This window comes from Lacticaseibacillus kribbianus, from assembly GCF_020180945.1.
GTDB classification, from domain to species: Bacteria; Bacillota; Bacilli; order Lactobacillales; family Lactobacillaceae; genus Lacticaseibacillus; species Lacticaseibacillus kribbianus.
The window spans coordinates 1-57,671 of the sequence record NZ_JAIPUL010000004.1; the positions used below are offsets into that span (position 1 = coordinate 1).

Genomic DNA, 57,671 nt, shown 5'->3' on the forward strand with positions numbered 1-57,671 from the left:
CAGGGTAATCATGTTCAAGCAATGGGAGAAGTCTTCATGTTAAGATCCTGTTACAGTTCAACTTTCAGTTTCAAAATACGTCCTACAAACAGTCTGTATATGTTGAGAGCGAAAGTTCTCACATACCTTCCGGAGGGGTCTTGCAACGCATCGCCGCCGTGCGCGGCGTGCAGCGCGAAAGCCGCTAGCGCGAGCGGCGGCGGTCGGCGTTAGCCGGCCGCCTCAAGCCCCCAGTATCTAATAGGGGGGCAGAGATAGGAACGTATTAACAAAACACAGGGTAGAAATGCCGAAGGCAAGGCATTCCCCGTAGAGACAGAGTGTCAACAGGCTAAAAAAGCTGTAAACACCAGAAAACAAAGGAGAGACGCTAATGCAAAATGATTTGACTGCGGGAATCGTGGTCACTGATTGGCTAGGTAAGTTCTGGGACTTGATGACCGAGCAGAAGTTGACGCAACAACAAGTGGCCGATAAGGTCGGGATCACCCGTGGTTACCTGAATCAGCTACTCGGCGGCAAAAAACCGCTAAACGACAATATGCGACGCCAGCTGATGTGTGCTTATCGTGAGCTATCCGGTGACGAAGCACTGACCATGTGGATCGACTATGTCCGCATTCGCTTCCCCACCCACGATGCTATCCCCATCATGACCGAGTTGTTGCAGATTAAGCCAATATTCTTCGCGCCGGACAACTGGGGCTTCTACGGCTATACCGGTAAGTTTGAACACGGCGCGATGCAAATCTTCACTTCACCAGAAGATGACGATCGCGGGACGCTACTGGAACTGAAAGGTGAAGGCTGTCGCGAATTTGAGTGTCTGCTACTTTCTCAACATCGAAGCTGGTATGACTTCTTTGAAAAGGCCAATGAACTCGGTGGTCATTACAACCGGATTGATCTTGCTATCAATGATTATGTGGACATGCTACCGGTGCAATACTTCATTGATAAGTGTGATCGCGACGAATTCACCTCAATTTTCCGGCGTATTCATAAAGACGCTAATAAAGAACACGGTGTTATTGGCCGCACGCTGTATATTGGTTCGAGAAAAAGCCAATTCTACATGTGCCTATACCAGAAAGACGCCGAACAGTTTTTCAAATATGGCACGCCGCTAGATCAGACACCAATCAAAAACCGCTTTGAGCTACGCTTAGCTGATGAACGGGCAACAAAAGCGATTGAGGCGTTGTTAAACGAGCGTAAGCCTGCCAAGGTGATATTTGGTATCATCAATCGCTATATACGTTTTTTAAAGCCCAACGGCAAGGCTAGAGCAAGTTGGCCGCTGGACGACCTCTGGGCGAATTTTATCGGCAAATACGGTGAGAAGCTTCGGCTAACAACCCAACCAGAGCCATTCTCTATCAAACGCACCTACAAGTGGATTGAGAAGCAAGTTGCGCCGACCTTGAAGATGTTACTCGCCTACGATTCAGCTACCGCCCAAGACATTTTGATGACGATGATTGCCAACGCTACTATCACGCAAAAGGAGATGAGTGTTCTACAAGCAATGCTCGCATCAACCGAAGAAATGATTATCCCAAGTGAGGAATCAAAAAAGAGCGACTACGCCGACCAAAGCAAGTAGTCACCCTTCACAGATAAAATATGGGTTCTATCTGGTTTGATTATCTCACTCCCGCTAAACTTTAGGAAGTGATTTGATTGAATATTAACGTACCAGCACAGCCAGTCTTCCTGACGATGACTAGAGCTGATCTTATTAACCTAGGATACAGTCAATCGCAAGCAAGCCGCATCATCAAAATGGCAAAAGAGTTGTTGCTCAAACGTGGCCTTGGATGGTACGGTAAGAAAGGCGTAGACCGTGTTCCAGTGGAAGCAGTAGACGCAGTATTAGGCTTGAAACTAAGCCAACTTGAGGGTGCACCAAGTGGCCTTTCCGCAGTTAAGGAGGAACTATCTTGACTACGAAAGACCCAATTACAAAACAAGCGGACGGCACTTTTAGCTTCCGCGTGAGCTTAGGAACTGACAAACGGACTGGCAAGCGAATTCAAAAACGCGCCAGCGGCTTCAAAACGAAAACGGAGGCGAAAAAAGCAAGAGTTGCAATGTTGGCAGCTGGGGTCGCCGATGATGAGGACATCAAGAAGACGAAGTTTGGCGAGTTTATGGAGGATGTGTTCAAGCCTTGGTACAAAACCCAAGTGAAGCCACGCACCTACCGCCAACGACTGGTTTTGATGAACACCGATTATCTGACTAGGTTCAACGACATCATCATTGACCAAATTCGGCCGATTGATGTGCAACATTGGCAAGTCAGCCTGCTCAAGGACTGTAAGCAATCCTATGCGCGTACCATCAACATTATGTTAGGCCAAGTGCTTGAACGTGCTAAGGCACTGGGTATCATCACTGAAAATCCTGTGCGGATCGTTGGCCTCATCAAGAAGAAGAAAGCAAAAATTCAGTTCTGGACGCAAGCCGACTTTCAAAAGGTGCTTACTAAGACAAATACCGACACGTACACGGGCCGATTTGATTACACGATGTTGTGGTTCATGTTCATGTCAGGCTTGCGTAGCGGTGAAGCACGGGCGTTAAAGTGGACAGACGTTGATCTCGAAGCTAAAACCGTGAGTGTCAATAAGACGATGGACTATCACAACCGCAACTGGTTTGAAACGCCTGCGCCAAAGACTGCCGCTAGCCGTCGTACCGTGGCGCTTGATGATGATACCGTAGCGTGTTTAGGCGCGTGGCAGGTCGCACAAGCGGCGATGGTGAATTCCGAGTGGGTATTCTCACGCGATGGGATTCCGTGCTCTGACGGACAATTTTTAGACATTGTGGACGCGTACAGTACACTCGCCAAAGTTCAGCGAATTACCGTGCACGGCCTCCGCCACTCGCATGTGTCGCTGTTGATCAGCCTTGGTGAAAATCCACTCCAGATTAAAGAACGTCTGGGGCATGAGGATATCGAAACGACACTCGGCACTTACGGTCATCTCTACCCAAACAGTAACTTTGAAGTCGCAAAAAAGCTCAACGGGATATTCTCCAAAGAGGTGCCCGATGAGCCAAAATAATTTGGAAAGGGTCAAAACTGTGCCACCGTAAAATCGGTGGTGCTAGAAACGGTGATACCACGGGACGGGCGCGAAATGCGCGATTGTTCCCGGGAAATACCGGGCGGCCGGCCGAAAAATCCCATAAGTTTTTGCCAAAAGCGCGCGCGGGCGCCGGTCCAGCCTGTATACTGGACACATTGGAGATTAGAGGAGGACGCAATGCTAGACATTCTGAAGGCCATCGTCATCGGCATCGTGGAGGGGCTCACCGAGTTCCTGCCGATCAGCTCGACGGGCCACATCGACCTGGTCAGCCAGGTGGTGACGATCAACCAGAGCAAGGACTTCATGGCGATGTTCGAGTACGTGATTCAGTTCGGCGCGATTCTCGCGGTGATTCTGCTGTACTTCAACAAGCTCAACCCGCTGGACTGGCGCAAGCCCAAGCCCGAGCGCAACAGCATCTGGCTTTTGTGGGCCAAGGTCGTGGTGGCGGTGCTCCCGTCCGTCGCCATCGGGCTGCCGCTCAACGACTGGATGGACGAGCACCTGCACACGCCGGCGGTGGTCGCGACCACGCTGATCGTCTACGGGGTGTTGTTCATCATCATCGAAAACGCGTTCAGGGACCGCGCGCCGCGCATCGCGACGGTGGCCGACATCAGCTTCCAGACGGCGCTTTTCATCGGGCTGTTCCAGGCGCTGTCGATTGTGCCCGGCACCAGTCGCTCCGGCGCCACGATTCTCGGGGCCATCATCCTCGGCGCCAGCCGCGTTGCCGCCACGGAGTTCTCCTTTTACCTGGCGATTCCGACCATGGTCGGCGTGTCGATCCTCAAGATCGGCAAGTTCCTGATGAACGGCAACAGCTTCACCGGCGACCAGTGGGCGATTCTTTTGACCGGGATGGTCGTGTCGTTCCTGGTGGCGGTGGTCTCAATCAAGTGGCTGCTGCGCTTCGTCAAGACCCACGACTTCAAGCCGTTCGGGTGGTACCGCATCGCGCTGGGCGTGGTGGTGTTCGCGCTGCTGCTTTTCTAATTGGAGGAAATCATGATTAAAGAAGTCTGTGTTGAAAACTTCACCAACGTGCCCAAGGCCATCGCGGCCGGGGCGCGGCGCATCGAGCTCAACGACAACCTGCCGGCCGGTGGCACCACGGTGTCGCGCGGCGTGATGGCGGCGACCACGCAGTACGCCCACGACCACGACGTCTCGGTGGTGGCGATGATCCGCCCGCGCGGCGGCAACTTCGTCTACTCGGACACCGAGCTCAAAATCATGGAGACCGACCTGTTCGTCGCCCAGGAGCTGGGGGTCGACGCGGTGACCTTCGGCGCGCTGACGCCGGCCGGCTGGCTGGACGAGGAGGCGATGACCAACCTGATCGCCGCGGCCGGTGGCGCCACCGTGGTGATGCACATGGCGTTCGACGCCATTCCTGAAGACCAGCAGCCGGCGGCCATTGACTGGCTGGTGGAACACGGCGTCGAGCGCATCCTGACGCACGGCGGCCCGCTGGACCAGCCGATCGAGTCAACGCTGCCGCACCTGGCCGAGCTGGTGCGCCTGGCGGCCGGGCGCATCGCCATCCTGCCGGGCGGCGGCGTCACCGCCGAGAACGTTGCGCAGGTGACCGCGGCCGCCGGGGTCCAGGAGGCCCACGGCACCAAGATCATCGCGTACTAGACCGCAAGCAAAACTGCGCCTCCCGTGAGAAACGGAAGGCGCAGTTTTTTGGTTCGGGTGGCCGAAGGTGCCGGGGCGTCGGGCAACGCAGCGCCGCCCGTGCCACCCGAGGGGTGCAGACCGCGCCGAAGCCACCGCGCGTGTGCTTCGCGGTGGCCTTGGCCCTTTGCTGCTGTGATGGTGAATCCGATCTGGCCATCGCGGTGGCGCCTGCGATGGCACGGTGGAACAAGCCCACGGTCTCCGGCTCGTCGCGGCTGCCCCGCGGTGCGGGTTGGCGAGTCGGTGGCACGGCCATGGGGTGGCAGTCTTTGTCCCTGGTTTCTTCCCCGATAGTAGCGGAAGTTACACGAAAGCGATTTCACTTGAAAGCCGGGTGGCGATACACGTCCGGCTTGGTATGGGTGGGGTACTAACGGGGCGACCCGTCAAACATTAAGCCTCGCGACACGGAAAAAGTTTTCCAATCGCCGGCTCGACGCGTTTTAGCAGAGAATAAAAAAACACGGCACCGAGAAGTTCGGTGCCGTGACGTGGTCAGGCGCGGGCGCGGCGGCTCAGGTCGCGCAGGCCCGGCAGGCTCAGCATGGTGATCAGCGAGATCACGTACAGGGCGGAGAGGAAGCCCATGGTGATGGTCAGCGTGTAGTGGTCCATCAAAAGGCCGATGACCACGGAGGAGAAGCCGCCGATCGCGCGGCCGACGTTCATGATCACGTTGTTGGCCGTCGAGCGGATGCGGGCCGGGTACAGCTGGCTGATCACCGCGCCGTAGCCGCCGAACATCCCGTTGCTGCAGAAGCCGACGACGGCGCCGATGATGACCAAAACGACGCTCGAGTGCGCCAGCGTGATGGCAAAGACGATCAGGGCGCTGGCGGTCAGGAACAGGCCGAACGCCCAGCGCGGGCCGAGGTGGTCGAGGATGTTGCCGAACACCGCCATGCCGATGCACATCCCGCAGATGGTCGCGACCATCCACAGCGCGGAGCCGGAGACGGAGAGGCCCTGCTGCTTCTGGACGATCACCGGCAGCCAGTTCATCAGGCCGAAGTAGCCGGCAATTTGCACGATGGTCATCACCATCAGCCCCAGCGTCTGCGCGGCCAGGTGGCGGGTCTTGAACAGCTCGGAGAAGGCGACGCGCTGGTGCTTCGCTTTCGCTTCGGCCCGGGCCTCAAGGAAGGTCTCGGACTCGTGCAGGTGCGCCCGCACGAAGAAGGTCAAGGCGACGGGCAGGACGCCGAGCAAAAACAGCGCGTGCCAGCCCCACAGCGGCAGGATGACCGACGCCGCCAGCGCCGCGATGATGGCGCCGATCTGGCCGCCGATTGCGGCGACGGAGGTCATGCGGCCGATGCGGTCGTGCTGGAAGCTCTCGGCGATCAGCGCGATACCGACGCCGTACTCACCGCCGGCGCCGATGCCGGCCAGGAAGCGCAGGCCGTAGATCAGCCAGATGTTGTTGGCGAAGGCCATCAGCGCCGTGGCGATGGCGAAGATCAGGATGGTGTGCGAGAACGTTTTGACCCGGCCGATGCGGTCGCCGAGCAGACCAAAAAGCGCGCCACCGACCAACATGCCGACATTGGTGATTGAGCCGATCAGGCCGGCGGCTCCGCTTGAGATGTGGAGTTCGGCGATGATCGGCGTCAAGGCGAACGAGAGGAACATGATGTCCATGTTCTCTAACGAAAAGCCGGATGCCGTGGATGCCATCACGAGTTTCTGCTCGTGCGATAGGTGGTCAGTGGTGCGCGCTGCTGAAGTTTGCATATTCAATTTTCCTCCAAAAAGAACGCTCTCTGTCGTTCCTTATTTTGGCGAACATTAGCGGCCGCGCCGCAATGTTTGTCTGGAGGTAGCCTACCATGCCGCGGCGGGCATTGCAAGCACATTCGCGGCGAGCGGTCCGATCGCGGCCGCCGCACAGCCCCGTTCTCACCCGTGTGAAGTGCTTGCAACCCGGACTCGCGCGGCGCATAATGGCGGGGCAATGGCAAAGAAGGAATGGGGATGAAGGTGCTGTACAAGGGGCGCCCGGCCGCGGTATGGACGATCGCCCAAGAAGGCGAGCAGCCGGCGTGGGTGCGCCGGGCGTTCGCCGAGAACTACCTGGTGTGGCTGGACGGACACGTGCGGATCCTGATGGCCGGGCTGAACCCGGATGCCGCGACGAACCTGAGAGTCGGCGCGGTGGGCACGCTCGGCGGCGGCTTTGCGGGCTACGGCATGTACGTGCTGGGGTACCCGGGTGATGTGCTGGACGCGACCAACCACCGCGTGGTGTCGCCGCGCCAGTTTGCGCGGCAGTACCGGGTGGTGGATCCGGTGGCGTGAGGCGACAAGGCGGCGACCCGGGTGAAGTGCAATAGAAAAGTTAGACAAGTTCAATTTTGAATCAAGCAATCATGGCCTGTTCCCGGTACGCGACTGGGGTCAGGCCATTTTTGGTTCTCGAGATTCTGGCATTGTTGAACCAATCAACGTAGCCGTTCACCAGCTGGCGCAGGCTGGCAAGGTCATCAATCCGATAACGATTCAGGCACTCGCGCTTCATCAGGTTGAAGAAGCTTTCAATTGGCGCATTATCATGGCAGTTGCCCTTGCGTGACATGCTCTGAACAATGTTCATGTCCTTCAGGCGCTGCTGATAGTCTGGCATCTGATACTGCCAGCCTTGATCAGAGTGAAGAATCGGTCGTACTCCTGCTTTGAGATGATGTTTGAGTTCGTCAAGCGTCGCTTGGATAAGCGCCTTATTTGGTGAGGCACTGACAATGGTGGCGAGGACTTCGCGACTAGCCTCATCGGTAATCGACGAGATGTAACCCCATTCGCCGTTATAGAGCCGAACCTGGGTGACATCGGTGTGAAGGACGGTGAGCGGCTGTTTCGCGCCAAAATGTTGCTTCAAGATATTGGGGACGATATTACCAACCGTGCCTTTGTATGAGTGGTACTTGGCCGTGTGTTTGGAGTAAATCGTCACTTTCAAGCCCATGTCGCTCATCAGACGTCGAATCGTCTCCTCGGCATAATGAAACCCGTGCTTCAACGCTTCATCATGAATCCGCCGGTAACCGTACGTCTCCCTAGAATCGTAGTAGACCCGCTTGATGAACTTCTTAATCTCAGCGTACTTGTCGGCCTTCTTATCCCGCTTAAGGCGATCATAGTACGTTGCTCGAGGCAACTTGAGTTGCCTAAGCAGCTCTTGAAAACCATAGCGCGACCTCAACGAGGTAACGATGCCCGCCTTCACTTTTGCTGAGAGTGCTTCGGTGAGTTCTTCGTCAGGGTCGCGAGTGCTTTTAAAATATCACGATCCAGCTCTGCCTCGTGAAGCTTGCTTTTGAGTTCCAGAATCTCCTGTTGGTACTTCTCTTCCTGCGTCGGCTCAAGTTTCTTGATTGGTTTGATTTTCTTGTGCTTACCCATGGCTGGTCTCCCTTTTTGAGTAGTGCGCAATCCAGCCACCCCTTGATCTCTCACGATGCGATACCAAGAATTGACCTGGCTGGGTGAGATGCCGAAATGAGCCGCAGTTTGCGCACGACTTATTTGATGTGTATGCACATACTCTACCACTGCAATCTTGAATGTTTGGGAGTATTCAACGTTTGTATGCTTAACTTTTAGAGAATCGAGGCCATGAGCCTTAGCCTGATTAACCCAAGTTTGGACGATTCTGGCATGGGGTATTCCAAACTCTGTGCACAGATTTTTATAGCTTATGCCACCCTTAAGATACCTGGAGACAACCCTGATTTTAAATTCACTACTGTATTTAGTCATAAGAAAAGCCCCACAATCGTTAGACTTCTTGTCTAACAATTGTAGGGCACTTCAGGGCGGGCCGCCGCCTTTTTGCGTGGCCGGGCCTTGACTCAGGCGCGTGGCGTCTCGGTTAGGCCGAACACCGCGAGGCACCCGTAGCCGGTGTGACAGGCGATGGTCAGGCTGACCGGGCGCACCAGCAGCTGAATGGCCGGGCGGGCGTCGCGAATCGCTAGGGCGACGGTCTCAGCCGCCGCCCAGTCGCCGGCGGTCGCTAGCATCAGCGTCTGCGAAGGCTGGGCATCGTAGGCGGCGACGGCTGCGGCCGCCAGCTTGGCCAGCGCCGTTTTGCGCGAGCGGGCCTTGCCGGCGACCTTGACGCGGCCCGTGGCATCGACGGTCAAAAGCGGCTTGATGCCGAGTGCCCCGCCGATCACCGCGGCGGCCTTGGGCAGGCGGCCGCCGCGCACGAGGTGGTCGAGGTCGTCCACGGTGACCCAGTGGTGCATGAACCGGCGGTGCTCGGTCACCCAGGCGGCGACGGCCTCGATTGGCTCGCCCGCGGCCTGCATCGCCGCGGCCCGCAGCACCAGCAGACCCTCACCGCCGCTGGCGCCCAGGGTGTCGACAATCGTGATGGTCGCGCCCGGATGCTCCTCCAACAGCAGCGCGCGGGCCTGCCGGGCGCTGTCGAGCGACCCGGACAGGCCGCCGGAGAAACCGAGGTACAGCACCGGCACGCCGGCCGCCACGAACGGGGCGAAAAAGGCGTGGTACTCGCCGACGTTGATCTGGGTGGTCGCGACCTGCGCGGCTTCGTGGAGCTGGGCGTAGACGCCGTCGTTGGCGTGGGTCTCATCGAGTCGGTCGGTGAACAGCTCGCCGTTCACGCTGTAGTGGAAAGGGATGGTCGCGATGTGCTGGTCGTCAAGCATTGACTGCGGCAGGTCGCAGCCCGAATCTGTGCATAGCTGGTACATGAGTCACTTCCGTTCCGCACGCGAGGTGCTGAGGTATGGGGCATGTTCTCAAGGATACCAGAAAATATTGTATATGGCATTACTATTTTACACCATGTTGTATTTAACTTAAAAAAGCGTCCCTCGTGAGAGGGACGCTCGGGTTGATTAGATTTCAGAAGTGCGCCTTAGTCGTCGGGCTCCGCAAGGCAACGCGGGCGCATATAACTAGGGCCAGCTCTCGAAGCAAAGAACGCTTCAAGCGCCGACCCTACGTTATGTGCCCCGCTAAGTGCGCCATGCTGCGCCCTGGTTAGTCTTTCAAAAATACCACGTTCACGGCCTCCGGGGTCACGATGTCCTTGGCCACCTCGGTCAACAGGCCGGTGGCCGGGTCGCGGCGGTACAGGGTGCCGTTGTCGGACTTCTGGTTGACCGCCAGCAGGTAGGACTCGGTCAGATCCAGCGCGAAGTCGCGCGGGAAGTCGCCCTCGGTGCTGAGCTGCTGCAGCAGGGTCAGGGTCAGCCCGTCTTCGGAGATGGCGTAGACGTTCAGGCTGTTGTGGCCGCGGTTGGTCACGTACAGGAACTTGTTGTCGGCGCTGATGCGGATCGCGGCGGCGCCGTTGAACTCGTGCCAGTCGGCCGGGATGGTCGATTGGGTCTGGCCCAGCGTGTAGGCGCCGGTGGTCCGGTCGTAGGCGAGGACGCTGACCTGGCTGGACAGCTCGCCGAGCAGGTAAGCGACGTCGTGCGCGCTGTTGAACGCGAGGTGGCGCGGCCCGTAGCCCGGCGCCAGTTTAAGGATGGCCGGCGTGCCGAGCTTGCCGTCAGCGGAGACGGGGTAGGTGCTGACCTCATCGATGCCGAGGTCGACCACGGCCAGGCGCCCGTCTTGGGTCAGGTCGGCGAAGTGGACGTGCGCGCCGTCCGCCTGCTCGGGCTTGGGGCCGTGCAGGGCGTTGTCGTGCTGCGCCACGTCGGTTTCAACCAGCGTGTGGTCGGGCTGAATCTTGTAGACGTTGACGCGGCCCTCGTGGTAGTTGCTGGCAAAAACCAGCTGGCGTTTTTCATCAATCGAGATGTGGGCGGGGCTTGAGCCAGGCACCAGCACTTCGTCAATCACCTTGGCCGGCGTCTGGTTCAGGTCGATGGTGGCCACACCGCCGACGCCCTTGCCCGCGTCCACGGCGTAGGCGAAGTTGGCGGCGGAGACGGCCAGGTAGGTCGGGGAGCCGATGCTCGAGACCAGCGGGGTCGGGGTGTCCAAGGTGCCGGTGGCGCTGTCGAAGGCGGCGCGGTAGATGCCGGCGCCGCCGCGCTTCGTGTAGCCGCCGAGAATCACAGTTTGTTTCATAAGTTGATAGCCTCCTACTGGAATATACCCGTCCAGTATACCATGCAGGGAAAGCGGATACCCGTCGTGTTACAATTAAGTCAAAACCAGAAAGCAGGCGATTCCATGAGCATTCACGCAACCATCACGGCGGTCGGCGCACTCGCCCTGAGCGCCACCGATCCGATGGTGATCCTGTTCGACGCCAGCGCCACCCCGGCCCTGCGCCAGGTCGCGGTAATCCAGCAGTTCGAAAATCCGGCCGAGCAGCGCGGCCTGCACCTTCAAAAGGGCGACCGGCTGCGGGTCGGCTCCGCCACCTTCACGATCGACGCGGTCGGCCAGCTGGCCAACGCCAACCTGCAAAGCATCGGCCACGTCACGCTGTTCTTCGGCCCGGTGCCGGCCGGCGGCGGCTTGGCCAACGCGCTGTACCTGAGCCCGAAAACCCGCCCGGCCCTCGCTGTGGGCACCGAGCTGACCTACCAGGCGGACGTGGAGTAGGGCGCCGCGGCGCGGGCCCGCCTTGCTGCGGTGATGACATGCCGCGGGGGGACATGCCGCGGGGGTGACACGCAGCGCGGCGGCGGCCGTGGCCAGCACCGCACAGATGCCGCACCCGCACCCCGCACCCACGGCCCGCGCCGCTGTCACGACTCATGCCGCGTCCGCGGGCCGCAACGCAAAGGCGGCGCAACTTTCACTTGGGGGTTGCGCCGCCTGTTTTTGGTCTGAAATTGGGGTTAGTACTGATCGCCGTTGAAGATTGAGTTCTTGACGATGACGTAATCGACCTTGGTCAAGGCGGCGAGGTCGCGGCCGCCGGCGTAGGAGACGGCGGACTGCAGGTCCTGCTGCATCTCGGTCAGGGTGTCTTGGATGTGGCCCTTGACCGGCAGCAGCATCTTTTTGCCCTCGACGTTCTTGTGCTCGCCCTTTTGGTACTCGGAGGCGGAGCCGTAGTACTCGGCGTAGAGCTTGCCGTCCTTTTCGACCTTCTTGCCCGGGGTCTCGATGTGGCCGGCGAACAGCGAGCCAATCATGCACAGGGTGGCGCCGAAGCGCAGGGACTTGGCGATGTCGCCGTTGTTGCGGATGCCGCCGTCGGTGATGATCGGCTTGCGCGCGGCCTTGGCGCACCAGCGCAGCGCGGCGAGCTGCCAGCCGCCGGTACCAAAACCGGTCTTGAGCTTCGTGATGCAGACCTTGCCGGGGCCGATGCCGACCTTGGTCGCGTCCGCGCCGGCGTTTTCAAGCTCGCGCACGCCCTCGGGGGTGCCGACGTTGCCGGCGATGACGAAGCTGTCCGGCAGCAGGCGCTTGATGTGCTGGATCATGTCGATCACGATCTGCGCGTGGCCGTGGGCGATGTCGATGGTGATGTACTCCGGGGTCAGGCCGGCGTCGGCCAGTTCCTGGATGAACGCGAACTCGCTGTCCTTGACGCCCACGGAGATTGAGGCGAACAGGCCCTTGGCGTGCATGTCCTGGATGAAGGCGGTGCGGGTCTCGGGGTTGAAGCGGTGCATCACGTAGAAGTAGCCGTTGGCCGCCAGCCACTGGGCCAGCGGTTCGTCGATGATGGTCTGCATGTTGGCCGGCACCACCGGCAGCTTGAATTGACGGCCGCCGAATGTGACCGTGGTGTCCACCTCGCTGCGGGAGCGGACCACGCACTTGTTGGGGATCAGCTGGATGTCCTCGTAGTCAAAAATTTCCATGAAAATCGTCCTTTCGCTAAAAACCGAACATTGGGTCGGATTCGGTCGGCGTTTTTCACACCACCCCGAAATATACGGTGAAATTCGGGAAAAGTCAATTATTTTTCGCCGGTCGTCGCCTAAGGTTCGGGAACTGGCGTGATTCCGGCGGCCGGCGGCGCAAAAAGCCGCCAAGTCCGAATCGACTAGGCGGCCATGGGCGGGGATTGACGACCGAGCGGCGGCAGGGCGCACTGGGTCGTTCGGCTTAGAAGTACTTGCGGTGCCAGAACTGAAAGCCCAGCAGGATGGCGATCACCAGCGAGATGACGATGGTGATGATCCACGAGACGTGCATGTTGGCCAAAGGCAGCTCGACGTTCATGCCGTAGAAGGAGAAGACCAGGGTGGGGATGGTCAGGATGATCGAGTAGGCGGTCAAAAACTTCATCACGCCGTTCATGTTGTTGGAGATGATCGACGAGTAGGTGTCGGCGGTTTCGTTGATGATCGAGTTGGAGATCTGCGCCATCTCGGTGCCCTGCTGGTTTTCAATCAGGATGTCGTCGAGTAGGTCGAGGTCCTCCTCGTTGAGGCGCAGCGGGTTGGTGCGCTGCAGCTGAAGCAGCACGTTGCGGTCTGTCTTGAGGCTCATCATGAAGTAGACCAAGCCGCGCTGGATGCCCATCAACGCGTACAGCTCCTCGTTCTTCAGGTTGGTCTGCAGCTTGTTTTCAAGCGCCTCGCGCGCCTTGTTGATGTCTCTCAGGTAGGCCAGGTAGGCGACGGTGGCCTTGTACAGCATCATCAAGGCGGCCTTGTTGCGCAGCTTCGGGTTGAAGTTGGCGACCTTGCCCTCGGCGAACAGCGCCAAAAGCGTCTGCGGCTTGGCGTCGATGGTGATCAGGGCGGTGCTGGTGAGGATGATGGCCAGCGGCACGGTCTGGTAGGTCGCGCGGCCCTTGGGGTCCAGCGCGGCGACAGGCATGTCGTAGATGATCAGGTGGGCGTCGGAGTCCTCGTCGTACTCGTAGCGCGCGCCTTCGTCTGGATCCATGCCGTACAGCAGGAAGTCCTCCGAGACGCGGGCCTTTTTCTGCAGCTTGGCGAGCTCCTCCGGGGTCGGGTCGACCACGTTGATCCAGACATTGGCCTCGATTTTGTCTTGAGACTTCATTGTTCCCACGGTATCATCGAATTTATAGATAGAAAGCATGAGACCCTCCTGCGGGCTTTTTCTTTAGTCTACTGTAAAAACGCGGGAAGTGACAGAGAGGAGCGCAATCTGTGCGTAAAATCAGTGAAAAGGCGGCGGCGATGGCGGCGATGGGGCCGCTGTTCGCCTGCCCGGTGTGCCAGGCCGCGCTCGCGGTCGACGGCCTGGGGCTGACCTGCGAGAACGGTCACCGCTACGACCTGGCCAAGAAGGGCACCGTGAACTTCCTGAACAAGCCGGTTGCCACGGAGTACCTGGCGCCGATGCTGGCGGCGCGGCGGCGGCTGCTGGATGCCGGCCTGTTCGAGCCGTTCCTGGCGCCGATCCGCGCGCAGCTGTCGGCGGCCGACCGCTTCCTAGACATCGGCTGCGGCGAGGGGACCCCGACCGCAGCGCTTGCGACCTCGGGTGCGACCGGCGTGGGCTTTGACATCTCCGCGCCGGCGATTCAGCTCGCCGGCGGGCTGAGCACCTCCGCGGTGTTTTGCGTCGCCGACCTGGCGCGGCTGCCGTTTCTGCCCGGCAGCTTCTCCGCAATCGTCGACCTGTTCTCGCCGGGCGCCTACGCGGAGTTCGACCGGGTGCTGCAGCAGGGCGGCCGCCTGTTCAAGGTGATTCCGGACAGCGACTACCTCCGCGAGCTGCGCCAGGGCCTCTACCACGACACCGACAAGGCGACGTACTCCAACGCGGAGGTGAAGGCACGGTTTTCTGTTCATTATCCGCAAACAACTGTAACGAAAATTGCGTATGACTTCCCGCTGACCAAGTCACAGTTCGCGGACCTGATGGCGATGACCCCGCTGACGTGGCAGGCCCCGGCGGACCGGCGCGCGGCGATGCTCGAGCACCCGCCCGTCAGCATCCACGTGGCGGTCGAATTGTTACAGGTCAACAATTCTGCGAAAGAGGGTTGAATTATTTGACCCCGGGTGTTAAATTACTCTTAAGCATTTTTATTTCTGGCTTTTATCAGGGCTTGCTTTTGGGAAATTGATAAAAGTTAGCGATGGAAAGCTTCACTAACGTATTGCCTCGCCGTGCATGTCACCGAGGCGATACGTTTTTTTGTGCCCAGGGCTTTGCAAGGCGTACTTAGCCGGTCGGCTAGCGTAAGGCTGGCGCTTGGGCCGCACTTTGGCCCGAGTGCTGGCCTTAGCTAGACGCACCGGCGTTGCCTTGCAAAGCCCGACGACGCCCGGACTCCGCCGTCGGACCGCGCGCCAATCGCTTGCGTTTCTGTGCTACACTAGACCTCAGAATGGCGCCGGAACGCTTCGGCGCAGCGGAGGAAACTATGGCGAACCACATTGTACTGTTTGAACCCCTGATCCCGGCCAACACCGGCAACATCGCGCGCACGGCCGCGGCCACCGGGAGCTTTTTGCACCTCATCCGGCCGCTGGGCTTTGAGACCGACGACAAGCACCTGCGCCGGGCCGGGCTGGACTACTGGAGCGCGGTCAAGATCCAGTACCACGACTCACTCGACGACTTCATGGCGACCGTGCCGGACCTGACCCACCTGTACCTGGTCTCGAAGTTCGCGTCGCGCACTTACTCGGACGCCGACCTGGCAGACACGACCGTGGATCACTACTTCATGTTCGGCAAGGAGACCACCGGCCTGCCCGAGCCGTTCATGCGCGCACACGAGGACCTTGCCGTGCGCATCCCGATGACCGAGGATGTGCGGGCCCTGAACCTGTCCAACTGCGCGGCGCTGGTGATCTACGAGGCCCTGCGCCAGCAGGACTTCGCCGGCCTGCAGCGCGTGCACACGTACCCCCACGACAAGCTCAAGTAGTTAATAGGAGATGCCATGAAACTCGTTTTAGCGGAAAAGCCCAGCGTGGGCAAGGAGCTCGCCCGGGTCCTGAAGGCCACCCAGAAGCGGGAGGGCTACTTCGAGGGCAACGGCTATTTGGTGACCTGGTCGTTGGGCCACCTGCTGACGCTCAAAATGCCGGAGCAGTACCACCCGGAGTGGGCGCAGTGGACGGCAGACACCCTGCCGATGCTGCCCAAGCACCTCGGCATCACGCCGCTGCCGGAAACCCGCCGCCAGCTCGGCGTGGTGTCGCGGCTGGCCAAGCGCGCCGACGTCGAAAGCGCCGTGATCGCCACGGACGCCGGGCGCGAGGGGGAGCTGGTCGCCCGCTACATTTTTGACTACCTGCAGTTCAACAAGCCGCTGCAGCGCCTGTGGATCTCGTCTCAGACCGACGCGGCGATTCTGGACGGCTTTGCGCACCTGCGGCCGGCCACAGACTACGACAACCTCTACCAGGCGGCCCTGGCGCGCGCCGAGGCCGACTGGCTGATCGGGCTCAACGTCACGCGCGCGCTGACGGTCAAGTACCAGGATTCGCTTTCCGCCGGGCGCGTGCAGACGCCGACCTTGGCCTTCGTCGCCAAGCAGGAGCGCGCAATCGCGGCCTTCGTGCCCGAGCACTTCTACAAGCTCAGCGTCACCACGCCGCTGGGGACGGCGACGCTCGACCGCCGGCTGAGTTCGGCCGCCGCCCGGGGGCTGGCCGAAAAGCTTGCCGCGACCAAGCTGACGGTGACGGCCAAAACCGCGCGCCAGGTGGTGGAGACGCCGCCCTTGCCGTACGACCTAAACGCCCTGCAGCAGGCGGCCAACGACCTGTACGACCTGTCGCCCAAGCAGACGCTCAACGCGCTGCAGCAGCTGTACGAGCGGGAGAAGCTGGTGACGTACCCGCGCACCGACTCGCGCTACCTGACGACCGACCTGGCGCCGACGATGCGCCGGCGGCTGCAGGCCATCGGCGGCTACAGTAAGGCGGCCGCGGCGCTTGCGGCCAAGGCGACGGCGACGCCTGGCGTCTACAACGACGCCAAGGTGCGCGACCACTACGGCCTGATTCCGACCGACGAGCCGCTGAACCTGACCCGCCTGAGCGCCACGGAGCTCAAGCTTTACCGCCTGATCGCCGACCGCTTCATCGCATTGTTCAAGCCCAACTACGAGGCAACGGTGACCACCTACACGCTGGCCGGGGCCGGCGTAGAGTTCACGCTGACGACCACCGCGGTGACTGCGCCCGGCTTCAAGGACGTCGCCGCCACCACCGGCAAGCCGCTGGCCGTCGGGGACGTCATCACCGGTGAGCCTAAGGTCAAACAGGCGAGCACCACGGCGCCTGGGCGGCTGACCGAGGCCGCGCTGCTGGGCAAAATGGACGCGCACGGCCTGGGCACCCCGGCGACGCGCGCGGACATCCTCGAGAAGCTCCAATCCGGCCAGCTGATGGCCAAGGCCGGCCGCGGGCTGACCGTGACGCCCAAGGGCCAGCAGCTGCTGCGGCTGGTCAACCCCGCGCTGGTGACGCCGGACCTGACCGCCAAGTGGGAGGCCGAGCTCACCGCCATCGAGCGGGGGGAAGGCACCCGCTCGGCGTTCATCGCAGGCATCGAGGACGCGACGGGCCGCCTGGTGCGCGAGGTTTTGACCAGCACCACGGCGTACCAGAACCCGAACCTGACGCAGAAGCGCTGTCCCGAGTGCGGCGCGCGGCTGGCGGAAAAGGCGACGAAAAACGGCGTGCGCCTGGTCTGCAGCAGCCCGACGTGTTCGTACAGCCGCGCCCGCGACGCGCGCGTGTCCAACCACCGCTGCGCCCAGTGCCACAACAAGATGGTGGTGCTGCAGGGCGCGCGCGGCGAGTACTTCAAGTGCCAGCACTGCGGCAACACGGAGCAGCTGGTGCGAGGCAAAAAGCGCACCAGCAAGCGCGAGGACGCCAAGCTTTTGAAGCAGTACAGCCAGCCGGATGAGGCGGCGGAAAGCCCGCTGGCCCTGGCGCTTAAGGCGGCAATGAAGAACAAGCAGTAACCGGAGGAGACAGCATGGCAACTCGCAAAACCCAGGGAACCCGCAAGCGGCGCCCGGCCGCCCGCAGCAAGGCAACCGGCCGCACCAAGGCGACCCCGCGCGGCAAAAAACAGGACCACACGCTCAACTGGATCGGCGTCGGGTTCTCACTGATCGCCCTTTTGGCCGGGTTCCACCTCGGCCTGATCGGCACGGCGCTGGCCAACTGCCTGCGCCTGGTGGCCGGCGACGCCTACCAGCTGCTCGCCCTGGCGCTGCTCGGCCTGGGCGTGTTCATGGCCTTTGCGGCGCGGCTGCCCAAGGTTGCGCCGCGCTACTGGGGCGGGACGCTCCTGGTGGCGGTGCCGGCGCTTGGCCTGCTGACCGCGCGCACGATGGCGACGCTTGCCGTGCACAACCACTACCTGATGGTGACCTGGCGGCTGCTCAAAAGCGACTTTGCGCGGGGCACGGCCGCAACCCAGATCGGCGGCGGGCTGGTCGGCGGGGCCGTGTTTAACCTAATTGCGCCCCTGATCAGCGCTATCGGGGCCGTCGTGCTGTTCTGGCTGGTCGCCCTGGTCGGGGCGGCGGTGCTGCTGGGCATCACGCCGGCGCAGTTCTTTGCGGCGTGCGGCTGGATTGGGGCGCGCGTGGGCGCGGCCTGGGCCCGGCTTGACGCCAAAGTGTCGGCGCCGCGGCCGCCGCGCGAGAAGAAGCAGCCCAAGGCCAAGCCGGCCGCGCCGACGCCGGATGCGGACACGGGTGAGACGCCGAGCGTTGCCGCCGCGCACGCGGATCCGGACGACAAGGACCTGCCGGAGCCTTTGGCCGCGGACGATTTTCAGATCAACGTGGCGGAGAAGGCGCCCGCGCCGACCCCGCAGCCGGCCCCGGCGCCCGAACCGGCACCCGCGCCGGAGCCTGCCGACGACGACTTCGCGCAGGACTCGGCCAACGACTACCAGCTGCCGGGCATCGACCTGCTGTCGGCGATTCCGCCGGCGGACCAAAGCGGCGAGCTGGCCAAGATCAAGGAGAACCGCGTCAAGCTCAAGCAGACGCTTGAGAGCTTCGGCGTGCAGGTGACCGTCAAGGCGGCGACGCTCGGCCCGAGCATCACCCAGTACGAGATTCAGCCGGCCGTCGGGGTCAAGGTGTCCAAAATCGTGAACCTGGCCGATGACCTGGCGCTCGCGCTGGCGGCCAAGGACATCCGCATCGAGGCGCCGATTCCCGGCAAGCCGTTGATCGGCCTGGAGGTGCCCAACTCGAGCATCGCCACCGTCGGCTACCGCGAGGTGCTGGAGAAAACGCCGGCGCACCCGGGCAAGCCGCTAGTGATCCCGCTGGGCAAGGACGTCGCCGGCCAGGTCGTGACCTTCGATCTGACCAAGATGCCGCACCTTTTGATCGCCGGGGCCACCGGGTCCGGGAAGTCGGTGATGATCAACGTGATCATCACCAGCATCCTGATGACCACCAAGCCCGCCGACGTGCGGCTGATGCTGATCGACCCCAAGCGCGTCGAGCTGTCCGTGTACAACGGCGTGCCGCACCTTTTGACCCCGGTGGTGACCGAGGCCAAAAAGGCCCCGTCCGCCCTGAACAAGGTGCTCGCCGAGATGGACAAGCGCTACCAGGCGTTCAGCGACGCCGGGGTCCGCAACATGACCGAGTTCAACCAGAAGGCGCAGGCCCAGCCCGACGCCGGCCTGACCAAGATGCCGTACATCGTCGTGATCGTCGACGAGCTGTCCGACCTGATGATGGTCGCCGGCGCCGAGGTCGAAACGGCGATTGTGCGCCTGGCCCAGATGGCGCGCGCGGCCGGGATTCACATCATCATCGCCACCCAGCGCCCGTCCGTCGACGTCATCACCGGCCTGATCAAGGCCAACGTGCCGTCGCGCATCGCCTTTGCGGTGTCCAGCGGCGTGGACTCGCGCACCATCCTCGATGCCAACGGCGCCGAGACGCTTTTGGGCCGCGGCGACATGCTTTACGACCCAATCGACGCGGCCAAGCCGGTCCGCATCCAGGGCGCGTTCATTCCGTCCGAGGACGTCGAGGCCGTGGTCGCGGCGATCACGGACCAGGTCGCGCCGGCCTACGAGGCGGACATGCAGCCCGAGGCGGTGGCCGCGGGCGGCTCCGCGGAGTCGGACGACGAGCTGTACCCGGAGGCCAAGGCCTTCGTCATCGCGCAGCAGACCGCCTCGACCTCGCTTTTGCAGCGGCGCTTCCGCATCGGCTACAACCGCGCCGCGCGCCTGATCGACGACCTGGCCCAAAACCAGGTGGTCGGCCCGGCCGACGGCGCCAAGCCGCGCAAGGTCTTCGCGCAGCCGGAGAGCACGGATCAGACCAACAGCTGAGGTGCCGGACGGGCGTACCCCGGCACCCGCAGCCGCGGCTCGTTCGTGCCGGTGCCCGGCCACGCGGCGAAACAACTTAGGGTAATCAATGGCGCCGGCTTTGCGGCGCACAAGGAGTAGTGCTTTTGAGAATCGAACTGACTGCCGGCGTTCACCTGAACGTCATTCCCACGACCAAATTCAAGACCACCCGCATCGCGGTGCACTTTTTGGCCCCGGCCGACGCCGACCAGTACGCGGCGCGGACGCTTTTGACCAGCGTGCTGGAGACGGCCAGCGCCGCCTACCCGACGCAGGCGGCGCTTTCCGCCGAGCTGGAGACGCTGTTCGGCGCCAACTTCGGCATCGGCGTCGGCAAGGAGGGGGGGATGCACCGCGTCTCCGCCACCCTGGACCTCGTCGCCGACGGTTTGGCGCAGGCGCCGCTTCTGGCGGCCGGCTTTGACTTCCTGCGCGAGGTGCTGACGCGGCCGCTGACCGTGGCCGGGCGCTTTGACGCCGCGGTGTTCACGCGCGAGCGGGCCAACCTGATCGACTACCTCAACTCCCTGGACGAGGACCGGCAGACCCAGGCCAGCCTGGCCCTGCAGGCGCTGTACTTCGACGCGCCAAGCCAAAAGGCGCCGAGCTTCGGCACCGTGGCCGGGCTTGAGGCCGTGACCGAAGCCGGGCTGTGGGCGACCTACCAGGCGATGCTTTCGCAGGACCAAGTTGAGATCGTGGTTCTGGGTGACGTCAACCCGGCGGCCGTCACCGCGCTGGCGAGCGGCCTCGGGCTCGCCCCGCGCAACCCGGCCGAGGCCCCGTACGCGATTGACCAGACGCCTTCCGCGCTGCGGCGCGGAACCGACGCGGTCAGCGTCAACCAGGCCAAGCTTGACCTGGGCTACCACACGCCGGTCGCGCTGTACGGCGCCGACTACTACGCAACCGTAGTGGCCGTCGAGCTGTTCGGCGGCTCGCCTTTGTCTTTGCTGTTCACCAACGTGCGGGAAAAGGCCAGCAAGGCCTACTACGCCAGCGCCGTGCTCGACCCGTTCCGCCACTTCGTTCAGGTGCAAACCGGCATCGACCCGGCCGACGCGACCGAGGTGGAGGGGCTGATCGCCGCCCAGCTGGCGCGGGTGGTGGCCGGCGAGTTTTCGGATGACCTGCTGCAGCGCATCAAGGACGGGCTGACCAACGGCCGGCTGATCGCCTACGACGCGCCGCGCTTTTTGGCGCGCCAGGCGCTCTTGCACGCGCTGATCCCGACCCACCAGGAAGGCTACGACGCCTTCGCCTCGGGCGTGGCGGCGGTGACCCGCGAAGACGTGCAGCGGGTGGCCGCGGGCCTTGACCTGCATGCCGTGTACCTGCTGACAAGCAAGGAGGGGAACTGATGGCGACGACATACCCGGAAGTGGGCGAGGTGCTCCACGACGTCACGCTGGCCAACGGCCTGCGCGTCTTGATCGTGCCCAAGCCCGATTACCACGAGACCTACGCGCTGTTTGCCGTCAACTACGGCGGCATCGACGTGCGCTACGTGCCGCTCGGCGAGTCCGAGATGGTCGAAGACCCCGCCGGCATCGCGCATTTTTTGGAGCACAAGCTGTTTGAAAAGGCCGACCACGACGCCTTTGACCTGTTCGGGGCGACCGGCGCGTCCAGCAACGCCTTCACCGGCGCGACCAGCACGGCCTACCTGTTCTCGACCAGCCAGCAGGTGGCCACCAACCTGACCACGCTGCTGGATTTTGTCCAGGATCCTTACTTCACCGAACAGACGGTGGCCAAGGAGAAGGGCATCATCGGCCAGGAGATCCAGATGTACCAGGACACCCCGGGCTGGCGCCTGTACTACGGGCTGCTCGGCAACCTGTACCCGACGCACCCGGTGGCCCAGGACGTGACGGGCTCTCTGAGCTCGATTGCCCAGATTACGCCAACGGCGCTGCACCGCGCCTACCGCACCTTCTACCAGCCGAGCAACATGACGCTGACCGTGGTCGGCAACGTGGACCCGCAGGCGACGCTGGACCTGATTACGGCCAACCAGGCGGCCAAAACGTTCGCGCCGGCGACCCCAATTCAGCGCGGCGTGGCCGAGGACTGCGGCGTGGCGGACATCCTGCCGTACCGCGCCTTGAGCCTGCCGGTGGCCCGGCCCAAGGCGGCCGTCGCCATCAAGGGGCAGCGCCCCGTCGGCGACGATCTGGCCGGCACGCGCTTTCAGGTCGCCGTGCGGCTGTTGCTCGAGATGCTGTTCGGCGACTCCAGCCCGCTGTACCAGGACTGGTACGACCGCGGCCTGATTGACGACTCGTTCGACTGCGACTACCAGGCGGCGCGGACCTTCAACTTCGTGACCTTCGCCTGCGACACCGCCGATCCCCAGGCGCTGTCCGACGCCCTGGTCGCGGTGATCGCCAAGGGGGCCGACCAGGAGCTTGACCCCGCGCGCTTCGCCCGGCTGAAGCAGGCGGGGCTTGGCAAGTACTACCAGGGCATGAACGCCCTGGACAGCATGGCCAACCAGCTGAGCGCGCAGAGCTTCGCTTCGGTCAACGCCTTTGAGATGGCCCAGGTGATGCGCGACGTCACCCTGGACGACCTGTACCAGGCGGCCGGTGCGCTCTTTGACCTGGCCGCGGTGACGGTGTGCCACGTGCACCCGGAGGCCCAGGCGTGAGGCGCTGGGCGCTGGTCGTCGGCGCAAGCGGCGACATCGGCGCGGCACTGGCCAACCAGCTGGCGGCGGACGGCTGGTCGCTGTACCTGCACTACCACCAAAACGCCGCGCGGGTTGAGGCGGCGTGCGCCGCGCTGAGCGCGGCCTACCCCAAGCAGGACTTCCTCGCGGTGCCCTACGACCTGACCGATGTGGCGCACCTCGATGATTTTATCGGCCAGCTGTTCGCCGTGGACGCCGTGATCTTCGCGGCGGGGCAGACCTACTACCACCTGTTCAAGGACACCACGGCGACGGAGCTGTCCGCGCTGTTTCGGGTGCACCTGCTGACGCCGATGGCGATGCTCGCCGGGCTGCAGGACAAGCTCGCCCGCAGCGGCCAGGGCCGCGTCGTGTTCATCGGCTCGGTGTACGGCGCCGCGGGCAGCGCGATGGAGGTCGCGTACAGCGCGGTCAAGGGCGGCCAGTCCGCCTTCGTGCACGCCTACGCCAAGGAGGTTGCAAGCCTTGGCATCACCGCCAACGTGGTGGCGCCGGGCGCCGTGGCGACCAAGATGAACCGCCAGTTCGACGCCGCGACGCTGGCCGCGGTGCAGGCCGACATTCCCGCCGGGCGCTTCGCGCAACCGGGGGATGTGTGCTACTTCGTCCGCACCCTGCTGGATCCGGCGGCGGCCTACCTGACCGGCCAGACCCTGTACGTCACCGGCGGCTGGTTGCAGTAGCGGCCTTCTCAACAATTTCTTAATTCATCGGCATGGGGATTCATGTTATACTGAAAATAGACATTCTAAGACTAGCGGGTGAAGAAAACACATGGATGAGATTGGGCAAAAACTGCGGACGGCCCGGATTGAAAAGGGGTACACCCTTGATGATCTGCAACAGATCACCAAGATCCAGAAGCGTTATTTGATTGCAATCGAGGAGGGCCGCTTCGACGCCCTTCCCGGCGACTTTTACGTGCGCGCCTTCATCAAGCAGTACGCCGAAACCGTGGGACTGGACGCCGACGCCTTGCTGACGCAGTTCCAGCAGGACATTCCGGACACCCAGCCGCAGGAGTACGCGGAGCAGTCCGTCGAAAACACCACCAGAAAGACGCGCGCCGTGGTCAACAACCCGGCCAAGAAGCTGCGCCGCCACGGCTTCGCTATCGGCATCCTGGTGCTGGCCGTCGCCCTGATCGGCGTGGTCTACTACGTGGCGTGGCGCGCCCAGGCCGGCGACCGGCAGGTGATTCCGACCGACTCGTCCTCCGTGGCGATTTCCAGCAGCAAGAAGACCGACACGGCATCCAGCAAGAAGGCCGCCAGCGCCTCGAAGAAGGCGGCTTCCGCCTCCAAGAAGAAGGCCGCCGAGTCCTCGAGCAAAAAGGAAGCGACGAAGCTGACCATCGACGTGGCCGCCTCTGACACCGCGCAGCAGACCGCCGCAATCAAGAACCTGCCGGCCAGCGGCAACAAGCTGACCATCGGCGCCGGCACCGCTGCCGCCTGGGTGGCGCTGACCGTCAACAACGCGGTCACCTGGCAGGCGACGCTTCCCGCCGGCACCAGCCAGGAGGTCGACCTGCCGGACGGCGCGACGACCTTCAGCATTCGCTCCGGTAACATGCCGCAGACGACCATCAAGCTCAACGGCACCGACGTCGACACAACCACCGGCACCCGCATCGTCCGCACGATCACCTTCACGGCGGACCCGAGCACTTCCGAAAGCACAGGTGAGTAACGTGAACCTTCCCAACAAGTTGACCGCGATTCGGATGTTTCTGATTCCGGTGTTCACGCTGATTCTGGTGTTCGACTGGCCGAGCGGCGCGCTCAGTCTGGGCGGCACCAAAATCGGCTGGAGCTTGGTGGTCGCCACGGTGATTTTCATCGGCGCGTCGTTGACCGACTTCGCCGACGGGCAGATCGCCCGGCGCAACCACCTGGTGACCAACTTCGGCAAGTTCGCCGATCCGCTGGCCGACAAGCTGCTGGTGATGACCGCGTTCATTTTCCTCACCGCCAACGGCACGATTCCGGCCTGGGGCACCGCCATCATCCTGTGGCGGGAGCTGGCCGTCACCGGCCTGCGCCTGCTGCTCTCCAAGGAGGGCGAGGTGCTGGCCGCGGCCTGGCCAGGCAAGATCAAGACGGCCACGCAGATGTTCGCCATCATCTTCCTCTTGATGAAGGACTTCGGCGCGGGCTTCCCGATCGGCCTGGTGCTATTCTACGCCGCCGTGTTCTTCACCCTGTACTCGGGCATCGACTACTTCTACAAGAACCGCGGCGTGTTCGCGGATTCGTTCTAGACGAACTAACCAAACGGCCACCGCGTACCTCCCAGATTTGGGAAGTGCGCGGTGGCCGTTTCGTTGCGCGGGGACGACGCTTGGGCCGGGCACGGGACTCGCAAACGGGCCGGCTGGTGTTTCGCCCGGGCGGCTACAGCGCCTTGGTGAAGCAGATGATGCGGTTGGCCTCCGTGAAGTGCAGCGCCTGGTGAAACCGCAGGCTGGATCGGTTGTCGAGCGAACAGTCGCTGGCCAACTCGGTGCACCCCTGGGCCTTGGCCCAGGCCTCGCAGCCGGCGACCAGCGCCCTGGCGCAGCCGCGACGGCGGGCGGCCGGCGTGACGAAGATTCCCTCCAGGTAGCCGACCGGACTGGAGCTGGTGCCCTCCACGTAATCGTGGCGCAGCTGGCACTGCGCGAAGCCGACCGGCGCACCCGAATCGCCAATCAAGAAGAACTGCGACTCGCCCTGCGCGATGATATCGGCGAGCTCCGCTTTAAGGGCGCCGACGTCGTGATCTGGCCACAGCTGTGCGGCCAGTGTGACGAGTTGGTCTAGGTCTTGAATTCCTGCGGGTTTTAGCATCGGGATCCCTCCTGTGTTGCGCGGCCGTCGCGCAGGCGGCTTTGGTTGTCTTTCAGGGTACGCTGCTCGGCCGCTGTACGCCAAGGTAGGGCGGCAGACCCCAATCTTTTTGCCGGCCGGCGTGGTAAACTGGGGCGGAACGCATAATCTATTAGAGGTGGCATAATGCAAGCAGAAATCATTGCAGTGGGAACCGAGATCTTGCTCGGCCAGATCGTCAACAGCAACGCGTCCGTGCTGGCCCGACAACTCGCGGACCTGGGCATCGACAGCCTGAACCAGCAGGTGGTCGGCGATAACGGCCCGCGGTTGGACGCCGCCATCACGCTGGCCGAAAGCCGCGCGGACCTGATCATCCTGATCGGCGGCCTTGGCCCGACCAAAGACGATCTGTCTAAGCAGACGCTGGCGGCCCACTTGGGCGTTGAGCTCGCGGTGGACGCGCCGAGCCTGGCGACGCTTGATGCCTACGCCAAGCAGTGGCACAAGGTGATGACGCCCAACAACCGGGTGCAGGCGATGCTGCCGGCGGGGGCGCTGCCGTTGCCCAACACCGTCGGCCTGGCCGTCGGCGCCGTCAGTGTCAAGGACAACCGGCGCTACGTGCTGTTGCCCGGCCCGCCCAAGGAGTTCACGCCGATGGTCGCAACCCAGCTGGTGCCGTACCTGGCCCGGCTGGTGCACGGGGATGCGGTGCTTGAAAGCCGGGTGCTGCGCTTCTTTGGCATCGGCGAGTCGCTTCTGGCCACCGAGCTCGCCGACCTGATCGACGCGCAGACCAATCCGACGCTGGCCACCTACATCAAGGACGCCGAGGTCACGCTGCGCATCACCGCCAAGGCCGAGACGCCGGCGGCCGCGCAGGCGCTGATCGACCCGATGGAACAGACCGTGCTGAACCGCGTCGGCCAGTACTTCTACGGCTACGGTGACGACAACAGCCTGGAGGGCGAGCTGGTCAAGGCGCTGGCCGAGGCGCGCTGCACCATCACCGCCGCGGAGTCGCTGACCGCCGGCGCCTTTCAGGCGACGCTGGCCGGCGTGCCCGGCGTCTCCGAGTGGTTCAAGGGCGGCTTTGTCACCTACTCGAACCACACCAAGGCGACGCTGCTCGGGCTGAACGAGGCGACGGTCGATGCGGACGGCGCGGTCAGCGAGCAGACGGCCAAGGCGATGGCCCAGGCGGCCCGCGAGAAGGTGGGCGCCGACCTCGGCGTCAGCTTCACCGGCGTGGCCGGGCCGGGGCCCAACGAGGGGGTCGAGGCCGGCACCGTGTGGATCGGGCTGGCGACGGCCGACAGCGTGACGGCGACGATTTACCACTTTCCGGGCAGCCGGCAGGCGGTGCGGGCGCGGGCGGTCAAGACCGGGCTTTTCACCGCGCTGCAGGCGCTTCGGCAGGCGGCAAAATAATCAGAACACCCGTTCGATTTTTCCTTGCACTTCCCCGAACGCTCTTGTAGAATAGGGGAAGACACAACCTGATTGGAGGGTTCTCTTTTGGCTAAAGATGAACGACAGGCAGCGCTTGACGCTGCGTTGAAGAAGATCGAAAAGAACTTCGGTAAGGGCTCCATCATGCGGATGGGCGATAAGGTCGACACCCGCATCTCCACCATCTCAAGTGGCTCGTTGGCGCTCGACAACGCGCTGGGCGTCGGCGGCTTCCCGCGCGGGCGCATCGTCGAGATATACGGGCCTGAAAGCTCGGGTAAGACCACGATTGCGCTGCACGCCGTCGCCGAGGTCCAAAAGGCCGGCGGCACCGCGGCTTACATCGACGCGGAAAACGCGATGGATCCCAAGTACGCCTCGGCCCTTGGTGTCAACATCGACGAGCTGCTGCTGTCCCAGCCGGACACCGGCGAGCAGGGGCTTGAGATCGCCGATGCCCTGGTGACCTCCGGCGCCGTCGACATCGTCGTCGTCGACTCCGTGGCGGCCCTGGTGCCGCGCGCCGAAATCGAGGGCGAGATGGGCGATGCCCACGTCGGCCTGCAGGCGCGCCTGATGAGCCAGGCCCTGCGCAAGCTGTCCGGCTCGATCAACAAGACCAAGACCATCGCCCTGTTCATCAACCAGATTCGCGAGAAGGTCGGCATCATGTTCGGCAACCCCGAGACCACGCCGGGCGGCCGCGCCCTGAAGTTCTACGCGACGGTGCGCCTTGAGGTGCGCCGCGCCGAGCAGATCAAGGACGGCACCAACGTGATCGGGAACCGCACCAAGATCAAGGTCGTCAAGAACAAGGTCGCCCCGCCGTTCAAGGTGGCCGAAGTCGACATCATGTACGGCCACGGGATTTCCCAGACCGGTGAGATCATCGACATGGCGGTGGAAAAAGACATCGTCGACAAGTCCGGCTCCTGGTACAGCTACGGCGACGAGCGCATCGGCCAGGGCCGCGAGAACGCTAAGACCTACCTGGACGAGCACGCGGACATGAAGGCGGAGATTCGCCAGAAGGTGCGCCTGGCCTACGACATGGACGAGGCCAACGAAGAGGCCGAGGAGGGCATCGAGGAAGTCGCCAAGAAGTCCGGCAAGAAGCCGGCTGAACCCGACATCTTCCAGGCCACGGACACGGCGGCCAAGCCTGAAGACACCAAGCCCGCAGATGCCAAGACCAACAAGGGCATCAAGTAACGCACCGAGACGCGACAAAGGCCGCTGCAGCACTGCTGCAGCGGCCTTTGCTGTGCGCTCACGCCCGTACCGGCACCTCTGTGGGCACCAGCGCGCCCGGCACCGGGGTCGCCTGGCCCTGGGTCTGGTCGGTCAAGGCGGCGGTGGTGGCGGCGACGGCGGTGTCCTCAACCAAAAGCGTCAGGGTGACCTGCGCCTGGTAGTCGGTGGCGGTGATGGTCACACCGTTCACCTCCGCCCAGTGCTGGATGGGGCCCAGCAGGTGGTACGGCAGCGGCAGGATCAGCTCCCGCATCATCACGCGCCGGACGACGCCGACCGCCTGCACCGCGTCCTGCACGCTGTTGGCGTAGGCGCGGATCAGGCCGCCGGCGCCGAGCTTGATGCCGCCGAAGTACCGGGTGGTCACGGCGACCACGTCGTGCAGGCCCATCTGCTTGAGCACCTCAAGCCCCGGCACCCCGGCGGTTCCGGAGGGCTCGCCGTCGTCCGACGCGCGCTGGACCTCGTCGTGGTCGCCGAGCAGGTACACAGGCACGTTGTGGGTCGCCTTGTACTCGGCCTTTTTGACCGCGGCGATGAAGGCCTGGGCCTCCGCCTCGGTGGTGGCGCGGCCGAGGTGGGTGATGAAGCGCGACTTTTTGATCTCGAGGACGTTGGATCCGGGGCGGGCGATGGTGCGATATTCGGTCGACATGCGTAATCTCCTTGTGAGGTGAGGCCAATGTTGCAAGTGCTTGAATCCGAGCTGGCGCGGGTGGCTGCTCTCAGTGTAGCACAGCCGACGCCGGTACCCGCGGTGAAAAACGCGCGGGGCAGGCTGTCGTGCGTGCGCTGCGGGCAGACGGCGTTCGCCACGCTGCCAAGCGGTGCGCGCTACTGCCTGTCCTGCGTGGGGATGGGCCGGGTGACAACCGGCGCCAGGCTGTGGCGGGTGCCGCTGGCCGGGGTGCCCCAGGCCGGTCCGCTGACGTGGGCCGGAACGCTGACCCCGGCGCAGGCGCAGGCCGCCGCGGCCGTGCAAACATCGGTGGCCGCCGGGCGCGACCACCTGCTGTGGGCCGTGACCGGCGCGGGCAAGACGGAGATGCTGTTTCCCGTAATCGCCGATGCGCTGGCCGCCGGCCAACGGGTGGCGGTGGTGTCGCCGCGCATCGACGTGGTGCGGGAGCTGGCACCCAGGCTTTCGGCCGCCTTTGCCGGCACGCCGATGACGGTGCTGTACGGCGGGCTGCCGTGGCCGGGTGAGAACGCGGCGCTGGTGGTGGCGACGTCGCACCAGATGCTGCGGTTTTACCGGCACTTCGGCCTGATGATCATCGACGAGGTCGACGCCTTCCCGTTCTCACAGACGCCGGCCCTGGCCTACGCGTGCCGGCAGGCGACAGACGGGCCGACCGTCTACCTCAGTGCGACGCCGCCGACCAACCTGCGCCGACAGGCCGCGCGGGGGCAGCTCGCACGAAGCTTTCTGCCGCGCCGCTTCCACCAGCATTCGCTGCCCGTGCCGCGCATCCTGCGCGTCGCCACCGCGGGGCTGCCCGGGCGGGTTCCGCAGGCGCTGTGGCGCTGCCTGGCCCAGGCTCGGGCCGCCGACCGCCGCGCGCTGGTGTTCGTGCCGGACACGCGCTGGGTGGCGCCGCTTGCGGCCGCCGCCAGGGCCCAGGGGTTTGCCGCCCGCGGCGTGCACGCCAGCGACCCGGCGCGCGAGGCGACGGTGCAGGCGTTTCGCGACCACACCTTTGCCGTTCTGGTCACCACCAGCATTCTGGAGCGCGGGGTGACGATCCCGCGCTGCGCGGTGATTGTGCTGGCGGCGGAGCGCGCGCAGTTTCCCGCCAGTGCCCTGGTGCAGATGGCCGGGCGCGCCGGGCGGGCAGCGGCCAGCCCGAACGACCCGGTGTGGTACCTGGCCGGCCACTTCACCTGGGCGATGGCGCAGGCGCTCCACGAGATTCGGGTGATGAACCGGCGGGGGCAGCCATGACCTGCCGGTGGTGCCACCGCCCGCTGACGACCGACTTCACGCTGGCCGAGCTGATCGGGCTGCGGCCGCTGCGGCTGGCCAACCTGTGCCCGCGCTGCCAAGCCCGGTTTGCGCGCATCGACCCCAAGACGGCCTGCCCGGGGTGCGGACGCGCCCACTCGCCGCGGCTGTGCCAGGACTGCAGGCGCTGGCAGGCGCGCTACCCGAGCTTGCACCACCGCGCGCTTTTTACCTATTCCGAGGAGATGCGGCTGTTCATCCAGCAGTACAAGGGGCTGGGCCACTACCAGCTGCACGACGCCTTTGTGGCCGAGCTTGACCTCAAGCGCCGCGGCGTCGCCCTGGTGCCTTTGGTCAGCGAGCCCGGCCACCTGGCGCGGCGCGGCTTCGATCCGGTGGTCGGCCTGTTCGGGCACCTGCCCCTGAGCCGCTGGCTGGAAAAAACGGACACGGCCCAACCCCAGGCCGAAAAGACCCGCCGCGAGCGGCTGGCGACGCCGCAGTCCTTTGTCGCAACCCTGCCGGCCCGCCCGGCGGCCCGGGTGCTTTTGCTCGACGACCTCTACACCACGGGCCGCACGTTCTACCACGCCCAGCAGGCGCTGCGGGCGGCGGGGTACACGGGCGAGATTCACAGTTTCTCCCTGATTCGTTAACAGAATATAGTTTGTTTCTGGCCCCCGGGTTCGTTATAATAGAGAAGAAGGGTGAAAGGGCTTTACCGCCCGGCCGCCCGCGCCTGAATCCCATTCAGGCGCATGAAAGGGGAGAAGTTTTATGCTAACATACAACGTTCGTGGCGAAAACATCGAGGTCACCGATGCCATTCGGAATTACGTTGAAAAGCGCATCAGCAAGCTGAACAAGTTCTTCGAGAGCTCAGTGGAAGCCATCGCGCACGTTAACTTGAAAGTGTACCCGGACAAGACGGCGAAGGTTGAGGTCACGATTCCACTGTCCTACCTGACGCTGCGGGCTGAGGAAACCAGCCCGGACCTTTACGCAAGCGTTGATCTGGTGACGGACAAGCTCGAGCGGCAGGTCCGCAAGTACAAGACCAAGATCAACCGCAAGTCCCGCGAGAAGGGCTTCGCCCCAATCCAAGTCGACGCCCCGGCGGCCGCAGAGCAGCCGGAGACCGACGACAGCCTTCAGGTGGTGCGCACCAAGCGCGTCTCCCTGAAGCCGATGGACTCCCAAGAGGCAATCTTGCAGATGGATATGCTTGGCCACAACTTCTTCATCTTCGAGGACGCAGACACCAACGGCACGAGCATCGTGTACAAGCGCCGCGACGGCCGTTACGGTCTGATTGAAACCGACGACTAGGCACCACCGAGCAGGCCCACGCGGCCTGCTTTTTTGATGCCCAGGGCGGAGAAGCACGGGCTTAGCCCACCGTCTAGCGTAGGTCAGGGGGTTGGGCCGCACCTTGGCCCAAGCCCCTGACCTAGCTGGACGAGTGGGCGTTGTGCTTCGTAGCCCGACGATACCCAGGGCGTAGAAGCACGGGCTTAGCCGGGCTCCGGCCCGACTGCACTGCTGCTTCCGGCTCCGGGCCGGGGCGGCGGAACGCGTGGGGCTCCCCTGAGCCCGTGCCGGTCTCAGGACCCGCCCTTGCACTAAGCCGGTAAGAACCACCGGCTAAGTGCAATGTCACGCTGGCTCGCCCCGGCCCGAAGCCTCCAGCGGCAGCGCGGTTGAGCCTCCGCCCTACATTGCAGCATCTGGAATCAGTCGTGCAGCTGGTAGTGGCCCAGCCCCTTGTACTGCTGGAGGTCAAGCTCGGCTGCAAAGGCGCCGTTGCGCCTCATCAATCGGGGTGTGAGTCTACATTTGAGCTGAACTCGATTTCCGGTAATCCTGGTGATCGGTTGTCCCGGATGACATGATTGATGAAGCTGGCGCGGTGTCAGGCTGTTCCAATCGGTCGGGCAGCCCAACCGTTCTGTCGGCCGGGCAGGCACCGGCTTTGCCCAAAGCAAACGCCGCGGCGCGTGACTTTTGGGGCAGGGCCTTTCATTGAATTATGAACAATGCTAAAATGACTAGGATACTGTCAGGTATTATGCGCATATCAACATGACAGAGAGGATATTTTACATGGCGAACGTTCTAAAGACATGGGTAGAAAGCGACAAGCGCGAGGTTGCTCGGCTTGGGAAAATCGCAGATAAGGTTCAGAAATACGAGGATGAGTACGCCGCGCTGAGCGACGAGGAACTCCAGGCCAAGACGCCGGCGTTCAAGGAGCGGCTGGCCAACGGCGAGACGCTCGACGACATTTTGCCGGAGGCGTTCGCGGTGGCCCGCGAAGGCGCCAAGCGCGTCTTGGGTCTGTTTCCGTTCCGCGTTCAGATCATCGGTGGCATCACGCTGCACGAAGGCAACATCGCCGAGATGAAGACCGGGGAAGGGAAAACCCTGACGGCCACGATGCCGGTGTACCTGAACGCGCTTGGCGGCAAGGGCGTTCACGTGGTCACGGTCAACGAGTACCTGAGCGGCCGTGACGCGACCGAAATGGGCGAGCTGTACAGCTGGCTCGGCTTGACCGTGGGCCTGAACACCCACGACATGAGTTCCGACGAGAAGCGCGCGGCCTACGACTCGGACATCACCTACTCGACCAACAGCGAGCTTGGGTTCGACTACCTGCGCGACAACATGGTGGTTTACAAGCAGCAGATGGTTCAGCGCCCGCTGAACTTCGCCATCGTCGACGAGGTCGACTCCATCCTGGTCGATGAGGCCCGGACGCCTTTGATCATTTCCGGTGGGGCCGAGAAGAGCAACGGCCTGTACATCCGCGCCGACCGCTTCGTGAAGACCCTCAAGGAAGAGGACGACTACACGATCGACTGGCCGACCAAGACCATCTCCCTGACCGAAAACGGGATCCGCAAGGCCGAGAAGATTTTCGGTCTGAAGAACCTTTACGACACGGAAAACACCGCGCTGACCCACCACATGGATCAGGCCCTGCGTGCCAACTACATCATGCTCAAGGACATCGACTACATGGTGTCCGACGGCGAGGTGCTGATCGTCGACCAGTTCACTGGGCGTGCGATGGAGGGCCGGCGCTTCTCCGACGGCCTGCACCAGGCGATCGAGGCCAAGGAAGGCGTCGAGATCCAAGACGAGAACGCCACCATGGCGACCATCACCTACCAGAACTTCTTCCGCATGTACAACAAGCTGTCCGGGATGACCGGGACGGCCAAGACGGAAGAGGAAGAGTTCCGCGAAATCTACAACATGAACGTCATCTCGATTCCGACCAACAAGCCGGTGATCCGTGTCGACGCGCCGGACATTTTGTACCCGACGCTTGACGCGAAGTTCCGCGCCGTCACCGAGGACATCAAGGAGCGCCACGCCAAGGGCCAGCCAATCCTGGTCGGCACGGTTGCCATCGAGTCCTCCGAGCGCCTGTCCGCGCTGTTGGACGAGGAGAACATTCCGCACAGCGTCCTGAACGCGAAGAACCACGCGCGCGAGGCCGAGATTGTCATGAACGCCGGCCAGCGCGGCGCCGTCACCATCGCGACCAACATGGCCGGGCGTGGGACCGACATCAAGCTCGGCCCCGGCGTCACCGCAGTCGGTGGCCTGGCCGTCATCGGCACCGAGCGCCACGAAAGCCGCCGCATCGACAACCAGCTGCGCGGCCGTTCCGGGCGCCAGGGCGATCCGGGCGCGACCCAGTTCTACCTGTCTTTGGAAGACGACTTGATGAAGCGCTTCGGCTCCGAGCGCATCAAGGCGATGCTCGACCGCTTCAAGGTTGAAGACGACGAGCAGGTGATCCGCAGCCGCATGATCAGCCGCTCCGTGGAATCCGCCCAAAAGCGCGTCGAAGGGAACAACTACGACACGCGTAAGAACACGCTGCAGTACGACGACGTCATGCGCGAACAGCGCGAGGTCATCTACAAGCAGCGCCAGCAGGTCATCAACGAGACCGACACCCTGCGTCCGGTCCTGATGGCGATGATCAACCGCTGCGTCTCCCGCATCGTGCAGGCGCACACCCAGGGCGAGCAAAAGACCTGGGAGCTTGACGCGATTTACGACTACGTGACCTCCAACATGGTGTCCGAGGAGGACCTCGACCGCAAGGACCTCGACGGCAAGTCCCAGCAGGAGCTGATCGACATGCTGATGGGGCTGGCCGAGGCCAACTACGACGAGAAGCTCAAGCAGCTGGGCGACAAGGACCAGATGCTCGAGTTCGAGAAGGTTGTCATCCTGCGCGTGGTCGACTCCCTGTGGACCGACCACATCGACGTGCTGGATCAGCTGCGCCAAAGCGTCGGCCTGCGCGGTTACGGCCAGATGAACCCGCTGGTCGAGTACCAGGAAGAGGCCTACCGCATGTTTGAAGAGATGATTGCCAACATGGACGATGGGGTCACCCGCCTGTTCATGAAGGCCCAGATCCGCCAGAACATCCGGCGGTAGCCAAGACAGCCAGGGCGACCTGGCTGTTCTTGTCTGCAGCAGCACTCACGAAAGGAAGTTTTACCACCATGGAAATGGCAGAAATCAGAAACACCCTGGCCCAGTTACGGACCAAAATAAATCAGTTTAGGGGGTCGCTTTGACCTCGATGCGCTGAACGAACGCATCGCCGAAAATGAGGGCCGCATGGCCGAACCCGGCTTTTGGGACAACCGGCAGCGCGCCCAGGAGGTCATCGACGCCAACAACGCGCTGAAGACCAAGCACGACAACTTCATCGAGCTGCAAGACGCGCTGGACGATCTGGACGTCGCCTTCGAGCTGTTGCAGGAGGAGCAAGACGCCGACCTGCACGCGGAGGTCGAGCAAGACCTCACCGCGCTTCAGGAGCGGATGACGCGCTACGAGCTGACGCTTTTGCTCAGCGGCCCGTACGACGCCAACAACGCGATCCTCGAAATTCACCCCGGCGCCGGCGGCACGGAGTCGCAGGACTGGGGCTCGATGCTGCTGCGCATGTACCAGCGCTGGGCGCAGCAAAACGGCTACTCGGTGGAGGTCGCCGACTACCTGGCCGGCGACGAGGCCGGCATCAAGTCGGTCACGCTGCTGATCTCCGGGGAGAACGCGTACGGCATGCTGCGCTCCGAAAAAGGGGTGCACCGGCTGGTTCGCATCTCGCCGTTCGACTCGGCCGGGCGGCGCCACACCAGCTTCGCCTCGGTCGACGTGATGCCGGAGCTCGATAACAGCATCGACATCGAGATTCGGCCCGAAGACATCAAGATGGAGGTCTTCCGCTCAAGCGGGGCCGGCGGTCAGCACATCAACAAGACCTCAAGCGCCGTGCGGCTGATCCACATTCCGACCGGGATCGTGGTGTCCAGCCAGGCGCAGCGCAGCCAGTTCCAAAACAAGGACACGGCCATGGGGATGCTCAAGGCCAAGCTGTACCAGCGCGAGCAGGAGATCAAGGCCAAGGAGGCCGCGGCCATCAAGGGCACCCAGATGGAGGTCGCCTTTGGCTCGCAGATCCGCTCGTACGTGTTCCACCCTTACACGATGGTCAAGGACCACCGCTCCAACTATGAAACCGGCAACGGGCAGGCCGTGATGGACGGGGACCTCAATCCGTTCATCTACGCCTACCTGCAGTGGGAGCTTTCGACCGCCAACCCGCAGTGATTAACTGTAACAAGGCTGTTATCGGTTTGACGTATTGGCATGCTATACTTTGGCCATAGTTACAAAAAGGAGCGAAATCCATGATTCAATTGAAAAATGTGATGAAGCAGTACGACAACGGCGTCATCGCGATCAAGGGCCTGAGCCTGACGGTCGACGCCGGCGAGTTCGTCTACCTGATCGGCTCTAGTGGCGCCGGCAAGTCGACCTTCATCAAGATGCTGTACCACGAGCTGACCCCGAGTTCCGGGACCATCACGGTCGGCGAGTACGATTTCGCCAAGATGGGCGCCCGCGACGTGCCGATGTTTCGGCGCAAGCTCGGCGTCGTGTTCCAGGACTTCAAGCTGCTGCCGCGGCTGACGGTGTACGAGAACGTCGCCTACGCCATGCAGGTCATCGAGACCCCGGACGCGGACATCAAGCCGCGTGTGCTGCACGTTTTGAAGCTGGTCGGGCTTGAGCAAAAGCTGCGCCGCTTCCCCAACGAGCTGTCCGGCGGTGAGCAGCAGCGCGTCGCGATTGCCCGCGCAATCGTCAACGACCCGCAGGTGGTGATTGCCGACGAGCCGACCGGGAACCTCGACCCCGACACGTCGGAGGGCATCATGGAGATTCTCGAGCGCGTCAACGAGGCCGGCACCACGGTGATCATGGCCACCCACAACCGCGAGATCGTCAACGGGCACCCGCACCGCCTGCTCGAAATCGCCGGCGGCCGACTGATTCGCGACGAACAGGGAGGGAGCTACGGTAATGAAGCCTAACGTATTCAAGCGTCACGTCATCGACTCCCTCAAGAGTCTGCGCCGCAACGGCTGGATGTCGGTGGCCGCGATTTCCGCGGTGACCGTCACCCTGCTTCTGGTCGGAATTTTCCTGACCCTGATCGCCAACGTCAACCGCGCGTCCAGCCAGATTGAAAACGACGTGCGCGTGCGCGTCTACATCCAAAAGGGCACGACCAAGACCCAGCAGGCGACTTTGAAGAAGCAGCTCAAGGCGATGCCGCAGGTCGAAAAGATCACGTTCCGCTCCTCCAAGCAGGAGCTCAACACCATCGTCGGCACGTACGGCACCCAGTGGAAGATGTTCTCCGGCGACCAGAACCCGCTGACCAACATTTTCCTGGTCGACACCAAGAAGCCGACCCAGACCATCACCGTGGCCAAAAAGGCCGAGAAGCTCAAGCACGTCTCCGAGGCCTCTTACGGCGGTAACACCGCCAAGAAGCTGTTCGCCACGGTTTCCGCGATTCAGCGGTGGGGCATCGGCTTCACGATCCTTCTGCTGTTCGTCGCGGTGTTCCTGATCAGCAACACCATCCGCATCACCATCCTGTCGCGCGAAGACGAGATCCGCGTGATGCGCCTGGTCGGGGCGACCAACAGCTACATCCGCTGGCCGTTCCTGCTCGAGGGCGCCTGGACCGGGCTGTTCGGCTCGATTCTGCCGATGCTTGTGGTCGATTTCGGCTACGGGCTGGTGTACCGCAACGCCAACTTCACCGTTGCCGGCAACGGCTTCTCGCTGTTCCCGACGCTGCCGTTCCTGTTTTGGCTCGACCTCAGCGTCGCGCTGATCGGCATCGTCATCGGTGCGCTCGGCGCCGTGGTCTCCATGCGCCGCTTCCTGCGCATCTAACATTCTATAAATCCAAGGACCGCTCACGTGAGCGGCCCTTTTTGGTAGAGGGCGGAGCAAGGCGAACTTAGGCCACCGGCTAGCGTAAGGACAGCACTTGGGGCGCACTTTGCCCCGAGTGCTGTCCTTAGCTGGACGAGTGGCCGTTGCCTTGCGCAGCCCGTTTGGGGTAGAGGGCGGAGCAAGACGAACTTAGCGGGTCGGATGGCCTAGCCCAGACGCTTGGGCCGTACTTTGGCTCGAATACCGGACTTAGCTAGACGAACCGGCGCTGCCTTGTGTAGCCCGTTTGGTAGCGGGCGAAGTCCAGGGCGGCCGCTTTGGCCGAATGTAAATCAGGATTTACAAGACGTTTACCCGATTTTTGCAGTCAAGCGTTCCATGCTATACTAAACTGAGAAGGGAAAGGTGCGGGCACATGCGGATTCTGATTTCGATGGTGGGGCCGGTCACGCTGGTCGGACTCGCCGTGGCACTATTTTGGCGGTGGTGGCGGGTGCGCCACGAGCGTGCCGTGTTCCTGACGGCCATCGATCGCCACTGGACCAACTGGTGGGCGGGGCTGATCGGCGGCGTTGCACTGGGCGTCGTCGTCAGTGGCGTCGCCGTGCTGCTCGGCCTGATGCTGCCGCCGGCCGCAACGCTTGCGCTGTCCGGACTGTGCGTGCTGGCCCTGCTGCTGTCTTGGGCGGGCTTTGGCGCCTGGGGGCTCGGGCTGGCCGGGCTGGTCGTGGTTTTGGCCACGCGCTACCTCGACTGGCCGCCGCTTGAGGCGCCCGGGGTGGCCTGGGCCTGGCGGCTTGCCGGACTGGTCGGGCTGCTGTGGCTGGGCAACGGGGCGCTGGTGCGCTGGCTGAACCCGCCGATCGACGTGCCGAGTGTCGCGGCATCGCGGCGCGGGGCGCGGGTGGCGACGTACACGCGGCGGCAGTTCTACTGGGTGCCGTTGGTGCTGCCGGTGCCGGGGGCGTGGTTGGCCGCGCTGCCGTACTGGCCGCAGCTGAGCATCAGTGATCAGCACTTCGCTTTGATTGGGCTGCCGCTGGTGCTCGGCCTCGCGCTGACGACCCGCAAACAGCTGCCGAAGACTGCGCTGAAGCCGATCGGCCGCGCCTACCTGATTGCGGGCGCGCTGGCCCTGGTGCTCGGCGTGGTCGGCAACCTGCGGCCCGCGTTCGGGCTGTGGGTGCTGGGCGGTCTGGCCGTGCTCGGGCTGGCGCTTGCGGTGGCCACGCGCGTTGCGGCCCGCGCCGGGGCGGCCTTCGTGTCGGAAACCGGCAGCGGGGTGCGCCTGGTCGCCGTTTTGCCCGACACGCCGGCGGCCAAGATGGGGCTTGAGGCCGGCGACATTGTGCTGTTGGCCAACCAGGTGCCGGTGAGCACGCAGGCGGCGCTGTACGCGGCGCTTCAGGCCCACCCGACGTACTGCCGGCTGAAGGTGCAGCGCCTGGACGGGCGCATCAAGCTGGCGGAGACCGCGATTTACGCCGGCGCCCCGCACGAGCTGGGGATGGTCACCTTCGATCCCAACGAGACGCCAGACGTAGACTAGGAGGACGCAATGAAGAAGATCTTAGTGGTCGATGACGAACCCGCCATCGTGACGCTGCTGAAGTACAACCTCGAAAAAGAGCACTACGGGGTGACCACCGCCGCGGACGGGGACACGGCGCTGAGCCTGGCGCTGCAGGGGAGCTTCGACTTCATCATCCTGGACCTGATGCTGCCGGGGCTGGACGGCTTCGAGGTGACGCGCAAGCTGCGCAACGCCAACAACGCGACGCCGATCATGATTCTGACCGCCAAGGACGATGAGACGGACAAAATCGTCGGCCTGGAGCTCGGCGCCGACGATTACGTCACCAAGCCGTTCTCGCCGCGCGAGATCATTGCCCGACTCAAGGCCATTGACCGGCGCGTGCAGGCGGCGCAAAACCCGACCGGCACGCCGCGCATCACCATCGGCGAGCTGACCATCGACCCGGACAACATGCGGGCGACCAAGGCGGATGTGCCGCTGACTTTGACGCCCAAGGAGTTCGAGCTGCTGGCCTTTTTCGCCACGCGGCTGGGCAACATCCTGTCGCGCGAGGCGATTTTGAACGGCGTCTGGGGCTTCGACTACCCGGCCGAGACGCGGATGGTGGACATTCAGGTCAGCCACCTGCGCGACAAGATTGAAGACGACGCCAAGCACCCGGTCTACATCAAGACGGTGCGCGGCTTCGGGTATCAGATGGAGGTGCCGCATGATTAAGGTCATTCGGCGCTATGCCTGGGTTTGCGTTGCGGCAATCTCGGGCTTTTTCTTACTACTCATGGGGGCCGACCACGTGCTGTACACGCAGCAGACCGCGCACCTGCAGGCGGTGTACCGCACCTACGCGGACCTCGGCGGCACGCAGAGCCTGGCGGTGTCCTTGGCGAAGGACAACCACGTGACCATCACGCGGCTGACCGGCAAGCCCGCCACCCAGCGCGAGGACCTGCTGCAGGACCTGGTGGACCGCCAGCGCACGATCATCGACCGCTCGACGGTGCTTCTGGTCGGCAACCGGCCGGAGCAGATTTACGTCGGCCGGCGCGACAACATCTTCGTCGGGGTCTGGCAGAAAAAGGCCACGTTGTTCGGCGTCGCCCCGCAGCTCGGCGTCGCCTTTGTGCTGCTGTATGCGGCGGGGTGCGCGGCGCTTGCCGGCTGGCTGCTCCGGCGCAACCGCTACTGGCACGGGCACGTCGCGCAGATGGCGCACAACGTCGCCGCCATTCGCAAGGAGCACCCGATCGAGCCGATCATCGCCAGCCCCGGCTCGCCCTTTGCGGTGCTGACCCGCGAGATCGAGCGCCTCGACGCGACGGCCGCGCACCTGCGGCAGAAGGTCGCGCTGCGCCAGGCCAGCTTCGACCGCCTGATCGACCACCTGCCGCAGGGCGTGATGCTGATTGACGCCGATCGTAGCGTGCTTTTGGCCAACCCGGCGATGCAGCAGTTCGTCGGCCACGAGATCTCGCCGCGCCAGCACAACTACCTGGACGACGTGAAGACCTACGCGCTCGCGCGGCTGATCGAGCACACCTACCGCAGCCGCAAGTCGCACCACCAGGAGGTCACGCTTTTGGCCACCCAAAAGGCGGTCGACGCCAACGTGGTCGCGCTGACCGGCACCGAGCGGCTGCAGGTGCTGGTGATCCTCTACGACGTGTCCTACCTGCGCCAGGTCGAGCAGATGCAGCTGGACTTCGTCGGCAACGTCTCGCACGAGCTCAAGACGCCGGTCACGGCCATCAGCGGCTTCACCGAGACGCTGCTTGACGGCGCGAAAAACGACCCGGAGGCGCTCGACCAGTTCCTGACTATCATCCACGACGAGAGCCTGCGCCTGACCCAGCTGATTCAAGACATCCTGACGCTGTCACGGCCGGACGGCGCGCAGCAGGCGGAGGTCGTCGACGTCGCCGGGCTGGTCCAGCGCGCCCTGCAGCCGCTGCAGGACCCGCTGGCCGCCAAGCACCTGACCGTGACCACCGACATCACCCCGGGGCTTGCCGTGCCGACCGTGCCGGCCAAGCTGTCGCAGGTGGTGCGCAACCTGCTGAACAACGCGGTGTTTTACAACCGCGACGGCGGCACCATCACCATCACGGCCAAGGCCGACAAAACCGCCTGGCACCTGGCCGTGAAGGACACCGGCATCGGCATCCAGGCCGCGGATCAGGCGCGCATCTTCGAGCGCTTCTACCGCGTCGATAAGGCCCGCAGCCGCCACAACGGCGGCACGGGGCTGGGCCTGGCCATCGTTCACGAGATGGTGCAGCAGCTGGGCGGCGAGCTGAAGCTGGACAGCCAGGTCGGCGTCGGCTCGACCTTCACCGTCACGCTGCCGCTGACCGTGGTCTGAGGGCCGGACTCCGGTCCGAACTGACCGCTGCTTCCTGCTTCGGGCCGGGGCAATGGTCCGCGTGGGGCTCTCCTGAGCCCAAAGTGCGGTCTCAGGACCCGCCCTTGCTGTTAAACAGGCAAGAAGCGCCTGTTAATAGCAATTTCACGCTAGCTCGCCCCGGCCCGAAGCTTCCAGCGGCGGTCGGTTCGGGCCTTCGTCCTACACAGCGGGGAACTGATCCGAACGATTGCCGTGGGGTCGCCTCATGCGAGGCTGATGGCAATCCGACACTGAATCGTGAGGTTGCGGCTGCTCGCCACGAGGCTGTAGTTTGTCCCGGAGCCCGTGCGTCACACGAAACCCGAATGATTTTACATGAATTTTACAATCGCTCGGCGGAGTTTTTACAATGGCTTGTTAAACTGGTGAGAGTTACGAATTCGGAGGGTCCAACGTGAAGAAAATTCTCGCTTTCCTGGCTGCCGCAAGCCTCGCCTTGCTGGCCGCGTGCGGCACCAAAGACAACGGCGAAGCCATCACCGCGGTGGGCTCAAGCGCCCTGCAGCCCCTGGTGGAGGCCGCGGCCTCGCAGTTCCAGACCGACAACCTCGGCGTGTTCATCAACGTGCAGGGCGGCGGCAGCGGCACCGGGCTGTCGCAGATCCAGCAGGGCGCCGTCGAGATCGGCAATTCCGACCTGTTCGCCGAGGAGAAGGCGGGCATCGACGCCAGCAAGCTGGTCGATCACCGCGTGGCGGTGGTCGGCATCGCGCCGATCGTCAACAAGCAGGTCGGCGTCACCAGCCTGACCGTGGTCCAGCTGCGGCGCCTGTTCACCGGCGAGATCACCAACTGGAAGCAGGTCGGCGGGCCGAACCTGCCGGTGGTGGTGGTCAACCGGGCGCAGGGGTCGGGGACCCGGGCGACCTTCGAGAAGTGGGTGCTGCAGGACCGCCAGCCCAAGGCGGCCCAGGAGCAGGACTCCACGGGGATGGTGCGCTCGATCGTCGCCAGCACCCCGGGCGCGGTGTCCTACGTCGCGTTCTCGTACGTCGACAAAACCGTGCAGGCGCTGGCCCTCAGCGGCGTGAAGCCGACCGACACCAACGTCGCGACCAACGCGTGGCCGATCTGGTCTTACGAGCACATGTACACCCGCGGCAAGCCGACGGGGCTGACGAAGCGCTTTTTGGCCTACGTCGAGTCGCCGGCGACGCAAAATCGCCTCGTGGCGAAGATGGGCTACATTCCCATGACGAAGATGCAAGTGGAACGCGACGCGGACGGGAACGTCACCAAGCGCTAGGAGGAAGCCATGGATCCAATCAGAGAAGCAATGCTGCACCGCTCGCGAGCGGCCAAGATCGAGCGCCGCGGGAAGCTGATCAGCCTCTTTTGCATCACCCTGATTGTGGTGGTGGTGGTCGCCATCTTCACCTTCGTCGCCTCGCGCGGCCTGGCCACGTTCTTCACCGACGGCGTCAACCTCTGGTCCTTTCTGAGCAAGACGACCTGGGCGCCGGCGGTCAAGGACGCGCACGGCGCCGCGCAGGTCGGCGCGCTGCCGATGATCGTCGGGTCCTTCGGTGTGACGCTGCTGTCCGCCGTCGTGGCGACGCCGTTTGCGGTGGGCGCGGCGATCTTCATGACCGAGATTTCCCCAACCCTGGGTAAAAAGGTCCTGCAGCCGGTCATCGAGCTGCTGGTCGGCATCCCAAGCGTCGTGTACGGGTTCATCGGCCTCTCGGTGGTCGTGCCGTTCATCCGCCACGTCTTCGGCGGCACGGGTTTTGGCATCCTGGCCGGGACCTTCGTGCTGTTCGTCATGATCCTGCCGACGGTGACGTCGATGACCGTCGACGCCCTGAAGGCCGTGCCGCGCCACTACCGTGAGGCCAGCCTGGCCCTCGGCGGCACGCGCTGGCAGACCATCTCCCGCGTGGTCGTGCGCGCGGCGATGCCCGGCATCCTGACCGGGATCGTCTTCGGCATGGCCCGCGCGTTCGGCGAGGCCCTGGCCGTGCAGATGGTGATCGGCAACGCCGCACTGCTGCCGCACAACCTGATCAGCCCGGCGGCCACGTTGACCTCCGTTTTGACCTCCGGCATCGGCAACACCGTGATGGGCTCGCTTGAGAACAACGCGCTGTGGTCGCTGGCGCTGCTGCTGCTCCTGATGTCCTTGGCGTTCAACCTGCTGATCCGCTGGATCGGCAAGAAGGGGGAGATGAAGTGATGGATCCCAAGAAAGTCGACAAGCTCGCCACCGGCGTGCTGTACACCATCGCCGGCGTGATCGTCGTGATCCTCGCCAGCTTGCTGGGCTACATCCTGCTTCAGGGGCTGCCGCACGTCTCCTGGCACTTTCTGACCAGCCCCGCCAAGTCGTTCGAGGCCGGCGGCGGCATCGGCATCCAGCTGTTCAACTCGTTTTACCTGCTGCTGCTCTCGATGGTGATCTCGGTGCCGCTGGCGCTGGGCGCCGGCATCTACCTGGCCGAGTACGCCAAGAAAAGCTGGGTGACCGACGTGATCCGTACCGCTATCGAGATCCTGAGCTCGCTGCCGTCGGTGGTGGTCGGCCTGTTCGGCTTCCTGGTCTTCGTGCTCCAGTTCCACTTCGGCTTCTCCATCCTGTCCGGGGCGCTTGCCCTGACCATGTTCAACCTGCCGCTGTTGACCCGCAACGTCGAGGACTCGCTGCGCCAGGTCAGCTTCACGCAGCGCGAGGCCGGGCTTGCCCTGGGTCTGTCGCGCTGGGAGACGGTGATCCACGTGATCATTCCCGAGGCGCTGCCCGGCATCCTGACCGGGATGATCCTGGGCGCCGGGCGCGTGTTCGGTGAGGCGGCGGCCCTGATCTACACCGCCGGCCAAAGCGCGCCGGCACTGGACTTCACCAACTGGAACCCGCTGAACATCGCAAGCCCGCTGAACCCGTTCCGCCCGGCCGAGACGCTGGCGGTGCACATCTGGAAGATCAACTCGGAGGGCATCCAGCCCGACGCCGCGGCGGTGTCCGCCGGCGCCTCGGCGGTTTTGATCATCGCCGTGCTGCTGTTCAACGTGCTGGCGCGCTTCTTGGGCAACCGCCTGTACAAGAAGATGACCGCGGCCTGACGCCGCGCCAAAGGAGACCCGATGCAAACTCAAACTTACGCCCTGGACGATCGCTACATCAAGGAACTGGACCGCAAGCACCACGAGATCGCCATCGAAACCAATGATCTGAAGGTCTACTACGGCGAGCACGAGGCGATTCACGGCGTGTCGTTGCCCTTCGAGCGCTTCAAGATCACCGCGCTGATCGGCGCGTCCGGCTCAGGTAAGTCGACGTTTCTGCGCTCGCTGAACCGCATGAACGACACCATCGACGGCACCCGGGTGACCGGTGAGATCATGTACCGCGGCATCGACATCAACAGCGCCGCGGTCGACGTGTACGAGATGCGCAAGCACATCGGCATGGTGTTCCAGCGGCCCAACCCGTTCGCCAAGTCCATCTACGACAACATCACCTTCGCCCCGCGCCGCTTCGGGGAAAAACGCAAGGCGGTGCTCGACGAGCTGGTCGAAACCAGCCTGAAGCAGGCGGCCCTGTGGGACCAGGTCAAGGACAACCTGCACCAAAGCGGGCTGTCGTTGTCCGGCGGCCAGCAGCAGCGCCTGTGCATCGCCCGCGCGATCGCGATGAAGCCCGACGTGCTGTTGATGGACGAGCCGGCCTCGGCGCTTGACCCGATCTCCACCTCGACGGTCGAAGACACCCTGATGGCGCTCAAGGACCAGTACACCATCGTGATCGTCACCCACAACATGCAGCAGGCCGCCCGCATCAGCGACTACACCGCCTTTTTCTACGCGGGGCAGGCCATCGAGTTCGACGAAACCAGAAAGATCTTTACCCGCCCGAAGATTCGCGCCACGGATGATTACGTGTCCGGGCACTTCGGCTAAGGAGGCCCAGATGAGCAATCCCGTGATTACCAGCCGCGACGTGCACCTGTTTTACGGCAAGTTCGAGGCGCTGCTTGGCATCGACCTTGACTTCAACCGCAACGAAATCACGGCCCTGATCGGCCCCAGCGGCTGCGGCAAGTCGACGTACCTGCGCACGCTCAACCGCATGAACGACCTGATTCCGGGTGTCACCATCACCGGCGACATTCGCCTGGACGGCCAGGACATCTACGCGCCGAGCCAGGACGTGGTCGCGCTGCGCAAGCAGGTCGGCATGGTGTTCCAGCAGCCCAACCCGTTTCCCTTTTCCATCTACGACAACGTCTGCTACGGCCTGCGCCTGGCCGGCGTGAAGGACCGCGCGACCCTGGATTCGGCGGTCGAGACCAGCCTGAAGCAGGCGGCAATCTGGGACGAGGTCAAAGACAAGCTTCACAAGTCGGCGCTGTCGTTGTCCGGCGGCCAGCAGCAGCGCGTCTGCATCGCGCGGGTGCTGGCGGTGCAGCCGTCCGTGATTCTGATGGACGAGCCGACCAGCGCCCTGGATCCGATCTCGAGCACCCAGATTGAAAATATGCTCTTGGAACTGCGCGAGCGGTATACGATAATACTGGTGACCCACAACATGCACCAAGCGTCGCGCATCTCGGACCGCACCGCCTTTTTCCTGCAGGGCCGGCTGGTCGAGGTCGACGCGACGAAGCGAATCTTCCTCAATCCCGCCCAAAAGGAGACGGAAGACTACATTTCGGGCCGCTTCGGCTAGCGGCGACAGCCTAGGAGGACAAGACATGCGACGGCTTTTTGAAGATGAACTCAACGAACTCCACGTGCGCTTTTCGGAGATGGGGATGATGGTCAACGAGGCCATTTTCAAGTCCGTCAAGGCGTTCGTGAATCACGACAAGGCGCTCGCCCACACGGTGATCGAGGATGACCAGCACATCAACAAGCGCGAGGTTGACCTGGAAAAGCGCAGCTTCGAGATGATCGCGCTGCAGCAGCCTGTGACCTCGGACCTGCGCATGATCGTGACCATCATGAAGGCCAGCTCCGACCTCGAGCGGATGGGCGACCACGCGGTGTCCATCGCCAAGTCCACCATTCGGGTCAAGGGCGAGGTGCGCACGCCGGAGATCGAAAAGGTGATCGCCGACATGGCCGCCGCCGTCAAGCGCATGGTCGATGAGGTCCTCGACGCTTACGTGCGCGAGGATGAGGTGCGCGCACGCGAGATCGCCGAGGAGGACCACGGCATCAACGGCTACTCCACGCAGATCTACCACCTGTGCATCGACGAGATGACCAAGGACGCCGACACCATCGTCAGCTCGATGGACTACATGCTGGTGTCGTCTTACCTCGAGCGCATCGGCGATTACGTCACCAACATCTGCGAGTGGATCCTCTACCTCAAGACCGGTAAAGTGGTCGAGCTCAACTCCAACGCCAAAGAGGATGTCCTCTGACTTGAAAGGCCCGCAGTGCGGGCTTTTTTGCTCGCCCGAGCGCGGGCGCGGCTTGCGACTGCGCCGCCGTGCGTACCGCAGGTAGACGCCACTTGTCGCGGTGAGCGGGTGGGGGACTCACGGCCTTGGTGGGGCTGAGGCAAAAATCAACCTTAGGACCTATGCGCGAACTTGACGAGGCTGGCATACTATAGCTACAGAGGCAGTCAAAACGTGGAGGTAATACCATGAATGAACGTGAACGGATTTTAGATTTAGTGAAGCAGGGTGTGATCACCAGCGAAGAAGCCTTGGTGCTCCTCGAAAACCTCGCGAAGGCGAAGGCCAAGACCCCCACTTCCGCACCCGAAGACGCCGCAGCCGACCAGACAAACGAGCAACAACCCACCGCAGATGATGATTCAACTCAAGACACGCCCAAGGAGACCCCGACCGAGGAGGCCCTCGCACTCTTGAACACGCAGCTGGCCGAGCTGGCCGGCAACCTCGACGCCGCCCAGGCCCAGGTCAAAAGCGTGAACGCCAAGCTCGCCGCCAACGCCGAGCAGATCATCGTGCTGGACACGATGGAGGACCTCGACACCCTGTCTGAGGAGAAGTACAAGGAGCGCGGTCGCCTGAAGCAGGAGAACCTGACGTTGACGACCAAGCAGGCGGAGCTCACCGAGCAGGTCGCGACGCTCAAGACCAAGATCGCCGAGCTCAACCGTGAAAAGCACCAGCTGACCAAGAAGACCTTCACCGACAAGGTGCTGCCGGACGACTGGCAGGACCAGGCCAAGGACGCGCTGAACGACATCGGCAAGACCGTCAACGACGCGACGCTCCAGATCGGCTCGCTGGTCAAGAAAACGATGAACAACGTGCTGGACAACGTGGACTGGAAGGACGTCACGGTGCGCGTGCCGGGCATCGCCACGGAGCGCTTCAGCCACACCTTCGATTTTCCGGACAGCAAGGCCAGCATCTTGGACCTCAAGGTGGCCAACGGCGACATCACCATCGACACCTGGGAGCAGGCCGGCATTCAGGTGAACGCCGAGATCAAGCTCTTCGGCAAGATGCAGGCGGACACCCCGCTTGAGGCGTTCCTGGACCGCAGCCACATCGAGGCCAACGACGACCACCTGGTGTTCCAGGTGCCGAACCGCCGCGTGCAGGCCGACCTGACGATCCACCTGCCGAAGCGCGATTACGACCACGTGGCCGTGCGGCTGCTCAACGGCGGCCTGCTGCTCAACGGCCTGAGCGGTAAGGACTTCTACGTCAAAAGCACCAACGGCGAGCTGACGTTCAACCAGCTGACCGCCACGATGCTCGAGATCGAAGGGGTCAACGGCTCGATCAAGGTCACCGACGGCACGGTGCACGACCTGATGCTCGAAACCGTCAACGGCGACATCAAGGTGTCCAGCGCTGCCAAAACGCTGAGCCTGCAGACGGTCAACGGCACGATTCGCACGACTTTGACCACCGATTTTGACCAGCTGACGGCAAGTTCCGTCAACGGCAACGTCAAGCTTGCGCTGCCGGCCAGCGTCGCGGTGAGCGGCGAGGCCCGCACGCGCTTCGGCGGCGTCAAGAGCCGCATGGCGGGCATCAACGTGTCCGGCAAGGCGAAGTCAGTCACCCTGGACCGTCCAGGCACCGGCAGCGGCCGCCTGAAGGTCACCACGACCAGCGGGAACGTCCAGCTCAAGGACACGGACAACGATTAAGCCTCTGTCTCGGCCGCGTCGTGCTGGCGCGGCTATTCTTATACGACAAACGGCCGCCAGGGATGGCGGTGCAGCAAAGGAGAGATCGATATGCCCTTTCTCATGATTCCCATCATCCTGTTCGTGGCCGGCATCGCCATCATGATGGTGTTCGCCCTCGGCTTCGCCCTGATCCACGTCCTGTTCTGGCCGGTGGTCATCGGCCTGTTCATCTGGTGGCTGGTGCGCCAAAGCGCGCCGACGCCGAGACGGCGGCGGGATCACCCGTACCGCAGCGACCACACGGACTGGCAAAGCCACCTGACCAACGTGCGCAAAGAGGCGCACAACGTCAAGGAGGAGCCGGAGCGGCCGCGGCACCACGTGGACCACGACGACGACTGGAGTGATTTCTAATGCACTTTCTGCGCAAGGTCATTCTGACCACCATCGTGTTCATCGTGTACGCGAACCTGTTTCCGTCCCAGCTGTTCGTCGCCAGCTGGACTGCCGCCCTGACCGGGGCCGTGGTCCTCGGCGTCCTGAACGGGCTGGTCAAGCCGATCCTGAAGGTGCTGTCCTTCCCGCTGACCATCCTGACGCTGGGCCTGTTCCTCCTGATCCTCAATGGCTTCATGCTCAGCCTGATGACATGGTTCGTCTCGGGCATCACCTTCGCCGGCTTCGGCGCCCAGGTCATCTTGGCCCTGGTGCTCAGCGTGGTGAACGCAACGCTCGGCGACGCCGACCGCAACTGATCAGACTTTAAAACCCTAGGCCCGACTGCAAACGCTGCAGCCGGGCCTTTTTGCGTCCAGGGCGAAGAACCGCGGGCTAGCGGGACGGGTAGCCTAGCCGGAGCAACGGGGCGGGCTTGGCCGCGATGGCCCGGCGTCGCTAGCCGCTCCCGCGATGCGGTTGGCAGCCCGACGAAACCAGGGCGAAGAACCGCGGGCTAAGCGGGACGCACAGTCGGCAGGCGCCAATCCACTAATCGGGAACGACTGAGTGGGTGGGGGACAAATTCGCGGTGGTTGATGAGCGACGAGAAGCCTTGCGGGGCAAGGGCTGACGGCAGCTTTCGGGTTGGTCGGTCTCGATTTGGCTTATCGTTGCAACATTAATTTGACAACTAACACCCTAAATTTGACGACTGTGTCACCGCGGTAAAGGGCTTACAATTGAAGCATACATACGCAAGGAGGGATGACGATGCAGACGAAACAGTCCGCGGTCGTCGGGGGTAATAACAAGGGCTTCATCGCCAAGATGAAAAAGAACAGCACGTTTTTCCTGCTGGTCGCACCAGGGACCATCTTCCTGATCATCTTCTTTTACATTCCCGTGTTGGCCAATGTCGTGGCGTTCCAGAATTTCCAGTACTCGGATGGAGGCTTCCTGTACAGCCTGTTCCACAGCCCGTGGGTCGGGTTCCAGAACTTCATCTTCTTCTTCAAGTCCGCCGACTTCTGGCTGGTACTTCGCAATACCGTCGGGTACAACCTGACGTTCCTGCTTCTGAACTTCTTCTTTGCCATTTTCTTCGGCATTGTGATGAGCCAGATGCGCAACATGCGGCTGCTTCGGGTCTACCAGACCTCGATGCTGTTCCCGTACTTCCTGTCTTGGGCGATTCTGGCCTACTTCCTCTACGCCTTCTTGAGCGCGGATAAGGGGATCATCAACCACATCATCACCGGGGCGGGCGGCACGGCCATCGACTTCTACAACACGCCGTACGTCTGGCCGTTCCTGATCGTCTTCATGGGCGTTTGGAAGGGGATCGGCTACAACAGTATCCTGTACTTCGCGACCGCTTCCGGCATCGACCCGTCGTACTACGACGCGGCGATGATGGACGGCGCCAACAAGTGGCAGCAGATTAAAAACGTCACGCTGCCGCACATCCTGCCGATTGCGACGTTGATGCTGATCATCAACATCGGCGGCATCTTCCGGTCCGACTTCGGGCTGTTCTACCTGCTGCCGCGCGCTTCGGGCACTTTGATCAACGTGACGCAGACGTTCGATACCTACGTCTACCGCGCGTTGACCACGACCAGCGACATCGGCATGAGCACCGCGACCGGTCTGATCCAGTCCGTGGTCGGCTCGGTCATGATCCTGGGCTCCAACGCGATTGTTCGTAAGCTGCAGCCGGATTCGGCACTGTTTTAGGAGGCGCGCGCATGGCAAAAAAGAAAAAAGTCGTCAGCGCCGTGGACATCCGCAAGTTCAGCGCCGGCACCAACCTGTTCTTCAACATTTTTCTGGGCATCTTCGCCTTCACCTGCGTGGTGCCGTTCGTCTTCATCATCATCCTGTCGTTGACCAAGGAGTCGGACATCACCCTGTACGGCTACCAGTTTTGGCCGAAGCACTGGACGTTGGCGTCTTACACGTACCTGACCGGTATGGGTGGCCAGGTCGGCAAGTCCTTCCTGATTTCCGTCATCGTGACGGTGGTCGGGACCATCATGAGTTCGACCTTCACGTCGACTTACGCCTACGCGATTTCGCGGCGTGACTTCGACTACAAGAAGTTCTTCACTGTCTTCGCCCTGATCTCCATGCTCTTCACCCCGGGCATGGTGCCGAACTACTTGGTTGTCACGCAGATGCTGCACCTGAAGGACAGCATCTGGGCCCTGATTCTGCCGGCATCCTTCGGGGTGTTCAACGTGTTGATCATGCGGACTTTCTTCCTGACTAACATTCCGGAATCGATCATCGAGTCCGCCCGCATCGACGGGGCGTCTGAGCTGAAGATTTTCCGCAGCATCGTGGTGCCGCTGGCGGTGCCCGGGATTGCGACCATCTCGCTGTTCTCCGCTTTGGGCTACTGGAACGACTGGTTCAACGCGATGCTGTACACGGACAGTCCGGATGTGACGCCGCTGCAGTACCTGCTGGTTAAGATCCAAAACAACATCACGATGTTGACGCAGCAGGCGGCCCAGGGCGGGTCGACCATGGCGGCCGGCACGGAGATCCCGTCTGAAGGCATGCGCTTCGCCGTCGTCGTGGTCGCCACCTTGCCAATCGCCCTGACGTACCCATTCTTCCAGAAGTACTTCGTCAAGGGCATGACCGTCGGCGGGGTCAAGGGCTAGTTATTGAACAGACGCGTCGGGCGGGGCATCACCCGCACGGTACCGCCAGGACTTGCGGCCCCCACCGCGAGTCAGACGCGTCAAATCTTGCACCGCGGCCACCGGTTAAGCTCCCCCTAGCGATCCGAGTGACCCACGGTTGCACCGCGCCTCCGCAAAAGCGGAGGCGTTTTTGTATCCAGGGCGGAGCAGCGCGTACTTAGCCGTTCGGGTAGCGTAAGCGTGGCGCTTTGGACGCAAACGCGGTTTAATTAGGCGAGGAGGCGAGACGATGGATTACTTCTGGTACCAGGCGCAGGCGACGCACCGCGAGCTGAATCTGACCGAGTGCGGCTACCAGCCCTGCAGCGTGCTGGATCACTACACGTATCAGGCGGCGCAGGATTATGTGTTCCACTATGTGGTGAGCGGGCGCGGCACCGCGGTGATCGACGGGGTGCGCCGCGACTATAAGCCGGGGGAGCTGTTCGGCTTCCGCCGCGGCCAGGTGGTGGATTACTGGCCGGCGGCGGGGGATCCCTGGACCTACGCCTGGGTGGCCGCGTCCGGCACGCTGGTGGACGCCCACTTTGCCGCGGTGACGCCGGCGCTTTTGGCGGCGCTGCCGGCTGATGCGGCCGCGGCCTGCGGGGTCGCGCTTGCGGCGGTGACGGAGGTCTGCCGGCCGGTCGGTGGGCGCGAGCTGCAGCGACTGGCCGCGCTGATGGGGTTTCTCGATGTGCTGGCGGAGGCGCTCGCGCTGCCGGTTCGGTCGGCCGACAAGGCGCCGACGCAGCGCCTTGTGACGGACACCCTGGCCTATCTGCACACGCACTATCAGCTGCCGGTGACGGTGGCCGGGCTGGCGGCGCGGGCCGGGGTGTCTCGCGGTTACCTGACGCGCGAGTTCAAGGCGGCGATGCACGTAACGCCACAGCAGTACCTGCTGCGGCTGCGGCTGGCGCAGGCCAGCCACCTGTTGAGAACCACCACGCTTTCGGTGCAGGCGGTGGCCGCGGCCTGCGGGTACCCCGATCCGCTGTACTTCTCGACGCAGTTCAAGCGCGTCTACCTGATGTCGCCGCGCGCGTTTCGGCGGGCGAACGGGGCGAAAAAGGATTGAGCGGGACCTTCCCGGTGACGAGGGGAGAAGGTGGGCGGCCGTTAGTTCTGCCCTCTAATCGGCCCTGCCGGAGAGTCGCAAGCATGATGACGCGCTGTGGTGGCGCGTCTTTTTTGCGCGCGACGAGGTGACATTTTTCCATGTTTGTGGGCCCGTTTTGCGATATGAATGCCGGAGAAAGCGCTGTACAATAGGCACGAATGAGTGAAAGGTGGACTAAACATGACGAAACGTGACTTGCTGGAAGATCCTCAGGCGCTGCGCGAAAACACCGAGCCGGCGCGCAGCTACTACATTCCCTACCCGACCGAGGCGACGGCGCTGAAGGCGAAGCGGCGCACCGAGTCGCCTTGCTTCACGCTTTTGGACGGTGACTGGGATTTTCGCTACCTCCCCGACCTGTCGGCACTGGACGAGCAGTTTTGGGCCGATGGCGATCTGACCACTGACGCGGTGCTGCCGGTGCCTGCGACGTGGCAAAACCACGGCTACGACCACCACCAGTACACCAACGTCTCCTACCCGATTCCCTTCCAGCCGCCGTTCGTGCCGGATGCCAACCCGGCCGGCTACTACCGCCGCAGCTTCACGGTGGCTGACGGCGATGACAGCTGGTACCTGAACTTCGAGGGCAAGGACTCGGCCATGTACGTCTGGGTCAACGGCCGCTACGTCGGCTACGATTCCGTGCCGCACGCCAACAGCGAGTTCGACGTGACGGCCTTCGTGCACCCGGGCGAAAACGATCTGGCGGTGCTGGTGGCCAAGTGGTCGGTCGGCACCTACTTCGAGGATCAAGACAAGTTTCGCACCAGCGGCCTGATTCGCAGCGTCTACCTGCTGGCGCGGCCGCAGGCACACGCCACGACGCTTGACTGGCACACCACGGTGGACGTCGCGCGCGGCACCGGGACACTGACGGTTGACGCCTACGCGGGACCGGCGGCGCGTTACGCGCTGGTCGACGCGGCCGGTCAGCAGCTGGCGGCCGGGGACTGGACGGTCGGCACCGCGATCACGGTGGCCGACTGCGCCTTTTGGAACGCCGAGCATCCGTACCTCTACCGGCTGGTGGTGACGGCCGGGGACGAGGCACTGCCGTTTGACGTCGGTTTCCGCCAGTGGACGCTGGAGGCCGGGGTGCTGAGGCTCAACGGCCAGGCGGTCAAGCTTTACGGCACGAACTACCACGACTCCGACCCGCGGGTGGGGGCGGCGGTGACGCTTGAGATGCAGCGCCGCGACCTGGTGCTGATGAAAAAGCACCACTTCAACGCGATTCGCACGTCGCACTACCCGAAGGCCCCGGAGTTCTACGCCCTGTGCGACCGCATGGGCTTTTACGTCGTGTCCGAGGCCGATGTGGAGTGCCACGGTGCCGGTGACCTGTACGGCGCGGCCAGTGACATGGATCAGCTGGTCGAGGACCCAACCTACGCTAAGCTCGTCTTGGACCGCATCCAGCGCATGGTGACGGCCGACCGGCTGTTCGCCTGCCTCTTCTGCTGGTCGATGGGCAACGAATCCGGCTTCGGGGCCGATCTCGCGGCGGCCTGCCGCTGGACCCATGCGGCCGACCCGACGCGGCTGGTGCACTACGAGGGGCTGTCGGCCAAGGAGGCGGCCGACCCCGAGTCAACGATGGACTTGGTCGACGTGTACAGCCGGATGTACGAGAGCCCGGCCGGCTGCCAGGCGTTTTGCGACCGCTACCCGAAGCTGCCGCTGATGCTGTGCGAGTACGCGCACGCGATGGGCAACGGCCCCGGGGGTCTTGCCGTGTACGACGAGCTCATGCAGCGCTTCGACAACTTCATCGGGGCGTTCGTCTGGGAGTGGTGCGACCACGCGATGGTGATTCCGGGCACCCATCACCTCGGCTACGGCGGCGATTTCGGCGAGTTCCCGGACGCCGGCAACTTCTGCATGGACGGGCTGGTCTACCCGGATCGCCGGCCGCACACCGGCCTGTTGGAGTACCAGGCCACCCACCTGCCGATTGCGCTTGAGGCGGTGCAGGACGGGCAGCTGGTGCTGCACAACCGACTGGACTTCACCGCCGGCGGGGCCTACACGGGCTTTTGGCGCGTCAGCGTGGCCGGGCAGCCCGGGCCGTGGCAGGCGCTGGCACTCACCGGGCTGGCGCCGCACAAGACGGCCACGTTCGCCGTTTCGCTGCCGCGGACGGATGCGCTGCTGTCCGTCGAGTGGACGCTCGGCGAAGCGGGGACCAAGGCGCCGCTTGACGGCGTCGGCATTCAGCAACAGCTGCTGCAGGCGCCGACCTGCGCGCTGCCGGCTCTGGCCGACAAAGGTGAGGCGCTGACCGTCACCCAGACGCCGAGAACTGTGACCGTCACCGGCGCCGGCTTCACCTACGTCCTGGACGCTTTTGCCGGCACCTGGCGTCAGCTCACTCAGGGCGGCCACGACTGGCTGCGCGCACCGATGGCCTGGCAGCTGTGGCGCGCGCCGATCGACAATGACCGCGACCTCGCTGCGGACTGGCGGGCCGCCGGCTACGACCGCGTGGTGCCGCACCGGGGCACCTGCACGGTGAGCGAAAAGGCGGGCGCCGTGGCCATCACCATCGCGCTGACGCTGACGGCGCCCAAGGTCCAGCAGCTCGCGGCCCTGACCGTGACCTGGACGGTGGCGACCAGCGGCCAGCTGCGCGCTTCGGTGCAGGTCACCCGCACGCCTGGCATGCCGGCCTGGCCGCGCTTCGGGCTGCAGCTTTCGCTCGATCGGGCGGCCAAAGCCGAGTACCTCGGCATGGGGCCGATGGAGAGCTACCGCGACAAGCACGAGGCGGCCAGTCTCAACTGGTTCACGACGACGGCCCAGGCGAGCTACGAGCCTTACGTCAAGCCACAGGAGCACGGCAGCCACTACGCCACCCGCGAGCTTGCGGTGACGACCGGCGGCCACCGGCTGCACGTGGCCTTCGGGGCACCGGCCAGCTTTTCCCTGATTCCGTACACCGCCGCCCAGCTGACGGCGGCGGCCCACGACTGGGCGCTTCCGGCAAGCGACGCCGCGATTTTGAGCCTGGATTACGCACAAAACGGCATTGGCTCGGCCAGTTGTGGTCCGCGCCTGCCGGAGTGGGAGCAGTTCACGGACGCCAGCTTCTCCTGGCAGCTGGCGCTTGACCTGACGACGGAGGCGGCGCGATGACGCCGGAGCAGCTAGTCGCCGTGCGGCCAAGCCCTCGACAGCTGGCCTGGCAGCAGCTTGAGTTTTACGGCTTCGTGCACTTCGGTATGAACACAATGACCGACCGCGAGTGGGGCGACGGCACCGAGGATCCGGCGTGGTTCAACCCCGAGCGGCTGGATTGCGACGCCTGGGCCGCGGCGCTTCAGGCCGCGGGGATGCGCGGGGCGATTCTGACCTGCAAGCACCACGATGGGTTTTGCCTGTGGCCGAGCGCCCAGACTGCGCACACCGTAGCCAGCTCGCCCTGGCGCGGCGGCCACGGCGACGTGGTGGCCGAGTTCGCCGCGGCCTGCCGCCGCCACGGGCTGAAGTTCGGCGTGTACCTGTCGCCCTGGGACCGGCACGAGGCGAGCTACGGCAGTGGCGCGGCCTACGACGATTTTTACTGCGCGCAGCTCACGGAGCTTCTGACGAACTACGGGCCGGTGTTCGAGGTCTGGTTCGACGGGGCGAACGGCGAGGGCCCGAACGGCCGGCGCCAGGCCTACGACTGGGCGCGCTACTACGCCCTGATCCGGCGCCTGCAGCCAAGGGCGGTCATCGCCGTGTGCGGGCCGGACGTGCGCTGGATCGGCAACGAGGCCGGCGCGGCCCGTCTAGCGGAGTGGAGCGTGGTGCCGGCGGGCCTGCAGGACGCGGAGAAAACCGCCGCGGCCTCGCAGCAGCAAGAAGACGCCGGCTTCTCGCGGCGCTTCAACTCCAGCCTGCCTGACCTCGGTAGCCGCGCCGTTTTGGCGGACTACGACGGGCCCTTGGCCTGGTACCCGGCGGAGGTGGACACCTCCATTCGCCCGGGCTGGTTCCACCACCCGGCGGAAAACGCCCAGGTGCGCACGGCCGCCGAGCTGTTTCGCCTGTACGCGGCGGCGGTTGGCGGTAACGCCAGCTTCCTGTTGAACGTGCCGCCGCAAGCGGACGGGCAGCTGTGCCCGACGGACGTCGCCAATCTGGCGGCGCTGGGCAAGCGGCTGGCCGCCATGACGCAAAGCGATGTGGCCGGTTCGGCGACCGTGCGCGTGTCCAGCGCTACCGGGCCGTGGCGGGGCATCACGGGCGCCGCTGATTCGGCGGCGCCGACCGCGGCGGCAGCGGCGGCCGAGCTGGCCGCGGCGGCGCAACCAACTGTCCCGCGCGCCTGGCAGGCCGCGGCCGAAGACGACCGGCCGACGGTGACGCTGACTTGGCCCAAGCCGGTTGCGTTCGACACCGTCGCGCTGCAGGAGGACCTGACACAGGGTCAGCGCATCGAGGCCTTCGCGGTTGAGGTGCAGACGCCTGACGGCTGGCAAGCGTGGGGTGAAGGCGAGACGGTCGGCGCCAAGCGGCTGGTGCTGGGGCATTCCTGCACCACCCAGGCGGTGCGGGTAACCATCACCCGGGCGCGCGCCGCCGCGACGCTTGCGCACATCGCCATCATGACGCGGGGTGCGGACGAATGACGCCACGCATTGGGTGTCACACGCGCCCGGACGCGGCAGTAAAAGGAGGCGGAAAATGAGCAATCGCATTGAGTGCCGGCTGGTTTCCAGCATGACCAAGGTGTTCGCCGATGCGGCCCCGGCGCCGCTGACCGGGGGGCTGACGGTGCTGCAGGGGGAGCCGGCGGCGGTTCAGGTGGCGTACACCGCCACGGCGCTTGATGGCACCTTCGCGGCGGTCACGCTGGCCTCGCTGCCGGCGGCCGACATCCGGCAGGTCGGCCTGGTGCCGACCACGCTGACCCAGTGGCCCAACGTCGACGACGGTTACCTGCGCACGGCGCCGGGGCTGTTTCCCGACCCGCTGGTGGCGGG

52 protein-coding genes and 1 pseudogene (1 of these 53 running past the window's edge) are annotated in these 57,671 nt (G+C 63.6%); 43 read left to right on the top strand and 10 right to left on the bottom strand.

Features of this window, described 5'->3' with window-relative positions:
* Positions 1 to 373: 373 nt before the first annotated feature.
* The 5 genes from LE416_RS10980 to LE416_RS11000 all read left to right on the top strand — a co-directional run bounded on the left by LE416_RS10980 (position 374) and on the right by LE416_RS11000 (position 4,748).
* Positions 374 to 1,606 (top strand): replication initiation factor domain-containing protein, encoded by a 1,233-nt coding sequence (locus LE416_RS10980; protein ID WP_225048760.1) that lies wholly within the window; start codon positions 374 to 376, stop codon positions 1,604 to 1,606.
* Between the two features lie 77 nt (positions 1,607 to 1,683).
* Positions 1,684 to 1,947 (top strand): DUF3173 family protein, encoded by a 264-nt coding sequence (locus LE416_RS10985; protein WP_225048761.1) that lies wholly within the window; start codon positions 1,684 to 1,686, stop codon positions 1,945 to 1,947.
* Positions 1,944 to 3,077: a site-specific integrase gene (locus tag LE416_RS10990; protein WP_225048762.1), complete on the top strand. Its 1,134-nt coding sequence runs from the start codon at positions 1,944 to 1,946 to the stop codon at positions 3,075 to 3,077. The genes LE416_RS10985 and LE416_RS10990 overlap by 4 nt, the downstream gene beginning before the upstream one ends.
* Before the next feature lie 201 nt (positions 3,078 to 3,278).
* Positions 3,279 to 4,100 carry an undecaprenyl-diphosphate phosphatase gene (locus LE416_RS10995; protein WP_225048763.1) on the top strand — a complete coding sequence of 274 codons (822 nt, stop codon included), beginning with the start codon at positions 3,279 to 3,281 and terminating at the stop codon, positions 4,098 to 4,100.
* Positions 4,101 to 4,112: 12 nt separating this feature from the next.
* Complete coding sequence (locus LE416_RS11000; protein WP_225048765.1) at positions 4,113 to 4,748, top strand: copper homeostasis protein CutC; 636 nt, start codon at positions 4,113 to 4,115, stop codon at positions 4,746 to 4,748.
* A gap of 537 nt (positions 4,749 to 5,285) precedes the next feature.
* Here LE416_RS11000 and LE416_RS11005 read toward each other — a convergent pair.
* Complete coding sequence (locus LE416_RS11005; RefSeq protein ID WP_225048767.1) at positions 5,286 to 6,524, bottom strand: MFS transporter; 1,239 nt, start codon at positions 6,522 to 6,524, stop codon at positions 5,286 to 5,288.
* 240 nt (positions 6,525 to 6,764) lie between these two features.
* Here LE416_RS11005 and LE416_RS11010 point away from each other — a divergent pair, with 240 nt between their 5' ends.
* The gene (locus tag LE416_RS11010) at positions 6,765 to 7,088 is read left to right on the top strand and encodes a hypothetical protein (RefSeq protein ID WP_225048769.1); all 324 of its coding nucleotides are present in this window, start codon (positions 6,765 to 6,767) and stop codon (positions 7,086 to 7,088) included.
* A gap of 61 nt (positions 7,089 to 7,149) precedes the next feature.
* Here LE416_RS11010 and LE416_RS11015 read toward each other — a convergent pair whose 3' ends face one another.
* The 5 genes and pseudogenes from LE416_RS11015 to LE416_RS11035 all read right to left on the bottom strand — a co-directional run bounded on the left by LE416_RS11015 (position 7,150) and on the right by LE416_RS11035 (position 10,844).
* Positions 7,150 to 8,013: an IS3 family transposase gene (locus LE416_RS11015; protein WP_225046558.1), complete on the bottom strand. Its 864-nt coding sequence runs from the start codon at positions 8,011 to 8,013 to the stop codon at positions 7,150 to 7,152.
* The gene (locus LE416_RS11020) at positions 8,010 to 8,189 is read right to left on the bottom strand and encodes a hypothetical protein (RefSeq protein ID WP_225047806.1); all 180 of its coding nucleotides are present in this window, start codon (positions 8,187 to 8,189) and stop codon (positions 8,010 to 8,012) included. The genes LE416_RS11015 and LE416_RS11020 overlap by 4 nt, the downstream gene beginning before the upstream one ends.
* A 15-nt stretch (positions 8,190 to 8,204) precedes the next feature.
* Positions 8,205 to 8,546 (bottom strand): annotated as a pseudogene (locus LE416_RS11025) (transposase); the annotation flags it as partial.
* 92 nt (positions 8,547 to 8,638) lie between these two features.
* A complete protein-coding gene (locus LE416_RS11030; protein ID WP_225048771.1) occupies positions 8,639 to 9,508 on the bottom strand; it encodes a DegV family protein in 870 nt (289 codons plus the stop codon).
* A 292-nt stretch (positions 9,509 to 9,800) separates the two neighbouring features.
* Positions 9,801 to 10,844 carry a lactonase family protein gene (locus LE416_RS11035; RefSeq protein WP_225048773.1) on the bottom strand — a complete coding sequence of 348 codons (1,044 nt, stop codon included), beginning with the start codon at positions 10,842 to 10,844 and terminating at the stop codon, positions 9,801 to 9,803.
* Positions 10,845 to 10,949: 105 nt separating this feature from the next.
* On the opposite strand from LE416_RS11035, the gene LE416_RS11040 reads away from it, so the two are divergent.
* The gene (locus LE416_RS11040) at positions 10,950 to 11,327 is read left to right on the top strand and encodes a PTS glucitol/sorbitol transporter subunit IIA (protein WP_225048775.1); all 378 of its coding nucleotides are present in this window, start codon (positions 10,950 to 10,952) and stop codon (positions 11,325 to 11,327) included.
* 239 nt (positions 11,328 to 11,566) lie between these two features.
* Here LE416_RS11040 and guaC read toward each other — a convergent pair whose 3' ends face one another.
* Positions 11,567 to 12,544: a GMP reductase gene (gene guaC, locus LE416_RS11045; protein WP_225048777.1), complete on the bottom strand. Its 978-nt coding sequence runs from the start codon at positions 12,542 to 12,544 to the stop codon at positions 11,567 to 11,569.
* A 247-nt stretch (positions 12,545 to 12,791) separates the two neighbouring features.
* Positions 12,792 to 13,739: a magnesium transporter CorA family protein gene (locus LE416_RS11050; RefSeq protein ID WP_225048785.1), complete on the bottom strand. Its 948-nt coding sequence runs from the start codon at positions 13,737 to 13,739 to the stop codon at positions 12,792 to 12,794.
* Between the two features lie 71 nt (positions 13,740 to 13,810).
* Here LE416_RS11050 and LE416_RS11055 point away from each other — a divergent pair, with 71 nt between their 5' ends.
* The 9 genes from LE416_RS11055 to pgsA all read left to right on the top strand — a co-directional run bounded on the left by LE416_RS11055 (position 13,811) and on the right by pgsA (position 24,937).
* Positions 13,811 to 14,656, top strand: coding sequence for a methyltransferase domain-containing protein (locus LE416_RS11055; protein ID WP_225048788.1), 846 nt, complete (start codon positions 13,811 to 13,813; stop codon positions 14,654 to 14,656).
* 380 nt (positions 14,657 to 15,036) lie between these two features.
* Positions 15,037 to 15,546, top strand: a complete 510-nt coding sequence (locus LE416_RS11060) for a tRNA (cytidine(34)-2'-O)-methyltransferase (protein ID WP_225048791.1) — start codon at positions 15,037 to 15,039, stop codon at positions 15,544 to 15,546.
* Between the two features lie 15 nt (positions 15,547 to 15,561).
* On the top strand, positions 15,562 to 17,601 hold the full coding sequence (locus tag LE416_RS11065; protein WP_225048792.1) for a DNA topoisomerase 3: 2,040 nt from the start codon (positions 15,562 to 15,564) through the stop codon (positions 17,599 to 17,601).
* Positions 17,602 to 17,615: 14 nt separating this feature from the next.
* A complete protein-coding gene (locus LE416_RS11070) occupies positions 17,616 to 19,958 on the top strand; it encodes a DNA translocase FtsK (RefSeq protein WP_225048796.1) in 2,343 nt (780 codons plus the stop codon).
* A gap of 125 nt (positions 19,959 to 20,083) precedes the next feature.
* Positions 20,084 to 21,340, top strand: coding sequence for an EF-P 5-aminopentanol modification-associated protein YfmF (gene yfmF, locus LE416_RS11075; RefSeq protein WP_225048798.1), 1,257 nt, complete (start codon positions 20,084 to 20,086; stop codon positions 21,338 to 21,340).
* Complete coding sequence (gene yfmH, locus LE416_RS11080) at positions 21,340 to 22,632, top strand: EF-P 5-aminopentanol modification-associated protein YfmH (protein ID WP_225048800.1); 1,293 nt, start codon at positions 21,340 to 21,342, stop codon at positions 22,630 to 22,632. Before yfmF ends, yfmH begins: the two co-directional genes overlap by 1 nt.
* Positions 22,629 to 23,357, top strand: coding sequence for an elongation factor P 5-aminopentanone reductase (gene ymfI / locus LE416_RS11085; protein WP_225048802.1), 729 nt, complete (start codon positions 22,629 to 22,631; stop codon positions 23,355 to 23,357). Before yfmH ends, ymfI begins: the two co-directional genes overlap by 4 nt.
* Before the next feature lie 91 nt (positions 23,358 to 23,448).
* Entirely contained in the window at positions 23,449 to 24,366 is a 918-nt protein-coding gene (locus LE416_RS11090) for a helix-turn-helix domain-containing protein (protein WP_225048804.1), read from the top strand.
* A 1-nt stretch (position 24,367) separates the two neighbouring features.
* Positions 24,368 to 24,937, top strand: a complete 570-nt coding sequence (gene pgsA / locus LE416_RS11095; RefSeq protein ID WP_225048806.1) for a CDP-diacylglycerol--glycerol-3-phosphate 3-phosphatidyltransferase — start codon at positions 24,368 to 24,370, stop codon at positions 24,935 to 24,937.
* 133 nt (positions 24,938 to 25,070) lie between these two features.
* Here the strand turns inward: pgsA and aac(6') are convergent, their stop codons facing one another.
* On the bottom strand, positions 25,071 to 25,505 hold the full coding sequence (gene aac(6'), locus LE416_RS11100) for an aminoglycoside 6'-N-acetyltransferase (protein ID WP_225048808.1): 435 nt from the start codon (positions 25,503 to 25,505) through the stop codon (positions 25,071 to 25,073).
* Positions 25,506 to 25,670: 165 nt separating this feature from the next.
* Here aac(6') and LE416_RS11105 point away from each other — a divergent pair, with 165 nt between their 5' ends.
* Together LE416_RS11105 and recA are read left to right on the top strand one after the other, a co-directional pair.
* Positions 25,671 to 26,918 (top strand): competence/damage-inducible protein A, encoded by a 1,248-nt coding sequence (locus LE416_RS11105; RefSeq protein WP_225048810.1) that lies wholly within the window; start codon positions 25,671 to 25,673, stop codon positions 26,916 to 26,918.
* Between the two features lie 87 nt (positions 26,919 to 27,005).
* Positions 27,006 to 28,151 carry a recombinase RecA gene (recA, locus tag LE416_RS11110; RefSeq protein ID WP_225048816.1) on the top strand — a complete coding sequence of 382 codons (1,146 nt, stop codon included), beginning with the start codon at positions 27,006 to 27,008 and terminating at the stop codon, positions 28,149 to 28,151.
* Positions 28,152 to 28,209: 58 nt separating this feature from the next.
* Here the strand turns inward: recA and LE416_RS11115 are convergent, their stop codons facing one another.
* Complete coding sequence (locus LE416_RS11115; protein ID WP_225048817.1) at positions 28,210 to 28,848, bottom strand: YigZ family protein; 639 nt, start codon at positions 28,846 to 28,848, stop codon at positions 28,210 to 28,212.
* Between the two features lie 27 nt (positions 28,849 to 28,875).
* Between LE416_RS11115 and LE416_RS11120 the strand changes: the two genes are divergently transcribed.
* The 25 genes from LE416_RS11120 to LE416_RS11240 all read left to right on the top strand — a co-directional run.
* Positions 28,876 to 30,138, top strand: coding sequence for a helicase-related protein (locus LE416_RS11120; protein WP_225048824.1), 1,263 nt, complete (start codon positions 28,876 to 28,878; stop codon positions 30,136 to 30,138).
* Positions 30,135 to 30,794: a ComF family protein gene (locus LE416_RS11125; RefSeq protein WP_225048826.1), complete on the top strand. Its 660-nt coding sequence runs from the start codon at positions 30,135 to 30,137 to the stop codon at positions 30,792 to 30,794. Before LE416_RS11120 ends, LE416_RS11125 begins: the two co-directional genes overlap by 4 nt.
* 121 nt (positions 30,795 to 30,915) lie before the next feature.
* On the top strand, positions 30,916 to 31,467 hold the full coding sequence (hpf, locus tag LE416_RS11130) for a ribosome hibernation-promoting factor, HPF/YfiA family (protein WP_225048828.1): 552 nt from the start codon (positions 30,916 to 30,918) through the stop codon (positions 31,465 to 31,467).
* Positions 31,468 to 32,241: 774 nt separating this feature from the next.
* Entirely contained in the window at positions 32,242 to 34,605 is a 2,364-nt protein-coding gene (secA, locus tag LE416_RS11135) for a preprotein translocase subunit SecA (protein ID WP_225048830.1), read from the top strand.
* Positions 34,606 to 34,673: 68 nt separating this feature from the next.
* Positions 34,674 to 35,790 (top strand): peptide chain release factor 2 gene (prfB, locus tag LE416_RS11140; RefSeq protein ID WP_225048832.1). Its coding sequence is split into 2 segments (ribosomal slippage): positions 34,674 to 34,745 and positions 34,747 to 35,790, totalling 1,116 coding nucleotides; the frame shifts between segments, so codons are not numbered across the junction.
* Positions 35,791 to 35,870: 80 nt separating this feature from the next.
* Positions 35,871 to 36,557, top strand: a complete 687-nt coding sequence (ftsE, locus tag LE416_RS11145; RefSeq protein WP_225048834.1) for a cell division ATP-binding protein FtsE — start codon at positions 35,871 to 35,873, stop codon at positions 36,555 to 36,557.
* Positions 36,547 to 37,434, top strand: a complete 888-nt coding sequence (gene ftsX, locus LE416_RS11150; RefSeq protein WP_225048836.1) for a permease-like cell division protein FtsX — start codon at positions 36,547 to 36,549, stop codon at positions 37,432 to 37,434. The genes ftsE and ftsX overlap by 11 nt, the downstream gene beginning before the upstream one ends.
* 418 nt (positions 37,435 to 37,852) lie before the next feature.
* Positions 37,853 to 38,986, top strand: a complete 1,134-nt coding sequence (locus tag LE416_RS11155; protein ID WP_225048838.1) for a PDZ domain-containing protein — start codon at positions 37,853 to 37,855, stop codon at positions 38,984 to 38,986.
* Between the two features lie 9 nt (positions 38,987 to 38,995).
* The gene (locus tag LE416_RS11160) at positions 38,996 to 39,691 is read left to right on the top strand and encodes a response regulator transcription factor (RefSeq protein ID WP_225048841.1); all 696 of its coding nucleotides are present in this window, start codon (positions 38,996 to 38,998) and stop codon (positions 39,689 to 39,691) included.
* Positions 39,684 to 41,333: a two-component system histidine kinase PnpS gene (pnpS, locus tag LE416_RS11165; RefSeq protein WP_225048844.1), complete on the top strand. Its 1,650-nt coding sequence runs from the start codon at positions 39,684 to 39,686 to the stop codon at positions 41,331 to 41,333. Before LE416_RS11160 ends, pnpS begins: the two co-directional genes overlap by 8 nt.
* A 436-nt stretch (positions 41,334 to 41,769) precedes the next feature.
* A complete protein-coding gene (locus tag LE416_RS11170) occupies positions 41,770 to 42,621 on the top strand; it encodes a phosphate ABC transporter substrate-binding protein PstS family protein (protein ID WP_225048846.1) in 852 nt (283 codons plus the stop codon).
* 9 nt (positions 42,622 to 42,630) lie between these two features.
* Complete coding sequence (pstC, locus tag LE416_RS11175; RefSeq protein WP_225048848.1) at positions 42,631 to 43,551, top strand: phosphate ABC transporter permease subunit PstC; 921 nt, start codon at positions 42,631 to 42,633, stop codon at positions 43,549 to 43,551.
* Positions 43,551 to 44,435, top strand: a complete 885-nt coding sequence (gene pstA, locus LE416_RS11180; protein WP_225048851.1) for a phosphate ABC transporter permease PstA — start codon at positions 43,551 to 43,553, stop codon at positions 44,433 to 44,435. The genes pstC and pstA overlap by 1 nt, the downstream gene beginning before the upstream one ends.
* 21 nt (positions 44,436 to 44,456) lie before the next feature.
* Positions 44,457 to 45,272 (top strand): phosphate ABC transporter ATP-binding protein PstB, encoded by an 816-nt coding sequence (gene pstB, locus LE416_RS11185; RefSeq protein ID WP_225048852.1) that lies wholly within the window; start codon positions 44,457 to 44,459, stop codon positions 45,270 to 45,272.
* A 10-nt stretch (positions 45,273 to 45,282) separates the two neighbouring features.
* Positions 45,283 to 46,041, top strand: coding sequence for a phosphate ABC transporter ATP-binding protein PstB (gene pstB / locus LE416_RS11190; RefSeq protein ID WP_225048853.1), 759 nt, complete (start codon positions 45,283 to 45,285; stop codon positions 46,039 to 46,041).
* 25 nt (positions 46,042 to 46,066) lie between these two features.
* Positions 46,067 to 46,744, top strand: coding sequence for a phosphate signaling complex protein PhoU (phoU, locus tag LE416_RS11195; protein ID WP_225048855.1), 678 nt, complete (start codon positions 46,067 to 46,069; stop codon positions 46,742 to 46,744).
* A 227-nt stretch (positions 46,745 to 46,971) separates the two neighbouring features.
* Positions 46,972 to 48,462 (top strand): daptomycin-sensing surface protein LiaX, encoded by a 1,491-nt coding sequence (gene liaX, locus LE416_RS11200; protein ID WP_225048857.1) that lies wholly within the window; start codon positions 46,972 to 46,974, stop codon positions 48,460 to 48,462.
* A gap of 90 nt (positions 48,463 to 48,552) precedes the next feature.
* Positions 48,553 to 48,858 carry a hypothetical protein gene (locus tag LE416_RS11205; protein ID WP_225048860.1) on the top strand — a complete coding sequence of 102 codons (306 nt, stop codon included), beginning with the start codon at positions 48,553 to 48,555 and terminating at the stop codon, positions 48,856 to 48,858.
* A complete protein-coding gene (locus LE416_RS11210; protein ID WP_225048864.1) occupies positions 48,858 to 49,199 on the top strand; it encodes a phage holin family protein in 342 nt (113 codons plus the stop codon). Before LE416_RS11205 ends, LE416_RS11210 begins: the two co-directional genes overlap by 1 nt.
* A 448-nt stretch (positions 49,200 to 49,647) precedes the next feature.
* Entirely contained in the window at positions 49,648 to 50,619 is a 972-nt protein-coding gene (locus tag LE416_RS11215; RefSeq protein ID WP_420844389.1) for an ABC transporter permease, read from the top strand.
* 11 nt (positions 50,620 to 50,630) lie between these two features.
* Positions 50,631 to 51,554 (top strand): carbohydrate ABC transporter permease, encoded by a 924-nt coding sequence (locus LE416_RS11220; RefSeq protein WP_225046898.1) that lies wholly within the window; start codon positions 50,631 to 50,633, stop codon positions 51,552 to 51,554.
* A 271-nt stretch (positions 51,555 to 51,825) separates the two neighbouring features.
* Positions 51,826 to 52,656: an AraC family transcriptional regulator gene (locus LE416_RS11225; RefSeq protein ID WP_225048865.1), complete on the top strand. Its 831-nt coding sequence runs from the start codon at positions 51,826 to 51,828 to the stop codon at positions 52,654 to 52,656.
* A 222-nt stretch (positions 52,657 to 52,878) separates the two neighbouring features.
* On the top strand, positions 52,879 to 55,836 hold the full coding sequence (locus LE416_RS11230; RefSeq protein WP_225048866.1) for a glycoside hydrolase family 2 TIM barrel-domain containing protein: 2,958 nt from the start codon (positions 52,879 to 52,881) through the stop codon (positions 55,834 to 55,836).
* Complete coding sequence (locus LE416_RS11235) at positions 55,833 to 57,317, top strand: alpha-L-fucosidase (protein WP_225048874.1); 1,485 nt, start codon at positions 55,833 to 55,835, stop codon at positions 57,315 to 57,317. The genes LE416_RS11230 and LE416_RS11235 overlap by 4 nt, the downstream gene beginning before the upstream one ends.
* A gap of 55 nt (positions 57,318 to 57,372) precedes the next feature.
* Positions 57,373 to 57,671 carry the start of a DUF4091 domain-containing protein gene (locus LE416_RS11240; protein WP_225048876.1) on the top strand. Its footprint extends 1,318 nt past the window's final position, so the window shows 299 of its 1,617 coding nt (coding positions 1-299); it begins with the start codon at positions 57,373 to 57,375; its stop codon lies beyond the right edge, outside the window.

Bases quoted from the DNA above. Each gene is read 5' to 3' on its own strand.
- LE416_RS10980 (WP_225048760.1), top strand. From the start codon at position 374: ATGCAAAATGATTTGACTGCGGGAATCGTGGTCACTGATTGGCTAGGT.
- LE416_RS10995 (WP_225048763.1), top strand. From the start codon at position 3,279: ATGCTAGACATTCTGAAGGCCATCGTCATCGGCATCGTGGAGGGGCTC.
- LE416_RS11000 (WP_225048765.1), top strand. From the start codon at position 4,113: ATGATTAAAGAAGTCTGTGTTGAAAACTTCACCAACGTGCCCAAGGCC.
- LE416_RS11005 (WP_225048767.1), bottom strand. From the start codon at position 6,524: ATGCAAACTTCAGCAGCGCGCACCACTGACCACCTATCGCACGAGCAG.
- LE416_RS11010 (WP_225048769.1), top strand. From the start codon at position 6,765: ATGAAGGTGCTGTACAAGGGGCGCCCGGCCGCGGTATGGACGATCGCC.
- LE416_RS11020 (WP_225047806.1), bottom strand. From the start codon at position 8,189: ATGGGTAAGCACAAGAAAATCAAACCAATCAAGAAACTTGAGCCGACG.
- LE416_RS11030 (WP_225048771.1), bottom strand. From the start codon at position 9,508: ATGTACCAGCTATGCACAGATTCGGGCTGCGACCTGCCGCAGTCAATG.
- LE416_RS11035 (WP_225048773.1), bottom strand. From the start codon at position 10,844: ATGAAACAAACTGTGATTCTCGGCGGCTACACGAAGCGCGGCGGCGCC.
- LE416_RS11040 (WP_225048775.1), top strand. From the start codon at position 10,950: ATGAGCATTCACGCAACCATCACGGCGGTCGGCGCACTCGCCCTGAGC.
- guaC (WP_225048777.1), bottom strand. From the start codon at position 12,544: ATGGAAATTTTTGACTACGAGGACATCCAGCTGATCCCCAACAAGTGC.
- LE416_RS11050 (WP_225048785.1), bottom strand. From the start codon at position 13,739: ATGCTTTCTATCTATAAATTCGATGATACCGTGGGAACAATGAAGTCT.
- LE416_RS11060 (WP_225048791.1), top strand. From the start codon at position 15,037: ATGGCGAACCACATTGTACTGTTTGAACCCCTGATCCCGGCCAACACC.
- LE416_RS11065 (WP_225048792.1), top strand. From the start codon at position 15,562: ATGAAACTCGTTTTAGCGGAAAAGCCCAGCGTGGGCAAGGAGCTCGCC.
- LE416_RS11070 (WP_225048796.1), top strand. From the start codon at position 17,616: ATGGCAACTCGCAAAACCCAGGGAACCCGCAAGCGGCGCCCGGCCGCC.
- yfmH (WP_225048800.1), top strand. From the start codon at position 21,340: ATGGCGACGACATACCCGGAAGTGGGCGAGGTGCTCCACGACGTCACG.
- LE416_RS11090 (WP_225048804.1), top strand. From the start codon at position 23,449: ATGGATGAGATTGGGCAAAAACTGCGGACGGCCCGGATTGAAAAGGGG.
- LE416_RS11105 (WP_225048810.1), top strand. From the start codon at position 25,671: ATGCAAGCAGAAATCATTGCAGTGGGAACCGAGATCTTGCTCGGCCAG.
- LE416_RS11115 (WP_225048817.1), bottom strand. From the start codon at position 28,848: ATGTCGACCGAATATCGCACCATCGCCCGCCCCGGATCCAACGTCCTC.
- LE416_RS11120 (WP_225048824.1), top strand. From the start codon at position 28,876: ATGTTGCAAGTGCTTGAATCCGAGCTGGCGCGGGTGGCTGCTCTCAGT.
- LE416_RS11125 (WP_225048826.1), top strand. From the start codon at position 30,135: ATGACCTGCCGGTGGTGCCACCGCCCGCTGACGACCGACTTCACGCTG.
- hpf (WP_225048828.1), top strand. From the start codon at position 30,916: ATGCTAACATACAACGTTCGTGGCGAAAACATCGAGGTCACCGATGCC.
- secA (WP_225048830.1), top strand. From the start codon at position 32,242: ATGGCGAACGTTCTAAAGACATGGGTAGAAAGCGACAAGCGCGAGGTT.
- ftsE (WP_225048834.1), top strand. From the start codon at position 35,871: ATGATTCAATTGAAAAATGTGATGAAGCAGTACGACAACGGCGTCATC.
- ftsX (WP_225048836.1), top strand. From the start codon at position 36,547: ATGAAGCCTAACGTATTCAAGCGTCACGTCATCGACTCCCTCAAGAGT.
- LE416_RS11155 (WP_225048838.1), top strand. From the start codon at position 37,853: ATGCGGATTCTGATTTCGATGGTGGGGCCGGTCACGCTGGTCGGACTC.
- LE416_RS11160 (WP_225048841.1), top strand. From the start codon at position 38,996: ATGAAGAAGATCTTAGTGGTCGATGACGAACCCGCCATCGTGACGCTG.
- pnpS (WP_225048844.1), top strand. From the start codon at position 39,684: ATGATTAAGGTCATTCGGCGCTATGCCTGGGTTTGCGTTGCGGCAATC.
- pstC (WP_225048848.1), top strand. From the start codon at position 42,631: ATGGATCCAATCAGAGAAGCAATGCTGCACCGCTCGCGAGCGGCCAAG.
- pstA (WP_225048851.1), top strand. From the start codon at position 43,551: ATGGATCCCAAGAAAGTCGACAAGCTCGCCACCGGCGTGCTGTACACC.
- pstB (WP_225048852.1), top strand. From the start codon at position 44,457: ATGCAAACTCAAACTTACGCCCTGGACGATCGCTACATCAAGGAACTG.
- pstB (WP_225048853.1), top strand. From the start codon at position 45,283: ATGAGCAATCCCGTGATTACCAGCCGCGACGTGCACCTGTTTTACGGC.
- phoU (WP_225048855.1), top strand. From the start codon at position 46,067: ATGCGACGGCTTTTTGAAGATGAACTCAACGAACTCCACGTGCGCTTT.
- liaX (WP_225048857.1), top strand. From the start codon at position 46,972: ATGAATGAACGTGAACGGATTTTAGATTTAGTGAAGCAGGGTGTGATC.
- LE416_RS11205 (WP_225048860.1), top strand. From the start codon at position 48,553: ATGCCCTTTCTCATGATTCCCATCATCCTGTTCGTGGCCGGCATCGCC.
- LE416_RS11210 (WP_225048864.1), top strand. From the start codon at position 48,858: ATGCACTTTCTGCGCAAGGTCATTCTGACCACCATCGTGTTCATCGTG.
- LE416_RS11215 (WP_420844389.1), top strand. From the start codon at position 49,648: ATGACGATGCAGACGAAACAGTCCGCGGTCGTCGGGGGTAATAACAAG.
- LE416_RS11220 (WP_225046898.1), top strand. From the start codon at position 50,631: ATGGCAAAAAAGAAAAAAGTCGTCAGCGCCGTGGACATCCGCAAGTTC.
- LE416_RS11225 (WP_225048865.1), top strand. From the start codon at position 51,826: ATGGATTACTTCTGGTACCAGGCGCAGGCGACGCACCGCGAGCTGAAT.
- LE416_RS11230 (WP_225048866.1), top strand. From the start codon at position 52,879: ATGACGAAACGTGACTTGCTGGAAGATCCTCAGGCGCTGCGCGAAAAC.
- LE416_RS11235 (WP_225048874.1), top strand. From the start codon at position 55,833: ATGACGCCGGAGCAGCTAGTCGCCGTGCGGCCAAGCCCTCGACAGCTG.